Origin of the sequence: Streptomyces fuscichromogenes, assembly GCF_014645815.1 — a bacterium.
Taxonomy (GTDB): domain Bacteria; phylum Actinomycetota; class Actinomycetes; order Streptomycetales; family Streptomycetaceae; genus Streptomyces; species Streptomyces fuscichromogenes.
This window is the reverse complement of sequence record NZ_BMML01000047.1, coordinates 1-43,711: the sequence shown is the minus strand read 5'-3', so window position 1 is coordinate 43,711 and position 43,711 is coordinate 1. Positions and strand designations below refer to the sequence as shown.

The window sequence follows — 43,711 nt, the reverse complement described above, 5'->3', positions numbered from 1 at the left end:
CGTTCGCCGGAGGCCATCGCGGTGGTGTGCGGGCAGGAGTCGCTCTCGTACGCGGAGCTGGATGCCCGTTCGAACCGGCTGGCGCGGGTCCTGATCGGGCGGGGCGTGGGCCCGGAATCGCTGGTCGGGGTCGTGATGCCCCGCTCGGTCGACCTGCTGGTCGCACTGCTGGGCATCCTCAAAGCCGGCGGCGCGTATGTACCCGTCGACCCGGAATATCCCGCGGAACGCATCGAGCAGATCCTCTCGGACGCCGGCGTGGAAGTGGTGCTGGGTGCGGGGGAGACGGTCCGGCGGGGAAGCGGGACGCCGGGAAGCGGTGCGGGGGACAGCGATGTGGCATGGCTGGTGGTGGATGACCCTGCTGTGACGGCGGGGGTTGATGGTGGTGCGGTGATGCCGGGTGAGCTGCGGGGGCGGCTGCTGCCGGGGCATCCGATGTATGTGATCTTCACGTCCGGTTCGACGGGACGGCCCAAGGGCGTCGTGGTCGAGCAGGCGGGTGTGGTCAATCTGGTCGGCTGGCTGCAGGCGCGGTACGGGTTGTCGGCGGCGGACCGGGTGCTGCACAAGTCGCCGGTGGTGTTCGACGTGTCGGTGTGGGAGTTCCTGTGGCCGCTGAGTGTGGGTGCGAGGGTGGTGATGGCTCGTCCGGGCGGGCACCGGGACCCGCGGTATCTGGTGGATCTGATCGTTCGTGAGGGCGTGACGGTGGCCCAGTTCGTGCCGTCCATGCTGCCCGCTTTCCTGGATGCGGTGCCGGACGGCTGGCGCTCGGATCTTCGTCTGCTGCTGGCCGCGGGTGAGGCTCTGCCCGGGAGGGTGGCCGGCCGGGTGGGGGAGATGCTGGGCGGGGTGCGGCTGGACAACCAGTACGGTCCCAGCGAGGCGACGGTGCTGACGACGGCGTTCGGTGACGCCGTACCCGTTGCACACGCGGGTGCCGTCCCGATGGGCACTCCCCTGCACAATGTGCGTGTTTTCGTGCTGGATCCGGCTCTTCAGCCGGTGCCGGTCGGGGTGGCGGGTGAGTTGTATGTGGCGGGTGCGGGTGTGGCGCGGGGGTATGCGGGCCGGCCGGGACTGACCGCGGAACGGTTCATCGCCGATCCGTTCGGTGGCGCGGGTGAGCGGATGTACCGGACCGGGGATGTGGTGCGCTGGACGGCCGGGGGGCTGCTGGAGTTCGTGGGCCGGGCTGATGACCAGGTGAAGATCCGCGGATTCCGCATCGAACCCGGTGAGGTCGAGGCGGTGGTCGCCGGCTGTGACGGGGTGGCGCAGGCGGCGGTCGTGGTCCGCGAGGACACCCCGGGCGACAAACGCCTGGTCGCCTACGTCGTCAGCTCCGAATCCGGCTCCGCTCTGGACAGGGTGGTGCGCGAGCATGCCGCCCTGCGGCTGCCCGCGCACATGGTGCCCTCAGCGGTGGTGGTACTCGACACCCTTCCGCTGACGGTCAACGGCAAACTCGACCGGCGGGCGCTGCCTGTGCCTGAATACTCTGGCAGCGTCAGTCACGAGCCCACCACGGTGGGAGAGGAGGCGCTCTGCCTGGTTTTCGCAGAGGTGCTCGGACTCAAGGCAGTCGGTGTCGACGACAATTTCTTCGAACTCGGAGGCCATTCGCTGCTAGCGATGCGTCTGGCCAACCGACTCCGCACGGTTCTGGGAGTCGAAATGACCATCGGGCAGCTTTTCCAGACACCAACCGTAGCCGGGATCGCCAGGCGCCTTGCCTGGTCTGAGCAGCGCACGGGGCGCGGACTGCTGCTGCCCTTCCGGGTACAGGGCGACAAGCCTCCGATCTTTGGTGTGCACGCGGGGCGGGGTCTGGGCTGGGAATACCTGTATCTGGCTCGATCAGTACCCACCGATCAGCCTGTTTACGGCATTCAAGCCCGAGGCGTGGACGGCGCGTCGCGACTGCCGGAAACGCTGTCCGAGATGGCCACTGAGTATGTCGCCGAGATCCGCCGAGTTCAGCCTACTGGTCCTTATCATTTGCTCGGCTGGTCGTTCGGTGGGCTGGTCGCGCACGAGATGGCCGTTCAGCTGAAAGCCGCAGGCGAGGATATCGGATCGCTTGTGCTGCTCGATTCCGTACCGCGAAAAGACGTGGGCGATGATGTGATGCAGACCGGAGGGGAATACAAGAGCGTCGATAGTGACCGCCGCACCGTCGTCGCTTCGCCCGAGACCCAGACAGTGGTCGCCCGTCGCGATGTCGAAGACGATACCGACATCGGTGTCCTTGCCGCAGAGCAGGCGGACATGATTGCCAAAGTCAGCTACAACAATCTCCGCCTCGTGTCTGCTCACCAGCCCGGTTCCCTCGACGCGGACATGCTCTTTGTGTCGAGCCAGGACGCCTCCGGCGATGAACTCGAACGGTGGCGGCCCCACGTCTCCGGAGTTATTCGCGAACTCAAGGTGGCCGTTGGCCATGCCGAGATGTACAAGGCCGATGTGATGCGGCTCGTCTGGAAGGCTCTGTCGGAGACCTTGCCGGAACAGAAACCACGAGGCGGAGTGCGCTGAGCGAGACGCGGGCGCGAAGGAACTCGACTCGGCCGCGGTTGGCTCAAGACGGTTCGGGTGGCCCGCATACCGTTCGCGCGACGCCGAGCGACCGGGAACCGCCGTCAGCCAGTCATCTGCGGCCGCCGGTCGGGTCGTTCCAGAGGACCGTGGACAGGCCGGACCAGCGGCAGCGAGCCGATCTGAGCGGCAACTTCACGGCGGACATGAGCCCGCCGTCCCTTGCCAAGGACAGGGACAGAACAGGGCACTGCTGATGGTGGCACTGCCCGATCGGCCCGCAGGCACGTCGCCGGCCCTAAAAGGATCGACGGCTTCGCAACCCGGAGAGGACAGGTTATGGAGCGCTGCCGGTCGAAACGCGCTGATTGCGTGAGCCGCCGCACTGATACTGGCCAGCTGCGGCGCGGGCGGGGCCCCGGTGACCGTGTACGACGGCCACCGAGATCCTCTGCCTGTTCTGCAGTCTTCGCCGCCCCCGCGTTCGTGTTCTGGCCGGACCCCACTCACGGAGACCTGTGGCGATGACCACCGATCAGACCTCCTCGCTGCTCTTCGGCCTCGCCGTCATCGTGCTGCTGGCACGCGCGCTGGGTGCGCTGGCCCGCCGTATCCACCAGCCAGCCGTGATAGGCGAAGTCCTCGCCGGTATCGCGCTGGGACCGACCTTCTTGCACGGGGCCGTCTCCGACACGCTCTTCCCCGACAGCATCCGGCCGCTGCTCAGCGCCCTGGCCGCCGTCGGTGTCGCCGTCTTCATGTTCCTGGTAGGAGTGGAGTGGGACGCGGCGATGATCCGCGACAGCGGCTCCCTCGCCGCCATCGTCTCCCTCGGCTCCGTCTTGCTGCCTTTCGGCCTGGGCATCCTGCTGGCGGTCTATCTGATGGACGACTACGGCAGCGGCGACCACACGTCGTTCATGCTTTTCATGGGCATCGCCATGTCCATCACCGCCTTCCCGGTGCTGGCCCGGATCCTCACCGATCGGCGCATGACCCGCTCCCCGCTCGGCGTGATTGCTTTGGCCTGTGCCGCCGTCGACGACGTGCTGGCATGGTCGCTGCTCGCCGCCGTGGTCGCCGTGAGCGGCTCGGCCGGCTCCGACCAATGGCGCATCCTGCTCGCCGTGCCCTACCTGCTGGGCATGTTCTTCGTCGTACACCCCCTGCTGGCCCGCCTGGTCGCCCGCCGGCCTTCCGCGCGGATGACCCCGACCGTATTCGCGGGTGTCGTGGTGGGTCTGCTGCTGTCCGCCTCCGCCACCGAGTGGCTGGGCCTGCACTACATCTTTGGCGCGTTCCTCTTCGGCATGATCCTTCCGCGCAGCGGCACCGAGCAGGTCCGCGCCGACGTGCAAGAACGCCTCGGTCACCTCAGCGGCACCCTGCTGTTGCCGGTGTTCTTCCTGGTCGCCGGCCTCAGTGTGGACCTGTCCGGACTGGACGTCGGCGGCCTGGGCGCGCTGGGCCTGATCTTGCTGGTGGCCATCGGCGGCAAGTTCACCGGGGCCTTCCTCGCCGCCCGCTTCAACGGTATGCCGCTGCGACAGTCTGCCGCGCTGGCGACGCTGATGAACACCCGCGGCCTGACCGAACTCATCGTGCTGAACGTCGGCCTGCAACTGGGTTTCCTGGGTCCCGACCTGTACTCGCTCATGGTCGTCATGGCCGTGGTCACCACCGCGATGGCCGGCCCGCTGTTGAGCTGGATCATCGGCCGTCCCGCCACGGCACTGCAGCCGACCTCGCGCAGTACAGCACCGTTCTCGACCAACGCCGGCAGACCTGTCACGGCTTCCCGAAGAGCGGCCCCCGTGGACAAGACAAACGAGGGGAACCGGGACACGTAACGGTGGTGATCGCGGATGCCGTGGTCGTGGTGGGGGTCCATGCTGAACGCCACGTCAGAGCCGCCGGTGAGGCGAAGCACCACTTCTACCCACTCCGTGAGGAGTCGCGGCACCGACGGAAAGGGAGCGTCGTGAGTGTTTTTGACAGCCTCGAAGTCGACCATGTGGGCATGGCTGTCGCCAGCCTTTCCCTGTCCGGTGAGCAGTGGCTCACCGGATACGGCATGCGTTGCTACGGCTTCTCGGAACAGGACGCCCGCGGCCTCCGGAGCACCGCACTCGGCCGGGCCGACATACACCTTGTGCTCACCGAGGCCGACCCAGTGAACGCCGTGTACCTGGAACGGCATGGCGACGGCGTCACGACGATCGCCCTGCGCACCCACGACGCCACCGAGGCCTACTACGAGGCCGTACGGCGCGGCGCGCTGCCGGTCCGCGAACCCGAGGAGTGGAACGGGATCGTGACGGCGGCCGTCACGGGCTTCGGCGATGTCGTGCACACCTTCGTACAGCGCTCCCCGGGAGTGGACGCACGAGCGCTGCCCAGGTTCACGATCACCGAGCCCAGTGGGCCGGAAGCGGTGCCGATGGCCGGCTCTCTCGACAGCATCGACCACTTCGCAGTCTGCGTCGAAGCCGGCAGGCTGCGGCCCACGGTCGAGTACTACGAGAAGGTGTTCGACTTCCGGACCGTCTTTGCCGAACGGATAGTCGTCGGCGCGCAAGCCATGGACTCCATCGTCGTGCAGAGCCGGTCGGGCGGGGTGACCTTCACGGTCATCGAGCCGGACCTTACTCGGGAGCCCGGACAGATCGACGCCTTCGTCGCGGACCATGGGGGAGCCGGTGTCCAGCACATCGCCTTCACCACCGGGGACATCGTCACGGCGGTGGAACGGATGCACGCCAACGGTGTCGACTTCCTCAGCACGCCGGGCACCTACTACGACCGGCTTGCCGGCCGTCTTGAGCCCGCCCGCCACGGCATCGAGCGGCTGCGGGCCAACGGCATTCTGGTCGACCAGGACATGGACGGCCAGTTGCTCCAGATTTTCACGCGCTCCACGCACCCTCGCCGCACCCTCTTCTTCGAGGTGATCGAGCGGCTCGGCGCCCGGACCTTCGGCAGCGGCAACATCAAGGCGCTTTACGAGGCCGTCGAACACCAGCGCGCCGCAGCGGCCGACATTGCACCCGGCGCCCTGTGACGGCGGACTTCCCGGACGAGTGGTGGCACCGGCCGGTTGCGGCCGCGCCCTGGATCATTACTGCTCAGTCACGAAATCCGGCCGCCCCGGCGTTGCCGGGTGCGGTACCGGAACTCGCTGGTGAGGTCGTCTGACATGCCATTGCTGAACCTCGACAGGTGTTCAATCCACTACGAGGAGTACGGTGCGGGCGAGCCGGTGCTCCTGGTGCCCGGGAGCGGGGCTCGTGGCCGCACCTGGATGTACCAGGTGGCGGCGCTCACCGGTGCCGGATACCGCACCGTCACGATCGACAATCGGGGAGCGGGACTCAGCGCACCGGTGCCAGGGCCGCTCTCGCTCAGTGAGCTGGTCGAGGACCTGCGAGATTTCACCGAAGCGTACTTCACCACACCGTTTCGCCTGGTCGGCGTCTCCCTCGGCGCGCTGGTGGCCCAGGAGTTCCTGACCATGACGAACAGTGTCCGGCAAGCGGTCCTCATCGCCAGCCGCGCTCGCCCCGATGCCTACGGCCGAGCCCTGACGGTCGCGGACCACGCGCTCACGGAGAGCGGCACGACACTCCCGCCGGTGTACGAGGCCGCAGTGCGCGCCGCACAGACCCTGTCACCGCGCACCCTCGCCGACGACGACGCCGTCCGGATGTGGCTCGACCTCTTCGAGATGAGTCAGAACGACGGCTCGGGCCCGTACGCCCACGCCCAGTTGTCAGCCCAGCTCACCGAGGACCGGCGGGCGGCCTATGCCGCGATAGTCACCCCCTGCCTCGTGCTGTCCTTCGCCGACGACATCATCACGCCTCCTTCCCGGGGCGCCGAGCTGGCAGAGGCCATCAAGGGCGCTGGACACGTGGTGATCCCCGATGCGGGGCACGCCGGTCACATCGAGCAGCCGGAGGCGGTCAACGGCGAGATGCTGCGGTTCTTCAACGCCTTTCGTTAGCCGTGTCAGCGTGGTGCCTGCGCGGCACGTGATCGCTGCTCGGCCACGAGGGCGGCCAACCGGTCCAGGCCCGTTTCGATGTCCTCGGGGGTGAGCGAGCTGCATGACAGCCGCAGTTGGGTCTCACCGCCCGTACGACCGTAGAAGTGGCTCATGGGCGTCCACAGCACCTTGTGCTCACGTGCAGAGTGCTCCAGCAGCCCGTCGTCGGCTCGGAAGGGAACCGACAGCACGATGAAGAACCCGCCGGACGGTACGTTCCAGGTGACGTCCCCGCCAGCCGGGAATCGCCTCTCCAGCCCGGCCAGCATCAGACTCATATTCCGCCGGTAGCGGGTGGCCACCGCGGCGTTCGCCCTTATGACGCTGAAGTCGTGGGCCAGCAGATGGCCTGCGACGATCGCCTGGCTCAGGGGTGAGGTGTTCACCGTCACCATGCTCTTGATCTTGCCGAGTTCGTCCGCGAAGTAGCCGTGGCCCCGGCCGCGCACGCGTTGGTCGGCCACCACGTATCCCACCCGGGCGCCGGGCAGCACCGTCTTGGCGAACGATCCGACGTACGCCACCTGTGCGCCGGTGTCGAGGGACCGCAGTGTCGGCAGCCGGCCGTCCTGCCCGGTGAAAGCCCCGTAGGGGTTGTCCTCGATGAGCAGCAGTCGTTCCTCGCGGGCCGCTTCCAGCAGGCGGTACCGTGTGGGCAGATCGAGCGAGATACCCGTGGGGTTCGCAAAGTCCGGTACCACGTACAGGCATCGGGGCCGCAGTCCGTCGGCACGGGCCTGCAGCAGCCGCGCCCGCAGGTCGGCCAGGTCCACGCCGCTCGTTCCGGAGGCCACCGGCAGCACGGGCAGGTCCATGAGCCTGGCGGCACCGGTGAATCCCACGTAGGTGGGGGCGACCGCCAGTGCCACGTCCCGCGGTTCCGCTCGCAGGGCCCGCAGAAGCAGATGGAGTGCCTCCTGCGCGCCGACGGTGACGACGATGGCTTCCGGATCGGCCCTCACCCCCTCGTCCACCCTGAGATGACGGGCGATCAGGTCATGAATGATGCCTTTGGTGCGTCCGTACTGGAAGAGCGTCTGCGCGACACGCCGCTGGTCGTATCCGAGATCGGCGCTCAGATACCGTCGGAAGCGAGACAGGTACCCCTCCAGCTCCGCCGGGTCGAAATGGTCATCGACAGGCCGGCCCGCGGCGAGCGAGACAGAGTCCGGGAAGCGGATGGCCACCTCGTTGAGGAAGTTCATCGACTCCAGGAGCGGGTCGTCCAGCGCTGCGTTCAGTTCCGCGAGTTCCATGTCCGCACTCTTCGGCCCATCACTCTGCCAGACATCCGTGGTCGCCACCGTTACACGCCCGGCGCGCCCCGGGCGTAACGGCGGCGAACGCCGATGCCCCAGGCGCCGCCGCGAAGAAACCTGGCACACGCGGCAGAATCGCGGCACCCGCCGCGACGCGGGACATCGGCCGGCCGGCGGGCCCCCGGAACCTGACACCGGTGGCCGACCCGCCGTCCGGTCCGCAGGCCCGTCGTGCGCTGCGCTGTCGGTCCGTTGTCCGCCGCTTCCCACTGACCGGCACGGAACAGCCGCCGGCGCAGGACGTGCGCGGCGAACCGCCGCCGGTGCCCGTCGGCGCATGTTCCCGCGACCTGAAAGAGATCCATTGAGTGTCGCCGACAGCCCGTCCGCCGTGACCTCCACACCCCTCGTATGCGTGGCCGACCTGGAGCGCGCCGCCGCAGACCGACTCCCCCCGCACATATGGGACTTCCTCGCCGGCGGCGCCGGGGACGAGTCCGTCCAGGCGCTCAACCGGTCCGCTCTGGACCGGCTGCGCCTCACGCCCAGGGTGCTGTCGGGCGGTACCGCCACCACCGCCGGGCGGCTGCTGGGCCACGAGACCGCGATGCCGGTCGCGGTGGCGCCCATGGCCTTCCAGCGTCTCATTCACCCGGATGGTGAGGTCGCGACCGCTCGCGCCGCCGCCGGGGCCGGAGTGCCGTTCGTCCTGCCGATGCTCAGCAGCCGCACGTTGGAGGCCGTCGCCGCGGTCGGAGGTGACCTCTGGCTTCAGCTCTACTGGCTGCGCGACCGCGGACTTCTGCTGGACGTCGTCCGCCGTGCCGAACTGGTCGGCTGCTCGGCGCTCGTCGTCACCGTGGACGCCCCCGTGATGGGTCGGCGGCGCCGAGACATCCGCTCCGCCTTCGCACTGCCGCCCACCGTGACCGCCGCCCTTCTCGACGGCGCCCACGGCCGTGAACTGCACCGGGCCACCGCCAACGGCTCGGCGCTCGTGGCACACACCGCCGCGAACTTCGATCCGTCGGCCGACTGGTCCGACGTCGCCTGGCTGCGCGACTCCACCGCGCTGCCGATCCTCCTCAAGGGTCTGCTCGACCCACGGGACGTGGCGCTGGCGGTCCGGTACGGCGTGGACGGGATCATCGTCTCCAACCACGGTGGGCGGCAACTCGCGGGTGCGATCGCGTCGATCACGGCGCTGCCCCCGATCGTGGCCGAGGCCGACGGCCGGTGCCCCGTCCTGTTCGACAGCGGTGTCCGGGACGGTGCCGACGTGCTGTGCGCCCTTGCCTGCGGTGCCGACGGGGTCCTCTACGGCCGGCCGGTCCTGTGGGGCCTGGCCACGGGCGGCGGAACGGGCGTGCGGACGGTGCTCGATCTGCTCCGAGACGAACTGCGCGAAGCTCTGACCCTCGCCGGATGCCCGTCGCCCGCGGCTGCTCGCGGGCTGGCCTGGGCCTCGGTTTGACCACACCGCACCGTTGCCGCAGGCTGCCTACCGCCTGCCGTAACGGTGGTCATCACCGATGTCGGCGGAACCCGTCCCACCGGATCCTGACCGACGAACTGCCGCACACAGCCGAGGAGCTGAACGTGAACCCGTTCGACGACCCCGATGGCGAATTCCTGGTGCTTGTGAACGACGAGGGCCAGCACTCGCTGTGGCCGAGTTTCATCGATGTTCCCGAGGGCTGGACGATCGCACACGACAAGGACACCCGCGAGGCCTCCCTGGCCTACATCGAAGAGAACTGGACGGATCTGCGGCCCAAGAGCCTCATCGAGGCCATGGGCGATTGACGAGGAGGCGCGCACACGTGTCCACGGCGTGGGAGACCTGTGCCAAAGGGCTCGCCGACCACACCACTGCCTCCCGCAGAAAGGCGCTGGCCGCATGTGCTCCGGCCGCCCCGTGTGCCCACGTCGGCCCGGTGTACGGCCGAGACGAGGACCTCGTCGCGGCGGGATACCTGCTTGATGAGGCACGGCTGCTGACCCTCGTCGGCGAGCCGGGCGTCGGAAAGACACGACTCGCGGTCGAGCTGCTCGGCAAGCGGCTTGAACCCAAGCTGCGCGTGGACGTCGGCACCGCTGCCGAGGCCGGCCTCGCCCGAGCCGTCGCCGATCTGGCCGGCGTCGTCCCCGCCCCGGACACACCGATCCTGCACGCTCTTGTCACGGCGTTCCGGGAGCGGGACGAGACATTGCTGCTGCTCGACAATTGCGAGCACGACCTGGCCGCCTGCGGTGAGCTGCTCGCCACCGTGCTGTCGCAGTGCCCGCGGCTCAAGGCGCTCGCGACCTCCAGGGAACTGCTGCTCCTGCCCGGCGAGACGGTTTACACCGTCACCGGTCTGCCGACCAGAGCCCCCGACGGGTGCACCCCCGGCGCCGCCATGCGGCTCTTCGTCGACCGCGCCCGGGCCGGCCGCGACGATCCGTTCACAGCCGGGCAGCTGGAAGACGTCGCGGGTATCTGCCAGGCGCTGGACGGTAATCCGCTGGCCATCGAACTGGCCGCGGAACTGGGGCGGGTGCGGACACCCGCCGCGGTCCTGGCCGCCCTCAAGGACCGCTTCACCGTCCTGTCCACCGGCCGGTGCGTCACCGACGGACGCCACAGCAGCCTTTACACGGCGATCGACTGGAGCTACCGGCGGCTGTCCGCCGCGGAACAGGCCGCTTTCCGGCAGCTCGCCGTCTTCGCGGGCACGTTCGAGCCGGCCACCGCCCAGGCCGTCATCCACGTGCCGGCCGCGGGGGACACGCCCGCGCCGACACTTCCCCTGCTGCGCTCCCTGGAGGCCAGGTCCCTTCTGGCGGTCCGCCGAGGGCTCGGCGCGGGAGCACGGCTGGCGATGACAGGCTCGGTACGGGCTTTCGCCCTCGACCGCCTCGCCGAGTCGGCGGAACGGCCCGGTGCCGAGGCGCGGCTTGCCGGTGCCATGCTGCGACTGGTCCGGCCGCACACCATGGCCGGACTCCTGCCCGGCTGCGCATCGGAGGGGCTCTTGGAGGAGATCGACAATGTGACGGCCGCCGTCGACCTGCTCGCACAGACCGCCGACGAACGCCAAGTCGACCTTGCGGTCGCCCTCCTGGTGGCGCGAGACGCCGTAGCCGACCGCGTCGGCATCCTCCGTCTGGCCCGAACTCTGTCCCATATCGCACCCGGCACCGCCGGCTACGGCACCGCTCTCTCCACCATGGCGGTGCTCGCGGCGCGGGGTGGCAACTGCGGCCTCGCCCTCCGGCTGGCCGACAGGGCGGTGACGCTCGAACGCTGCGCCCCCCGCGCACTGCCGCACCGTCTGCGTGCGCGCGCCTCGGTCCGCGCTCGGGCCGGCGACCTGGACGGCGCCGTACGTGACGCTGCCGACGGTGCGGAGCTCGCCGCCCGCATGGGCGACAAGGAGACCGAGTTCTGGTGCCGAACCGATCTCCTCGGACACCTCGTGGGCCAGGAACGGCTCGTGCGGGCCGCCGAGACCGCCCGCACGCTGGCCCTTGCCGATCCTGGTGTCCCGCCCTCCCCGATACTGGCGGCGCTGGGTCATGCCTTGGGCGCCCTCGAACTGCGCCTGGGCGATCTCACCGCCGCGACCGGCCACTTCGTTTCCGGCCTGATCGAGTCCTGCACCGACACATCGCTCACCGCCTACAACCTGGAGGGCATGGCGCTCGTCGCCGCGGCGACGAGCGCTCCGGAACGGTCCCTGCGGCTGTCGGGCGCCGCGCACGCACTGCGCGAGCACACCGGCGATCCCGCCCCTCCGTGGTGGCAGCAGTACGTGGGTGAGGCGCGCACCGTCGCCTTCCGGGCGCTGCCCAATAGCCGGGCGCGTGCCGCCGCGCGGGCCGGAGCGGCCCTCACGGCACGTCAGGCCGTCGCCTACGCGCTGGACGAGGAAGACGGTGCGCCCGCCGGCCGGCCGGCCGCCCCCACCGACCGGGAGCGAGAAGTCATCAGCCTGCTCACCGAGGGACTCACCAACCAGCAGATCGCGATCCGGTTGCACATCTCCGTCCGCACCGTCGAGACCCACATCCGGCACGTACGTCATCTGCACGGGCTGCGTTCCCGCGCCCACCTGGCGGCTTGGTCGGTGCGGCAGCCTGGCCTCACGCGCGTCGAAGCCGCGCAGGATCCGCCGAGGCCGCCCGAGCGCGCGGCCGACGATCCCGGCACCCGGCACCAGCGGATGCACCTCCGATACGGTCAGGAGGACAGCCGCGCATGAATACGATGAATTCCACCGTTTTGCCACGCGCGGTGCCCGAACTGCTTCCGGTGCCGGCCGAGGCTCACCCGGTGGTGTGCTCGATCGCCGGAGTGGGGACGGCGGTCCCGGAATCCTCCTATTCCCAGCAGGAGGTGCTCGACCTCTACCAGGTCACCGATCCGCGTATCCGCTCGGTCTTCCTCAACAGTGCCATCGACCGTCGCCACCTCACCCTGGCGGCCCCCGGACCCGACGGCCGTCCCGCCGATGAGTCACAGGGGGCGCTCCTACGCAAGCAGGCCCGGCAGGGCGTCGTACTGGGGGCCGCCGCACTCGACGCCTGCCTCGCGGACTCGGGACACACATACGCGGACATCGGCTATCTGTGCTGCGTCACCAGCACGGGCATGCTCACCCCTGGCCTGACCGCCCTGCTCATCACCGAACTCGGCCTCAGCACCGAGGTCAGCCGGCTCGACGTGGTGGGCATGGGCTGCAACGCCGGACTCAACGCGCTCAACGCGGTCACGGGCTGGAGCCTCGCCCATCCCGGCCGTCTGGCGGTGATGCTGTGCGTGGAGGTCTGTTCCGCCGCGTACGTCTTCGACGGCAGCATGCGCACCTCGGTGGTCAACGGTCTCTTCGGCGACGGCGCGGCCGGGGTCACCCTCGTCTCGATGCCCGCCGCAACCGCCGCGCCGGGTCCGCGGGTGCTCCGCTTCGCCAGCCACATCATCGCGGACTCCCTCGGCGCCATGCGGTACGACTGGGACGAGCAGTCTGGCAAGTACAGCTTCTTCCTCGACCGCGACGTGCCTTACGTGGTGGGCGCTGCGGCAGCGGACGTCATCGGCCGACTGCTGCGGGGGACCGGGCTGCGGCGCTCCGACATCGCGCACTGGCTGATCCACTCCGGCGGCAGGAAAGTCATTGACTCGGTGCGGGTCAACCTCGGCCTGACCCGCCACGACGTCCGGCACACCACTGCTGTGCTGCGGGAGTACGGCAACGTCTCAAGCGGCTCGTTCCTCTTCTCGCTTCAACGCCTCAAGCGCGAAGGCGTCGCGCGGCCCGGCGAGTACGGCCTGCTGATGACCATGGGACCGGGCTCGACCATCGAAACCGCCCTCATCCGTTTCTGAGGGACCTGCCCCGGCACCACACGACCCGATCCCCCTCTGTCCGGTTCTTCCCAGCCGCTGCCACACCGAAGGAGCCAGCCCGGTGCCGGTGCCCCTCTCCCCGTCGACCTCTGTCCAGGCTATGCAAGCCACCCTCGACCTCGCCGGGCCGCTGACGCCCTCCACGGTCGGCGCGCTCGTCGATGTCTGCGAGAGTGCGGAGGACACGGATCCGGGCACTCTCCTGCAACTGCGCCTGCTGTCGGGCACCGGCGCCGTCCCCGGTGACTGGCCCGGCCGGCCGGACGTCCACCTCGTGGGCAAATGGGAGAAGGCGTTGCGCCGGCTGGAGCGGCTCGACCGTTTCACCGTGGCCGTCCTCGACGGGCCCTGCGGCCAGGCCGTCCTCGACGTCATGCTCGTCACCGACTACCGGATCGCAGCCGTCGGCACCACCGTGAGCCCGGCAAGCCGCGCCGACGGTGCCTGGCCGGGCATGGCGCTGTACCGGCTGGCGCTCCAGGTGGGCCATGCCGCCGCACGACGCCTCGTGCTGCTCCCCGGCGAGATGGCGGCCGAGCGGCTGCTCGATGTCGGCCTCCTCGACGAGGTCACCGACGACCCCGACGCCGTCGTCACCGCGCTGTGGCAGCGGGCGGCCCGTCCGGGCGGCAGCGAACCCGCCATCCGCCGCAGTCTGTTGCTGGAAGCGACGACCGTCCCGTTCGAGAACGCCCTAGGGACTCATCTGGCGGCCTGCGACCGCTCGCTGCGGGCTGCGGTTCCCCAGGGGGAAAAGTGAGCCCGGCCGCTACCCGACCGGCCATGGCGCACGACGACTTCGCCGCGGACTGGGACGCGACCCGTATCGAACTCGCCCGCTGCGAAGCCCGCCTGCAGACTGTCCCCGCTCCAGCCGACCGCGACCCGGGCCAAGTGGCCACCGCCGCCGAGGCACACCGTGCTGCCCGGCATGCCCGTGCCGCTTTCCTGCGCAAGCACGCCCGACGCGTCTACGACGACCTGACCGCCGGTCTGACCACCCGGCCCCGCGCATCCGAACTCGCCCTCACGGCGGGTGACCGGTTCCCCGGTCTGGTGCCGTCGCGTCGGCAGCTCGCCGAGGAGGCGGAGCGCCACCAGGCGGGGAAGGAAGGGCGCGAGATCGACCAGGGTCTGTTCTTCCACGCTCTGCTCGCCGATCGTGTTGCCGGCGAGCATCTGATCGAGTCGATGCGCCACCCGACGGCTGCGGCGCTCGCTCTGCTGGACCGGTTGCGTGAGACCGGGCAGGTCCGCCTCACAGCGGCCCAACTGGAGTGCCGCGAGGGTGTCGCACATCTGACGATCACCAACGCACACTGCCTCAATGCCGAGGACAACCAGCACGTCGAAGACCTGGAAACCCTCGTCGACCTGGCTCTGCTCAACCCGGACGTACAGGTGGGCGTCCTGCGCGGCGGCGTCGTCGACAGCCCCCGCTACGCCGGGCGCCGCGTCTTCAGCGCCGGGATCAACCTCAAGGAGCTGCGGCGCGGCCGGATCTCCTTCGTCGACTTCCTCCTCACCCGGGAACTCGGCTACATCGCCAAAATGCTGCGCGGCCTCGGTGGCGAAGACGGGCCCGTCCTCCGTCAGAAACCTTGGATCGGGGTGGTGGACACTTTCGCCATCGGTGGCGGAGCCCAGATCCTGCTCGCCTGCGACCACGTCGTCGCCGAGGACGACGCCTATCTGAGCCTGCCCGCGGCGGAAGAGGGGATCGTGCCGGGCCTGGCCAATCTGCGGCTCACCCGCCACCTCGGCGCCCGGCCCGCCCGCCGGGTCATTCTCGGCGGGCGGCGCATCCACGTCCGCGACCCCGAGGCCGCACTGCTCATCGATGATGTAGTCGATCCGGGCGCGCTGGACGACGCGGTGAAGGCTGCGGCCGGCCGGCTCGCCGGTCCGGCCGTGGTCGCCAACCGGCACATGCTCATCGCTGCCGAGGAGCCGGTCGAGGCATTTCGCACCTACCTCGCCGAGTTCTCCCTCCAGCAGGCGCACCGTCTGTACGGCGGCGATGTCCTCGCCAGGCTGGACGCCGCCTGGCGCGGCTGACCTGTCCCTGCCCGGTGGTGCCGGTCAGGCGGCGTATGTGCAGAAGACCACCCCACGCGGGTCCGCCGGGCCGCCGGTCGTCGTAGCACCGGACGGCAGCACAAGCGCGGCCACCTGCGGACGGCCGGTGCCGCCTGGGGACCGGCCGACGGCTGCTGTCCCGGGCCCGTTCTGCGCGGCCCAGGCCGCCACGTGGCTGCGTGAGCGGAGCCCGAGGGCGGAACGGGCGTTGCGGACGTGTGTCTCCACCGTGCGTACCGACAGGTGCAGGTGCTCGGCTATCTGTCGGTTGGTCAGTCCCTCTTGGATCAAAGTCACCACATGCCACTCGCGTGAACTCAGCGGGCCGCTGTCGGCCGGCACATCGGGGTCGTGGCCCAGCGGCCAGGTCGCCGCAGAACCGTTCCACAGAGCACGCCCGGACGCCAGAGCCGCCTCGGTGCGAGCCGCGGGCAGTGCCCGGAGCGCCACCTGCCGGGCCACTGTGACCTGCTCCCGCCACCAGCGTCGCACGCTCAGCGGAGAGGAACCGAGCGTCTCGGCCACGCCGAACAGACGCAAGGCGCGCTCGAACCGCGAGTTGCGGACCGCGGTGACCGCCAGCCCCTCCATCGTCGCTGCCGTCTGACTGGGATGCATCGAGTCGCCGCGCAGCGACTCGGCGAAGTGCCGCTCGGCAGCGATCGTGTTGTTCTGCTCCAGAGCCAGCGCTCCGGCCAGGTGCAGACTGGCGATCAGCTGGCCCGGTGATCCCTGCGCCCGTACGAGGGACAAGTTCATCCGCACCAGATGCTGGGCGTCGTCGGCGCTGCCGTGCTCCAACAGGCGCCAGGCGATGGAGTTCCGGCAGACCGCCTCCATCAACTCGTCGCCGTCCCGCCGGCTCACCTTCAGACACTGCGCGTAGCTCATCGTCGCTCCTGTCTGGTCCCCGGACAGGTCCCTCACCGTGCCCAGCAGCAGGAGTACCCGGCTGAGCGACACGCTGTTGCGCCGACGAGCAAGCGAGGCCGCCTGCTCGGCCAGGCGCCGCGCCTCCATCAGGTCCTCCCGGTAACCGGCGAGCACCGCCGCGCCCTCCAGCGCGATGTCGCGATGGCGGGCATCGGGGCCCGCTCCGGCCAGCACCTCGGAGACCAGGACACTGTGGTGCTCCTTCGGTTCCCGGGAGACCTCGACCAACGCCAGAGCACCCGCGAGCAGGAGGCGGTCGTCCGCGCTGCCGGCGCCCCGGGCCAGAACGTGCGACAGATTGCCGCGTTCCTCCGCCAGAGCTCTCACCGTCTGCGGGCGGATCACCGCATGAAGGCTGAGCGGCTTCGCCAGTTCCGCCAGCCAGACCGCCGACCGGGAGTACGCTCTGTGCGCTTCGCCCTCGGCCAGCAGCTGCTCGTGCCCATGGAGTCGTACCGACTCGGGAAACCGGAAGCGGCCGGTGCCCGCCCGTCCGGTCTGCGCGGTGATCACCGACTTGGATTCCAGTTGTGCCAGCAGCTCGGGAACCGACTCAGGTGCCAGAATGCTGTCGGCAGCCACAGCGGCGGCCGCCTCCGCGGTGAACCCGTCGGTCAGGGCGGACAGCCGCCGGTACAGCACTTGCTCGTCGCCGGTGAGCAGTCGATAACTCCAGTCCAGACTCGCCCGCAGGCTGCGATGGCGCTCGCTCGCGGTACGCCAGCCGCTGGACAGCAGGGACAGCCGGTCCTCCAGCCGGGCATTGATCTCCTCCAGCGGGAAGACCCGCACGAGGAGGGCGGCCATCTCGATCGCCAGCGGCAGCCCGTCCAACCGGGCGCAGATCTCGGCGATCAGCGAAGCGTTCTCCTTGGTCAGCTGATAGTAGGGCGAGACCGCTCGGGCACGGTCCATGAAGAGCTGGACGGCGCCCGAGCGCAGGTGGTCCACCAGGCCGATCCGCGGGCCGGCGGCCGGAAGGCTGAGCCCGGCCAGCCGGTACACCGCCTCGCCGGGCAGCCGCAGCGGCTCACGGCTGGTGGCAAGCACCCGCAGACCCGGCCGACGGGCCAGCGAACGGCGCACCACGGTTCCGCACGAGTCGAGCAGCTCCTCGCAGTTGTCGAGCACCAGCAGCGCCTCCTTGTCGCCGGCGCGATGCCGGCCGTCTCCGTCGACGCCGGTGCTGCTCGCCACCCGCCGAAGCGCTGTCTCTGGGTCTGACACGCCATCCAGGTCGACCGATGCCACCTCGTAGCGCCCGCTGCGGTGCTCCCGGTCCGCTATGTCCAGGGCCAGCCGGGTCTTGCCCACTCCCACAGGGCCGGTCAGCGTCAGCAGTCTGGTGCCCCGCAAGAGTCTGCGGACTTCAGCGACGTCTCCGGCACGTCCGACGAAGCTGCTCAGCTGTGTGGGGGGGCTGTACCCGGCCGTGTCACGGCAGCTGTCTTTGACGCGCAGCCGGTAGGCGCGCTGGCGGCAGGCGTTCGAACAGTAACGAGACTTCGACGATCTGACCGTTTTCGAGGCAGACTGAAGCGGGCCGCCGCATACAGAGCAACCAGCAGGCGATGGTTCGGCCATGGCCATAGCACCTTTCCGTCAGTTAGCCGGGAGAGGCTCGCAGCACCGCTGTGCGCAAGACTGTGAGAGGGCGGGCGTGTCAACGGGTGTCATGAATAAAGCGACGGGAGTGGCTCATAAGGTTCATGTGACTCGTGTCTCTCCGGAAGGGAGCGCGTCGTGCTATTCCCCGGGCATGCTTTGCAGCTGAGTTTCAGGAGCGTTTGTTGCGCAGTGGTCGGAACGCTCTGGGAATCCCTTGACCGACCATCGGTGCTGCATTCGAGAGTGATGTCGGGTGTTGTAGCGGTTGCACCAGCGGAGGCGGCCGCGGCGGTGGCCGCCGACGTATTTCGTGTTCGGCCCGCCCACCTGGCTGAGGAGTCACCCGTCCAACTCGCTGTAGTCGCTTGACATCAGGAGCAAGCGGACGTGCCCGGAACGCCTCCGGCACACCGGCGTCCTACGGGCCGACAACGGGTCGCCCCGTCGGCCGGAACCGCGACATCAATGTGAGTACACTGACGGCTTGTATGCCCGACACGATCGAGAATTCGCCCTGGCCGACAGCCGAAGACGGCGGTGGGCGCGGCTGTCACCGCCGGATCTACTGGCTGAAGACCAGTGACCCACAAGTCTCGGTGCCGAACCGGTTCCCCGACGGCACGGACGTGCGAGTTCTGCTTCCCGACGATGCGTTGTTCGAGCCTCTCACCGCTGAGTTGACGGAACGCGGCGCCGAGGTACGAGCGGTGCCGTATTGGCTGGAGCAGGAGCTGGTCAGCGATCTGCCGTCCGCGGAAAGGGATGAAGGTCTGCGGGTACAGGCTCAGCCGACCTGGCAGGTTGCCGGGGCCGGGGGATCACCGGGCCGTGCCGAAGACGTACAAGCCGCCGAGGTCGCTCGTGACGCGTTCGATGCGTTGTGGCAGGCACAAAGTCTTCAGCACAAGTCGAACGCTTCGGGTGCACCTGCCGATCAGGTCGTTCCGGATACCTGGTTGCCGTTCTTGCCCCACGCCTCACTCAATCCGGCCCAGGCCGAGGCGGCCCCGGAGGTCCTGAAGGGCGACAGGCACCTGCTTGTCGTAGCCCCCACAGGCGCGGGCAAGACCACGATCGGCATGCTCGCCGCGCTGCGTGCGGTGCTGGGCGATGGCCGTAAGGCCGCCTGGCTGGTTCCCCAGCGTTCCCTGACCGACGAACTCGACCGGGAACTGGCGGGCTGGCGTCGGCACGGCCTCCGTGTGGAACGCCTGTCCGGCGAATACAGCGTCGACGTGCAGCGGGTCAGAGAAGCGGACCTGTGGGTGACGACGACGGAGAAGTTCGAGGTGCTGTGCCGCACCTCGTCCATGCGCGAAGCCTTGAACGAGGTCGGCTGCCTTATCGTTGACGAGATCCACCTGCTGGGCGACACGGAACGCGGACCGGTTCTCGAGGGTGTCCTGGCACGAATCCGGCGCGACGATTCCCGAGTGCGAGTGGTGGGCTTGTCCGCGACCGTGGCCAACGCGGAACAGATGGCGGACTGGCTCGACGCGACCTTGCTGAGGGTGGCATGGCGGCCCAGCCGCCTGATCTGGCAGCTTCCCGTGGTCCCGTTCTTCGCCGACCGCAACCTGACACAGGCCGCACGTACTCGGCTGACCAATCTGATCGTTGACAGAGTGACGGCGGACAGCGGCAGCGTACTCGTCTTCTGCGGCAGTAAGTACAGCGTGCGCAGTACAGCCCTGGCCATAGCTGCCAGCCGCGGTGCACGGACCACGGGCATCTCCTCCGACGACGCCGAGTCATTGCGCTCAATCTGCGACGCGGCAGGAGTGTCGCTGCACTACAAGGACTGGGAGTACAAGCACGAAGCGGAACGATCGTTCCGTGAGCGCCGTACGAACGTCCTCGTGGCTACCTCGACCGTGGCTGCGGGAGTAAATCTGCCGGCCCGCGCGGTGGTCGTCCGAGACACTCAGATCGGTATGCGCGATATCGATGTGGCGACCGTCCAGCAGATGTTCGGGCGGGCTGGTCGACTGGGCGCGGGCGAGACGACCGGTTGGGCGTTCATGATCGTCGATGCCTCGGAACGAGCCCACTGGCAGCAGCGGCTCATCGGCGGGTACACCGTCGACTCACAGATCACCTCCACACTTCCCGATCACGTACTCGCTGAGATCGTCCAGGGGGGCGTACGCACCTCGACCGACGCCGAACATTGGTGGCTGCACACGTTTGCCCACCACCAGGGCAGTCCTGGTGCCGATCCGCTGCACAGGGCTCTGGGCTTCCTCGCGGGCGCGGGCTACTGCCGCCTTGAGAACGGCGAGGACGCTCAGCGGATCACCGCCACCGAGCTTGGAACGGTGACCAGCCGCGTCATGGTGCCGTCCGTCACCGGATTCCAGCTTCGCACCGCCCTGTCCCTCATGGATCTGCCCAAGGACGCGGAGGAAGCCGAGGAGATGTTGATCGGAGAACTATGTGAGGCGGTACCCAAACTGTCCTCAGCGGTACTGAATGACCAGCTCAAGCCAGCTGTGTCCGCCCTACTGCACGCCGGAGGACGGGTCTCGGAGGTGGAAGGCTTTTTCAGCGCCGCATCGGATGCGCACCTCCTCCCGGGCGACCTGGCCCGTGCCGCGCTCCTGGCGGTGGCACGGTCTCCGCAGGCGTTCGTCCGCGTCGGTCAGCGCGTCGCAGGCATCCCTTATTCCTCTCTGCGCCCGCTTCTGGATGACGCACCCCGCTATCTTCACTGGCTCGGCTCCCAGGGTTTTCTCGGCATGGTGCACCCATGGGTCGCCATCGTTGCCGCAGACCTCAACCGGCGTGTCCGCTGGCGTCGCCTCGGTCCGCCACGAGGCAGCGGACGGCTGTTGTGGATGTGCGAGCAGATGGCGACGTCCGTGGAGGCTGAGCGGCAGGTGCCTCTGATGTGGGCGGCGGCTCGCCACCGAGGACTGCACAGCCCGGACTGGTCTACGCGCACGCCCCCTTCAGGCAATCGGCTGGACCGCGCCCCCTATGCGCACCTGTTGCGCGAACGCGTCGGAGAACAAGAACTGAGCGCAGCGGAAGGAGTTTTGCGGGTTCAGCCGTCCCACCCCCGCAAGCTCGTCGTCTGGACAGGACGCACGTTTCACGTCCGACACGTTCGATCAGGAGAGGCCGATCCCGTCGCGGGAGACGCACACGCCGAAGCCCGAAACGACCGATGTCCGACAGCGGGTGGAACGGCCCTCTTCTCCTGGCGCGGCGACTACCGCGCCACGGGCTGGCTGGCCGCGTACTCTGCCGCAGAGGCTGCGGACGGCCCTTGACCGGTGGCGGACGGCCCCCGATCCGCCCAGCCGCTCCCACCGCGTACCTTGCAGACGCCGTCCGCCCAGCTCATGGCTCGGCGGCGCCGGACTGGGCTCGATACAGATGCGCGTACCTGCCGTTCCGGCGCAGCAGAGCCGGGTGATCTCCCTGCTCGACGATCCGGCCCCCATCCATCACCAGGATGAGATCCGCCTTCCTCACGGTCGACAGCCGGTGCGCGATGAGCAGACGCGTGGATCCGGCACGCAAGCTGTTCAGGGCGTGCTGCAGGAGCAGTTCGGTTCGTGAGTCCACCGCGCTCGTCGCCTCGTCGAGGATCAGGAGAGCGGGCTGGACGAGCAACGCCCGCGCGACAGTGATCAGCTGGCGCTCGCCAGCACTGAGCGTACGGCTCTCGCCCGCGTCCAGCAGCGTGTCGTACCCATCGGGCAGACCTTGTACCAAGGCGTCCACATGTGTCGCTGTCGCTGTCGCTACCATCTCCTCCCGGCCGGCACCGGGCACCCCGTACACGATGTTGTCGGCGATCGTGCCATGGACGAGCCATGGGTCCTGGAACACCGTCGCGATGTGTGACCGCAGCTCCGCCCTGGACAGAGTGGTGACGTCCACCCCGTCCAGGGTGATCCGCCCACTGTCCACCTCGTAGAACCTCATGAGGAGGTTGACGAGCGTGGACTTGCCCGCCCCGGTCGGGCCCACGATGGCGACCGTCTGGCCCGGCTGCACCACGAACGACAGATCCTTCACCACGGGCCGGTCCGGCTGGTAGCCGAACGAGACGTTGTCGAACTCCAGGCGGCCGCTGACCTGCCCTAGCCGGACGATCGGCTCGGGTTCGGGCTGCTGCTCCTCGGCGTCGAGTAACGCGAGCACCCGCTCCGCCGAGACGCTCGCCGACTGGATCTGCGCGTCCAGGGCGGCCACCTGGGCGAGTGGCAGGCTGAACTGGCGCGAGTACTGTATGAACGCCTGGACGGACCCCAGGGTGAGGGCGCCGGTCGTCATCAGCAGAGCACCGACGACGGCGAGCAGTACGTAGGCGAGATTGGTGAGCAAGGACACCGCGGGCCGCATCAGTCCGGAGACGAACTGGGCTCGGTCGTGCGCGGTACGCAGTGCCTCGTTGCGAGCGCTGAAATCCGCCTCGACCGACTGCGCAGCCCCGAACAGCCGGATGACATCGACACCACCGTAGATGTCCTCGACGTACTCGGTGAGCTTCCCGGTACATGACCACTGTGCGGCGATATGGGTGCGCGCCCGCCGGCCGACCGTGGCGACCACGAGTACCGTCACCGGCATCAGCACCAGGGCCAGGAGGGTCAGCGGAGGTGAGATCACCAGCATCAGCGCCAGTGCCCCCGCTGCCATCAGCGCCGGGCTGACGAGTTGCCCCAGACTCTGTGTCAGCGCGGTCGCGATGTTGTCCATGTCGTTGGTGAGACGGCTGGTGACGTCGCCCCGATTGCCGCTGTCGTAGTGGCTCAACGGCAGCTTGGCGAGCTTGTCCTGAGCCTCCCGGCGCAGGTCGTAAACGATGTGCTGGACCAGGGCCGCTACGAAGAGGTTCTGGCCGAGAGCCACCAGAGTCCTCAGGGCGTACAGCCCTGCCGCCGCGAGGAGGACCGCGTTCACGCGATCGAAGTCGATCCCCTGGCCGGGCACGGCGCCGCTGCCCGCCACGAGGTGGGCGAGGGCGGTCCTGCCCTGCGCGCGCAGTAGCGCGACAGCCTCGGGCTTGTTCAGCCCGTCCGGCAACTGCCGGCCCAGGACACCGTCGTAGACGAGGTTGACGGCCCGTGCAAGGAGTACCGGTCCGAGCAACGGCAGCACCACTCCCGGAATTCCGAGCAGCAGTGTGCCCACGGCTCTGGCACGCTGACGCCCCATCAGCCGGGCCAGGATCGCGAAGGACTGGCCGCGATCGCGCAGTCTCCCCCACCGGGCTCGGCTTGGGACCACCCCCCGGCCGGTGCCTCGGCGGTGCCCCCCACGCTGGGACGGCCGTCGTCGTACCGTGCACGGGTGCCCGCTCATGTGGCCTCCGCCGACCGGGCCGACTCGTCCGACCGCCCATCGGCGGGGTGTTCCCCGGAAGCCCGGCCCGGCTGCTGGGACCGGACGATCTGCTGGTAGACCGAGTTGTTCGCCAGCAGTTCCCGGTGGGTACCGCAACCGGCCACGCGCCCCTCGTCGAGCACGACAACGCGGTCCGCGGTTCCGATGGTGCTGACACGCTGGGTGGCGACAATCACGGTCGCCTCGGCGGTCTCGTCCGCCAGCGCCCTGAGCAGTGCCGCACAGGTGGCTGAGTCCAAGGCGGAGAAGCAGTCGTCGAAGAGGTAGATCCGAGGCCGGTGCACCAGGACGCGAGCGATGGCGAGCCGCTGGCGCTGTCCGCCGGAGAGATTCGCGCCTCCTCGCGAGACGGGCGCATGCAGGCCAAGCGGGTGACTCGCCACGAATTCACAGGCCTGAGCGATGCCCAGCGCACGCCAGAGCTCGTCGTCGGACGCGTCCGGCGCGGCCTGTCTGAGGTTGCTCGCGATCGTTCCCGTGAACAGGTGAACCCGCTGCGGCACCATGCCCACGGAGGCGCTCAGCCGCGCCGGATCGAGCCGGCGGACATCCACACCGTCCAGCATGACCGATCCTGCTGTGACGTCCATCAACCGCGGTATCAGGCTCAGCACGGTCGTCTTTCCGCATCCCATGGTGCCGATCAGTGCCGTGGTACTGCCCGGCCCCGCGTGCAGTGTGACGTCCCGGAGCGCCCCGCGCTCGGCTCCCGGGTAGGTGAAGCCGGCCTCGCGGATGTGTACGACGCCGCGCTCACGCCGCGGCACAAGCGGAGCTGCCGGCGGGGACAGACTCGGCCGGGTGCCGAGGACTTCGGCTATGCGCTCCGCACTGACCCGGGCTCTCGGCACGGCGACGAAAACGTTCCCCGCAGCCGTGACGGCCAGCAGGATCTGCACCAGATACGCCAGGAACGCGGTGAGCACGCCCACCTGGAGACGGCCCTCGTCGGCACGGTGCCCCCCGAGCCATACGACGGCCAGCGAGGACATATCGATGACGAGCATGCTGAGCGGCATCATCAACGAACTGAGCCGGCCGACACCGAGCGCTGCGTCCAGGACGTCGCGGTTCACCCCGTCGAAGCGTGCGCGCTCGTGGTCGTCCCGGCCGAAAGCCCTGATCACCCGGACGCCCGTGATCTGTTCACGCAGCAGGTGGTTGACGCGGTCGATCAGTGCCTGAACGCGAGCGGACGCCCCCCGCATCCGAACGTTCAGGACGGCAGCGAGGATGCCCAGCAGCGGTGCGACCACCAGGAGCAAGGAGGAGAGCGGTGGATCCTGGCTGACCGCCAGAACCACACCGGTGACTATCGTGACAGGTGCCGTCACCAGGGCGCCGGCGGCTGCCGTCACCAGCACCAGCACGTGCTGGACGTCGTTGGTGGTCCGGGTGATCAGCGTCGAGACGCCGAACGTGCTCATCTCCCGGGCGGCGAAACGCTGTACGTGGCGGAAGATCGCGGCTCGCAGGTCCCGCCCCACGCACGCGGCGGTCCTTGCCACGAGGTAGCCGGCGCCCGTCGTCGCCGCCGCCTGCACCACGGTCACCAGGAGCATGACCGCGCCGATCGACAGCATGTGACCGAAGTCGCCCGCGGCCAGGCCGTCGTCGATGATGCTCGCATTCAGCGTGGGAATGAGCAGCGCGGCAGCCACCTGGACGACCTGCAGCGCGAGGGCAGCGGAGAACGGCCGGGAATAAGGCGCCAGCGTGTCTCTCAGGAGTCGGATCAGCACGGCGTTCCGCCATTGGCGGGAGGAGGCACGGCCGTCACCAGGGCGACGTGCCGTGAAGGTCGTCCCACAGCGGTAGCGGCAGCGGCCGGCCGGACCCTGGTTGACTCCGCTGCCGGCCGGGTACCTGCGCCGCGACCTGTCGCGTCGGACAGCGGTATCCCGAGTGATCCCAGTCGCACGCGCACGGACCGGTCACCCGGCGGCGTGCGAAGATCCAGCGCTTGCATAGCAGAGGCCCTAACCGGCCGGTGCCAGCCGCCTTTTGCCCCTGCGCTGCGGATCCGACGTGCCGGCCTCGTCCGGTGGTTTCCCGACAGCGGTCGAAATGCCCGGCGAGGCTACGGGCCATGACGAGGGCTCCCCATCCGAGAAGTCCGCAGTTACGGGCGGCCTCCGCAGGCGCAGGCGTTTTCCCCGATGTCGTAGGGCGCGCGGTGGCTCGCGGCCAGAGCCGCGCAGCCCGGGGCCGGTACGGGCAACGCGTAACAACGGTTTCCACGGATTCCGCCGGTGCGGTCTGGCCTGCTCAACTTACGGTGCCGTGTAAATGCGCACGGAGGGAGGCACCAGTGGATGATTATTCGGACGGCGAGGAGGCTGGGGGCGGGGTCGATAAGGCAGTCCGGGCGGAACTGGATGTCCAGCGATTCGATCGCGATTATTTCCTTCCCAACAAGCCGGTGCACATCACTGATCTGGCGTTTGAATGGCCCGCTCTGAAGAAATGGTCGCCGGAATATTTCGCCTCGGAATTTCGGTATAAGTTGACCTCCGTCAACTTCAATGAGCAGGGTGTTTTCGATGCGAATGAAACGGCTATCACCGGGCCCGTGACCAGGATGCGGCTGCCGTTCTCCGAAGCTGTGAGCAGGATCACTGCCCGGCGCGGCGGGCGCTACTACATGCAGCAGTCCGAGCTGTCTGGCTTCGGCGGGCTGGCCGCGGATGTACGGCTGCCGTATCTGCTGGACGAGCCGAAAGAACTGGTGGCCACCAATCTCTGGTTCGGCGGCAAGGGATGCAAGTCTCCTCTGCATTATGACCTGGGGGACAATTTCCTCGTTCAGGTATTCGGCGGGAAGCGGATTCTGCTCATTTCTCCCGACAGTTCGACATCCGTCTATCCCGCGATCGGCCAGAACCTTCCGCATTGCAGTCTGGTCAACGTTTTCGATCCGGATTTCCGGATGTACCCAGAATATGAGCGGGCGCACCGGCGGGCGACTCCGGTTGAGCTGGGGCCGGGGGAGGGCCTGTTCATCCCCCACCGGTGGTGGCACGCCGTGGAGTCGACCGAGGTGTCCGCGTCAGTGAACTTCTGGTGGACAGGATCCACCCTCCCCACGTGAGTATGCGACGCGGCTCGCGCACGAGCCGATCTCATCCTTCAAGGAGCCAGTAATGAGCACAGTGGCAGAGGAGACCTTCGACGTCGTCGTGGTCGGTGCCGGCCCCGGTGGATCGACTGCTGCGGCTCTCGTCGCGAAGCAGGGACACCGGGTCCTGCTTCTGGAGAAGGAAGTGTTCCCCCGTTACCAGATCGGTGAGTCGCTGCTGCCTGCCACGGTGCACGGTATCTGCGGATTGCTCGGCGTGACGGAGGAGGTGGAGCGGGCTGGGTTCACCCCCAAAATGGGGGGCACGTTCCGCTGGGGGACTGATCCGGACCCCTGGTCGTTCTTCTTCTCCGCCTCACCGCATCTTGCCGGTCCTACATCGTCCGCCTTTCAGGTTGAGCGCATGAAGTTCGACCACATTCTGCTCAAGAACGCCGCCCGGCTGGGAGTCGAAGTGAGGGAGGGCTGCACGGTTGGCAATGTGATCGAAGAGGGCGGACGTGTCACAGGTGTCCGCTACACGGACTCATTTGGCCAAGAGCACGGCGTGCGGGCCGAGTATGTGGTGGATGCCTCCGGCAACAAGAGCCGTATCCATACCGGCTGCGGCTCCGAGCGCGTGTACTCCGACTTCTTCCGCAACGTCGCCATCTTCGGCTATTTCAACGGTGGCAAGCGACTTCCGTCCTCACCTGGGAACATCTTCTGTGAAGCCTTCGAGCACGGCTGGGTCTGGTACATCCCCCTGTCCGCCTCCCTGACCAGCGTCGGTGTCGTGGTCAACCAGGAGTCGGCGTCCGCCGTCCAAGGAGACCGGGAACAGGCTCTGCTGAGCCTGCTCGACCAGGCGCCGGGGGTCCGGGACCTGCTGGCCGAGGCGGAACGGGTCACCGAAGGGGTGTACGGTCGCATTCGGGTCCGCAAGGACTACTCCTACCTCAACACCCGTTTCTGGGGTGATGGAATGGTTCTCGTGGGAGACGCCGCCTGTTTCGTCGACCCGGTGTTCTCGTCCGGTGTCCACCTCGCCACCTACAGCGCTCTGCTGGCCGCCCGTTCGATCAATACGGTGCTGGCGGGTGACATCGACGAGGAGCGCTGCTTCACCGAGTTCGAGTCACGGTATCGCCGGGAGTACGGCCTGTTCTACGAGTTCCTGATGGCGTTCTACAACCTGCACGTCGACGAGCGCTCGTACTACTGGAAGGCGAAGCAGGTCACCCAGGCCACCGACTCCGAACTGGAGGCGTTCGTGCATCTGGTCGGCGGGGTGGCGTCCCTGGACCGGGCATACGGTGACCGGCAGTCCATGCGCAGGCAGATCACCGGAACGGCTCGCGAGCTGGAGAAACTGGTGGAGACCAACCACGGCCAGTCCGCCGAGGACGAGAACCTGCCGCTGTTCCAGTCGCCGTTCATGGGTAAAGTGATGGAACAGCAGGTACAGGTGCAGGCTGCGGCCCTGATGGGCGGCGACGAGGACGAGGAGCCGTTGTTCCCCAACGGGCTGATCGCCTCCATGGACGGGCTGCGCTGGGCCCACCCGTAGCGGTACGGGCGGTGTCGAACCTGTGCCGCGCCCTGATCCGGTCCGGGTCTCGCCGGCCGTTCCTTTGTCCGTTCGTGTGATCACGCGTCGCGCAAGGGGTGGCGTCCCGCCAGGTGGTGTAGCGGATCAAGGCGCCGGAATCCGCAGGTCATCGCCGCATCGATGCGGCTTGGGGGCCGCACATGGCACTGACGGCAGGTCAGATGCTGCTCGACCCGGGCGCTGTTTCCCATGGGGTGGCCGACGCGCGGTTTACCGGAACGCATCGAGCAAGGTCGCTTACACCACGAAGCTGGACACGACCGCACAAGGTTCTTAAGCAGGTGAGTCGGCCGGTGTGGAGACGAGTGGGCGTTGGCTCCGCGGGAGGGGTGTCAGCTCGGGGCTGCGGAGCGGCGGCCATGGTCAGGGCCGAGGATCAGTGGGAGCGCCGCCGGGCCACGAAGAGCGGAGTGCTGCCATGGGATGTCCGCCATCGGGCAGGCGAGCCGCATTCCGGGGAAACGCTCCAAAGGACGGAAATGACCATCCGCAGTTCAAGTCCGGCAAGCGGCGCGCCGAGACGGCAGTGAATTCCGTGACCGAACGCCATGTGTGCGTTTTCGGTTCGCTCGACGTCGAGTTTCGCGGGCTCCCGAAAACGCTCCTACTACGAGAGCATCCCGCGCCCGGAGGACGTGTCCACCGCTGATGAGGTCGAGGAAGCGGTCATCGCCCGCATCCTGAGCTTCTTGCGGGTCGCGCCCCGCCCCTCCCGCCTGACCGGCCATGGCCGGCAGCCGGAGGTCACCACTCTCGCCGCGGAGATCGCCGCGCAAGGCCGCGAGGTCCCCGGCTGTTCAGGCCCGGCCGCCTCCACGAGGTCAGCCTCTGGCTGGCTCACGGCCTCCTGTTCTGACTTCCGGCCTGTTGTGACGGCCGGTCCAGGCCGCCGCACGGAGATCTCCACCGAACCCGGGGCGGTTCAGTCAAGGTCAGTAACGGTGGGCGCCCCGCGGAACGCACCGGCCACCACGGCCACCAGCTGGCGTTCAATCTGCTCGGCGGGCATGAGGGCCAACTCGGCGCCGATGGGCGCCAGCACGAGCCAGTTCAACAAGCCTGCCGCGCATCGTGTACGGAAGATCAATTCTTGGTCGTCCACCCCGGTAAGGTGCGGTGTCAGCCGTTGAAGGACCTGCGAGCGGATCTGATCGAATTTGTCGGCCAGCCGCTCCCATCCCTGGGGCGGATCGATGCCGACACGCGCCACAGTCCGCATCACGGCCAGGTCTTGTCCCCTCGCAGCCAACGCGTCCATCATCGGCCCGGCAAAGGCTGCCGCGATCTCCTGGAGTGTCGAATCGGGACCGAGGGAACTGAGCGCCTGGATCTGAGAGTCCAGATACCGTTCCAACGCGTGCTCGATGGCCTCGTCACACAGCGCCTTCAGCGACCCGAAGTGATAGCTCACCGCAGCGACGTTCGCTCCGGCAAGGTCTGTGATCTCGCGGAGCGTTAGACCCCCCTGTCCTCGTTGCGCAAGCAACTCCAGGGCGGCCATCTGCAGGGCGTCCCGCGTACGCTGACCGGCCTCTCTGCGCAGATCCATCTTGTTCGACCCTGTCACGACATTAATTCAAGCGGTTGTTTGAGTTCATTGTCAAGCGGCGCCTCCCGGACGGTGTCCGCGTTCGCAGTCGACGGCGTTCTTGAAACCGCACACGCTGGGTTGCCGGAAGGTCTGCCGGTGGGCGTACTCGCCTTCAGTGCGCTGTCGAACGCCTCGCTCAGGCCCATGGACCGCAGCGCCCGGCTTGCGGCAGACCTGCATGGCCTTCCGGGAGTGGTATCCGCTGCGCCTGTCGGCATCCGACAGGCGCAGCGCATCGATGCCGTTGCCCGGTACGGCTTGCCCTGGCCGGCGCTTGCACCGCCCCGCATCCGGGGAGGCTTCCTCGCCTCGCGGTCACCTCGCCGAGTTCCGGCGCAAGGCCGTCAAGCGTGCGCTGGCTTGGTTCTGTATACGCCAATCGTCGACTCCATCGGGGCGTTGCCCAAGACGTCGCGGACCGAGTCGACGGAGGCGACGACACCGACTGCGTTCTGATGCCCGGCCCGGGTGATGGTGGAGCGGTCCATGCCGAGCCGGTAAGCGCCAGCAGCCCGTCGACGAATTGCCAGAGGTGAGTCTGGCCTGATGGCATCCCCGCCATCACCGGCAAAGTCTGCGAGGGCCTGGCCGAATGGCGGGGCCGTCCCTCGATGCCGTCTATCCGATGGTATTCATCGACGCCATCCATCTGAGGCTTTTGCCGTGGTCAAGAAGCGTATGTGTCAACGACACTCGATCTCACCGCGCGCTGCGAGTGCAACTTGCGCAGGCCACGCAGTGCGTAGTGGTGACGTGACTTCACGGTGCCCGAGGGTACGCCCAGGATGCGCGACACCTCGTTGACGGTGCGCCCATAGATGTACAGGAGCACGAGCGCTTCGCGATGCTCCCGGGACAGTCCGTGCAGGAGGGAAACGACCTCCAGGGAAGTCCCGATCGCCTCGGTCTCGTCCGCCAGCGCCGTGTCCGGGCTTTCGGAGGTCAGGACCTCGCGCCGGGCGGGAGCGCTGCGCATCCGGTCGATGGCCAAGTTCCGGGTCACTTTGAGCAACCATCCGCGTACGGATCCCTCTTCGTTGCGAAGGCGATCCATGTAACGCCACGCCTTGACGAACGCTTCCTGGACGACGTCCTCCGCGAGGTGATGGTCCGTCAGCATGTGGCGGGCGTAGGCAAGGAGCGCAGCCCTGTGCTGCTCCACCAGGTCATCCACGCTGGCCAATGCTGAAGAGGGCGCTCTTTTGTCGGTAGCCGTAAGCAGCGTCATGGTGTGAGGGTCCTGCTTCTGTGCTGTACCGGCGGTCCGTCCGTCAGGGCGGGGCTGACTGGCCTCGAAACCATCCGGCTCTCGGTCAAGGAGCGCCGAGCGTCGCAGGGGCCAGTGCCGAAAGAGTGACGACATGGAAGCACTACGGTTCGTCGCTTTTCTGATCACGCAGCGTCAACCGTGGTGGCGTCGTCATCCTGAGGGCGTCGTCGGCTCTGTGCATCTCACGCCGGTTGGGGCGGAGCAGCGTTCCTCACCGTCGACCAGCGCGAGGGGCTGGGGCACTTCGCGACGTCGGCCGCGGCAGCGATGATCTTGAGTGGGACACTGCCGGTCCGGCAGGCAACGGCTGCTGGGCGCGTACAACATCGCACCCCGCTTCTACCGGTGCAGCCACGCAAGGAAGTCTGGCGGCGCCATCCGTTCAACTCTTGCCAGGTAGGCAGCATGGCCTTCTGCTGACAGTACGTCCCACCCGGTACCCGACTGTCCCCGATGAAAGAAGGCTTCGGGACTTTTGAGAACATGCGTGGGCGCGACGCGTGCGGCCTGACTCTTCATCTCTTCGAATGTCGCGGCCTTCACCAACGTCGTCCACACGGCGGGTTCCACCGTGATGTCCAGCCAGGCGGCCAGGCGGGCCATCTCTGCGGAGAGATCGTTTCTCAGGTCGTCGAAGTGGGTCAGCCAGATATACGGCTGCGCTCGCTGGGTCCAGGCTTGATGCAGGTGGTGGATGGTCTCTACGAGATCGTCAGGAACAGAGCCCATGTCCCCGACGTGGCTGGGAGCACACCAATTCTCCAGCCATTCGCGGATCGGTGGCAGCGGCGGCGGTTCGGCGAGCCGTCCGCGGCGCTTACCACCGATGCGATGAGCCTCGTCGATGAATTCAGACAGCCGACGGTAGTCGATGTTCGCAAGTTGGTTGTACAAAGAGGCGGCCCTGTCGACGGGGTGCCGACCGATCACTATGTACTTGGCTCTCGGATCGATCGGCAGGCCGTCCAACGGCGTGTGCGTCTTGATGACGCGCCGATGATCCTGCTCCGCCAGCCGTGCGTACAGCTCCTCCTGCGGAGTCTCCAGATAATCCAGCCATGGTGACATCACCGCCAATGCCTGAGGGGGAACAGGCGTCTGGAAGATCAGGAGCGCACATATCATCTGCACCCAGGTCGTTCCTGTCTTGGGTGGCGTGCTGATGATGATGTCGCCTTCACGCAGAGGGAAGTCGATCCAGCGACCGCTGTCGAACTCGAGGGTGGCGTACCGTCGTGACGGTTGACTGATCATGAGGGTGACAGTTCCCGGAGTCGTGAGGCCCGCCGCCGATGCTGAGGGGCGGACACGCGGAGTCGAGCCGCGATCCGTGGCTGGAGCCATCGGATGGATCTCCGCTACGAGAAGGATGCACAAGCCGATTCTCTTCGGTCCGCTTCTCGTCGACGGCCGCCAACCCGATGGCCAAGCCAGCGTGCCGCACCCACCGTCGGGCGACAACCTTAGAAGCCGCAGTTACGCCGCGCCGTCCAGCCTCGGCAGCGAGGTCCTTCTGGACGACGTCGCGGCCTTCGAACCTGGGAGACGAGTGCGTGGCGCACACTGCGCCGGTGGGAGACCACCCGAAGGAGAACGTACTCGGCTTCGCGCGGGCCCACAGGGCCGGCGGTCACTTCGTGGCGGACACCTCCGGGTGCGGCGGTAGCCCACCGGGATCGTGTCCCGTTCACGACCCTTGACCAGCTGCCCCACATGGCGGGACACCATCCCCGCCGGGCGGGGGAGCGTAGTAGTAGCGGCGGCAGTCACGGACCAGCACATGTTTGGACAGTGTGAACACATCTGCGAAGTCCACACCGTGCGGCGCCCACCTCCTTGCCCCCGGTGCCTGGTGCACCACCCTGCCGAGCACCACCACCCGCCCCTCGTCGGCGACGACGGTGTCTAACTCGTGCCGCCTGAGCAGCGTCGCCTGCGCCGCGTGAGCGCTCAGCACGGCATCGCGGCCTCGATGCGGCGGAGCGCCCGGGTGGTTCAGCGCCATGTCCTGCTCCGTCAGCGAGGCATACCCGTCGATGTCCCCGATGTCCAAATAGTGATAGGTGAGCATCACATGCTTCACACCGGCTGTCGTACCCTTCGAACCCGCATAGGACATAGGGAAGTTGCCTCTGCTCATGACTGGATGACCGACCTTTCGCTCTCGGTGGACGGGTGCGGCTGCGCTGGCGGCCCTCACCGGGCAATCGTCCGGCGGCCCGCTAACCCGCCGCTATCACCCCGGTATCGCGCCTACGTGACCCTGCGGCCCGGGGCAGTGGTTCGTCGTCGGAGATCCAGCGGGCGTGCGCGCCGCCGCTCGACGGCTCGGGCTCTGTCCCTGCGATCCCGGATCGCGCTTTGAAAAGCACGAGGACTCTGCTGCGCAATTCCTGGGTCAGGCCGTGAGCTGGTAGGCGAGGTGTTCCAGGCGGCTGCTGCGGGTGTGGTGCCGGTCATGTCCGGTCCAGTACGCGTCGAGTCGGATCACGTTCAGTGCGGTGGCGGAGAAGGCGTGCTGGAGGCGGACTTTCGGCAGTCCGCGGTAGCGGGCCCGGCGTATGCCGGTGATGTCCAGGGCCTGGTTGATGGTGCCCTCCACTCCCGCGCGCAGGGCGTACTTGGCTTTCCAGGTCTCGGTCTTCTGCTCGGCGCGGGCCCGGACGAGGGCCTCGTGCGGTTCCCTGGGCCGCAGCGTGAGCATGCGCCGGCCCAGCGCGGAAGTGGTGCATTGCTCCTGGAAGGGACAGGGGCGGCAGGTGAGGATGCTGAAGGTGATGACGATCGCGTCCGCGCCGTGCTGTTTCACCGGGTTCCAGTGCGCGCTGCTCTTGCCGGCGGGACAGCGGACCTGGCGCGCCTTCCAGTTGATGGTGAAGGCGTTCTTGTCGAAGCCGGTGTGGGCCTTGGCCTGGGCGGAGTGGTCCAGCAGGACGGGGGTGACCATACGGGTGCCCTGCTTCAGCGCGGCGGTGATGAGATCGGCGGAGGGGTAGCCGGAGTCGAGGTAGTGCTCGCCGGGTGTCACCCCGTGCTCGGCCAGACGCTGTTGGACAGGCGCGGTTGCCTTCACGTCGGGCACGGTGGCGTCGGTGGTGAACACGTCCGTGATCAGGTTCGGTGCCGCCGGGCCCCCGGCTTCGGCTTCGGCTTCGGCTTCGGCTTCGGCTTCGGCTTCGGCTGGAGTGTCGCAGGTCTCGGTGAGGTGGACCTTGTAGCCCATCCAGAACAGGTCTTCGCCCTTGGCCGCCCAGCGGGCATCGGGGTCGTAGGGCGAGGCGAGGCGGAGTTGGCCGGGCGGGACGCCCTCGTCGTCGGCGTCCCGCTTCTTGATCACCTCCCGTCCCCGGGTGTCGGTGTGCAGGTAGTAGGTCTGCACGAGGATCTGCCGCAGCAGAGCCACCGCCTCGATCTCGCGGATCCAGACCGGGGTTCCGGCAGCCCAGGCAGCCCGGCACAGGGCCAGGGCATCCTGGCCGAAGACCTGCGCGAGCCGGCCGCGTTTCGTCTGCGAGGACGGCATGCGCCAGCCGTCCACCCTCGGCCCGTAACGGTGGGCGAACTCGGCCACATCGACCTGTCCGGCCAGCCAGGCCGGTGCCGCCACCGCGAGGGCCTCCAGCGCTGCCCGCACGCTCTCCCCGGCGAGCTCCAGACGGTTCAAGTCCCGCACCGCGCTGATCACATGGGTGGAATCGGTGCGCTGCTTGCCCCCGGCAGCCACCAGGCCCTCGTCCTTGCAGTGTTGAAGGAGCCGGTCGAAGACCACCCGTTCCATGCCGTGCCCGGCCAGCCGGGTGCGGAACCGGCTCAGCACGCTCGCGTCGAAGCCCGTGTCCGTCAGCTCGGCCCCGAGTGCGTACTTCCAGTCGATCGCCCGCACCGCCATCGCCGCGGCCTGCCGATCGGTCAGGTCCTCGGCGAACTGCAACACGGTGACCAGCGACAACACCCCCGGTGACAGTCCCGGGGCACCGCGCACCCCGAACGCGTCAGCGAACGGCTCGTCCTCGAAGACCTCCGCGAGCCGGTCCCGCACCCGCATCGCCAGGCTGCCCTGCGGGAACGCCGCCCGGGCCACCGCCGCGGTCTGCGCCGGAACCTCCGGCAGCCCCTCCGGCCGCATCGACAACCGCATCACCCCCACGGCCGCACGACAGGACAACGACCGCACAGACGATCATCCCGCGCCCACCGTCACCCCGCACGGAATTGCGCAGCAGAGTCCACCGCCACTTCAAAGCGCTGACGTTCAGACCGTGGCCGCGGGGACCGGGAAGTCATCGACACACCCGGCCTAACGCCGCCACCCCGGCCCGGGACACCCCCGGGCCGGTCACACCATACGAATCAGCGACCCGCGAAGTACGGGCCTAGGAAACGAGACCGCCCGGAAGCCGGGTTCACACCACACACCTATGAGCGCGTACATGGCCGGAAGTCGGCTGAGGTGTCTCCTGTCCGGCTGTGCCGGACGACGCCCGCCGCCGCTTCAGCGGAAGCCCTGACCGGAGACGCCCACGATGCTCCGCACATGGCTGTGGGACGCCGGTGCGCCGGCCCTGAATGCTCTTGAGCCACTGGGTGTATGCGCCATCGGCGTCCAGGATCCGTTCCCGGATCCTGTCGCACAGCATCCTGCCGTTCCTCTACGACACGGCGACGCCGGGTGCCGCGATGGGCGTCACCCCCGGCCGACCCCGCCCAGGGACCCAAGGGACCGGGACAGCCGAATCCCGTACGGCCGCGCGCCATATCGCAGCCCGATAGGTGGGGTCATGGCATCCAGGAGGCGCATCTGGTAGGGCTTGGTCAGGTTGGTATCGGTTCTGGCATGCTGCGGTGACAGGTGGGGCAGGCGCCGGTCCAGACCGCTGGTCGCACGCCTACGCCCGGGCCTTCCACCACGCCGTCCGCGGCGCCGCCGGCGACCTGACCGACACCATCGGCTGGCTGCGCGAGGCGACCGTGAACGGCGACTACCCCTCCTACGCGCCCATCGTGGCCGCCATGGGTGACTGGCCTCGGTCCGACGGGCCCGCCATCCACTGGCTCGATGACGAACAGATCGTCCTCGCCCGCCGACGCGCCCTGGTCACAGGCCACCGAGAACTCCTTGGCAACAGCCCGTCATTGACATGAAACGCCCTGGACTGCGAAACCCGGCCGGGACAGCGGATCAGGGCTTCCAAGTGCGCAAAAGGGCGGCGATCTGCTCGGCGGTACAGCGTGGGCTGTTCAGCTCGCGGGCCAGGGCCGAGAGCTGTTCGCGGGTGGGGTCGACCGGGATGTTCGACGCCTCGAGGTACATGACGGCCACGGCGCAGGCGACGGTGAGGTTGGAGCGCTCCAGCCAGCGGCAGCGTCCCAGCGTGTGGACCAGGGCTGCGGCGCGTGCGTAGGGGCCGTCGTAGACGGGGCGGTCGAAGAACTCGCCGCGGTGACGGGCGACGGCTGCGAGCGGAACGCCGTAGTCGTCCACGCTCGGATCGCGATGACCGGCCCGTTCGGCGACTTCCAGGATCCAGGACTCGTCGACGTGCACGATCACGCCGCAGCTCCCGGATGTACGTCGTCGGCTGGCTCGTCGAACTGGCGCTCCAGGTCGTCAAGGAAGCCGCCGTGCTGGTCGATGAAGCGCTGCGCGGCCTCCATGCCGGCGGCCCGTGCACCGCTCGTGTCTTCCACGATCAGCCGCTCGACATACTTGTTGAAGTCGAGTCCGCGGGCTTTCGCGGCGTCCTTGCCGTTGGCGAGCACGTCGGGTGACAGGCGGAGCTGGGTCTGCTTCCGGTCAGAGGCCATACCGCATGGTAGCAGGGTAGTAGCAGGCGGGAGGGTTCGTGACCGATCACGGATGCCCCGGTAGCCATCCCGACCTGGGACCAGGGGGCCGGCCGTGCCCTGGGGAGGCGGGCCGAGAAGCCCGCCGATCGTGAAGGGAACTCGGCGGCGTCGGAGCGTCTGCAGGGGCGAGGTGATCAGGACGACGGGACCGATGTCCGCTCGCTGTGTTCGGTAGTGCGGCGGAGAAGGTCACGGACCGCGGCGGAGCCCAGCGCCGCGGTGGTCACCCCGTCGTCGGCGTAGCGCCGGGTGACGATGCCCGTGCGTTCCACGATCCACTCGGGCGATGCACCGCACCGGGCGCCGATCTCCCGGTTGTCGGCCACGCGTGGAGGAGGTGACGGCCCGTTGCGATGATTCCTGCGGGCATGCCTGTCATCCGCTCCCGGCGGCGAAGCGGTCCAAGAGAGCCTTGGCGTCGGTGTCGTCGAGTTCGATACCGAAGAGGTCACCAGCCGCGGCGACGATCTCGGGTCCGGACAGTGCGCTGCTTTCGTGGGCCCCGTCGGCGCGGAAGCGGGTCAGGGTGGCGTCGACGAGCAGGCATCGCCGGTCGGCGGCAGCCGTCTGCAGGATGAGCTGGGAGTTGAAGGGCGAGCGGGGGTGGGTCTGGTAGTACCAGCTGATGACTTTGAAGTCGTTGGGATATCGCGGACCGAGCGTGAAGGAGAACAGGGGGGCGTCACCGGTGGGATGCACAGAGCGGACGCGGTGTTCACCGGTCGGCGCAGTGTCCAGCCGGAATGTCCAGTCGTCCTGCCGGTAGCTTCCGTCCCTCACCGGTACGGGTTCGATCAGGCCCTGGGCGCCGAAGCCGACGTCGACCAGCCACACCGAGCCGTCGTCGAGTCGCACCGACAGCAGGCTATGCACCGATGGGGCGTTGTGCTGCCCGCGGGTCAGCGGCCTGGCGGTAAGGCCCGTGACCTGGTAGCCGAGCCGCGTCAGGGCGGCGGCCATGAGTACGGCGTGCTCCGAGCACCAGCCACCGCGCCGCCGGGTCACCAGCTTCTCCTGCACCTCGGCCAGTTCCAGGCTCACCTGCCGGCCGAGAAGTGCTTCGAGGTTCTCGAAGGGAATGGCCGTCACGTGGGCCCGGTGCAGAACGCGCAGGGTTTCCAGGGTGGGGTCGAGCGTTCCGGTGCAGCCGATCCTGGCGAGGTAGCCGTCGAGATCGAATTCTTCCGGGGTCCAAGGGGATCTGCTCACCATGTGCTTCCTAATCAGTTCTGGGAGTCGGCCATCCGGCAGACTCCTGGTGGTAGCCGGCGGCAGATGAGCACTCGGTGTTCCCGGACTTCTTGAGTCCTGCTGAAAGACCGTGCCTCTGCCGTTCGGCCCGGAGAGTTGATCGCTGCTGGGATGTCGTGCCCGCCGCCGATGGCCGGCGTGAGCACTGCTTGATTAGGTCGCAGATGGTTCTCCGGCAGGCTGCTGAAGGTGATCGGCATCGAGAGCGGGAGGACCGTTGCGACTGTTCGTGGGCGATGACTGGGCGGAGGATCATCACGATGTCGAGGTGATGGACGCGGCGGGACGTCGGCTGGCCAAGGCCCGGCTGCCCGAGGGAGTGGCCGGCATGACCCGGCTGCACGCGCTCATCGGCGAGGCGGCAGGGGACGAGGCCGACGAGGCCGAGGTCGTGGTGGGGATCGAGACCGACCGGGGCCCGTGGGTACGCGCCCTGGTCACCGCCGGTTACACGGTGCTGGCCGTCAACCCGCTGCAGGCCGCCCGGTTCCGCGACCGGCTCGGGGTCTTTCAGTTCGAGTGCGAGGCTGGGCGGCACGAAAGACGGATGGGAGCCACGCTTCGGGTCGTACCGACCGGACCCGCGGCTCACGCGCCCAAGGCCGCGGGCTCGACGCCCAGGTCGGCCAGGAGCTTGCGCAGCGGTGTCGTGTCTCGCTTCGGTGCGGGGCAACAATCTCGGAGCTCCCGCAGTTGCTCCTCGTCGACGGTGAGGCCGCCGAGGCTTGCAACCGCTGTCCAGGGGGCGTGATCGGGAGCACCGAACGCCTCCAGGCCACGCGTCAGCGCATGGAGAAACAACTCACGCTCGGGGGACGACAATTCACCGAAGAAACGTGTGGCCAGCACTCTGAATACGACGGCGTGCCCGCTCTCGTCCTTACGGTGCAGATCCACCGTGAGGCGGTTCATCGGCTGGATCTCATGGGAGTCCGCGAGGGTGGACAGGAAGCTGTTGATGGTGGTCTCGGCGGCGAGCGCGAAGGCCACACGGACGATGTCGCGGCCAGGACCGCTCACTGCCGCGACGCACTCGCCGAGCGCGCGCACCACGGACCATTGCGTGGACGGGAATGCGAGTCGGGGCAGCCCTCGCCGCCGCCTGGTCACACCTGCCGCGTTGTGGCACATGAGAATGTGGTAATGCTCGTCGATGATGGTCTGGTGCAGCACGGCGACGGCTGATTCGGAGGGAGGCAGCGGGAAGTCAGGTCCGAGCATCAGCCTGCACGCCGGCAGAATGATCTCTTCCTCGATCGCCTGGGTCTTGGCGTTGTAGGAGATCCAGGCGCCAGCCAGAATGCGGTGTTCCGCCTCCGGATCGAGGCCGCGCGCCGCGGGCAGCGCGAGAACGGGCACGAGGTGACGCGCGAAATCGGGCTTCGACTCGTCGAAATGCCCGTCGAGATCGAGTTCGTCGCGTTTGACGGCGACCCGTTTCCCCCAGCGGCGGGTCAGCTGCACCAGCGCGTCCCGCTCCAGGGCCGTGGAGCCGTTCGAGTGCATCCTCATGAGCCGGCCCCCGCAGGAGCCGACACCAGTTCCGGTACCCTGCCCGGACGCAGTGCCCGCAGCACCGCATCCGCTTTCAGCACGATCTCGTCGAATTCCGCCTCTGGGTCCGAGTCGAGCACGATGGCCCCGCCGCAGCCTATGGTCAACTCCTCGTCTGAGCGGACCGCCGTCCTGATGACCATGCTCAGATCGGCCCCGCCGGCCAGACCGAAGTAGCCGAGAGCGCCCGAGTAGACGCCACGCGCCTCCGTTTCGAGACGGTCGATGATCTGCATGGCACGGTGTTTTGGCGCTCCTGTCATGGAGCCTCCCGGGAAACACCGGCGTACGCATTCGATAGGTGTGATGCCGGGCATCAGCCTGCCGCGGACCGTGGAGACCAGTTGATGGACGGTCGCATAGGACTCCACAGCCATGAAATCGGTGACATCGACCGTGCCGACATCGCACACCTGACCCAGGTCATTGCGCACGAGATCCACGATCATGAGATTCTCGGCACGCGTCTTCGCGTCGTCGGCCAGGCGAGCGGCGCGCTCCGCGTCCTGCTCGAAGTCGGCGCCGCGCGCGACGGTTCCTTTGATCGGCTTGGTCTCGGCTATTCCTTCGTGGATTTTCAGGAAGCGCTCGGGGGACGAGCTGAAAACCGTCAGTTCGGGAAAACGCAGCAGCGCGCTGTACGGTGCGGGATTCCGGTGCCGTAGCATTCGGTAAAATTCGCCGTCGCTCCACTCGGCTCGCAGCCGGAGTTTGTTGGTCAGGCAGATCTCGTAGCTCTCTCCCTGTCGCAGCTGTTCCAGACAGTGCGCGATGTCAGCGAGGTAGCGTGCGCGGTCGCGTACGAAGGACGGTTCGACGCCCGTCAAGCGGTCCGCGAGTGGGGTGATCCCCGGCGATCGGCTGACCGGGAGAGTACGGATCTCGGCCGTGGTCGCGTCGACCCACGTCTGAGCTGCGGAACATTCGCCAACCGCCTGGCCGTGTACGGCCACCACATAGGTGCTGCCTTCCTCGTGGTCGACCACGATCAGTCGGTCCGCGAACATCCAGCACGCGTCGGGCGCATCGGACCGGTGACGACGATCACCTCCGGTCTGCTCCTTCATCTCGTAGCCGAAATACCCGACGTATCCGCCGACGAAGTCGAAGGGGAATCCGGGATTCGTGACCGTCCGCTCCGCGAGCTGGCGCTCCAGCAGAGCGAAGATGCTTCCCCGTTCGGTCCGGACGCCGCTCGCGGTACGAATCTCGGTGGTGTCCGTCTCCAGCCGGTACGTCAGCACTTCGCTCAGTGGCCCGCTGACGTCTCCCAGGAACGAGAACCTCGACGGATTGTCTGTCGTTCTGCCGCCGTCCAGCCAGAAGGAGGACGACGAGGACTCGAAGAACGTCCGGTAGAGCGTCTCCGTGTCGATGGCCGCGGGAATCGCCCGACTGGTGACGACGAGGGCCGGTCCGCCCGGGGTCTTCGGCGTATGTGTGGTGGCGAGCGGTGTGCGCACCCGGCCGGTTCCGGTGCCTTGTGTGGTCCGTCGCTGTGTCAGCCTGCGGAAATTCTCCAGCAGCGCATGCCCGTGCTCTGTGGATATGGACTCCGGGTGGAACTGCACACCCCAGCGCGGAAGAAGCCGGTGCCGCAGCGCCATCACGACGCCGTCCTCGGACCAGGCCGTGGCCTCCAGCGTCTCGGGGAACGGTTCCTCGACGCGCAGCGAGTGATAACGCACCGCGCTGAAATCCTGGGGTATTCCGTCGAACAGCTCCGGATCGGCGTGCCTGATCCGGCTGACATGGCCGTGTCTGGGTCGGGGGGCCAGGGAGACGGTCGCACCCGCGAGATGGGCGACGGCCTGATGTCCCAGGCATACCCCGAGGACCGGCAGCGCGGTCCGACCCAGGATCTGCGCGGAATATCCCAGGTCCTGCTCGACCTGCGGCCGACCGGGGCCGGGTGAGAGCACGATGTTGTCGAAGGCGTCCAGGTCCGCCGTCGCGAGTTGCGGATCGTCGTGGCGGATGACGACGGGTTTCCGCCCGTTCACCGCGGCGATGAACTGGTAGAGGTTGAACGTGTAGGAATCACGGTGATCGATGAGTAACGTCTGCATGCCCTGCCTCGCGGATGAATGGAACGTTCCGGCCGAGCCTTCGTCGGATTTCGCCGGGCCGTCAGATCAACTTTCCCGCGAGGAACGAGCCCAGGACAATCCAGCCGAAGTGCCGGTTCCCGACGAAAGCGCGCAGATATCCGTCTGCTGTGTCCTCTCTGATAACGGCTATCTGCCAGGCGAAATTCAGCGCGCCTATCAGAAGAATCGGGTAGCACACCGGCCCCGCGTGAGTCAGATACGCCGTCCAGACCAGGAGCGCCAGCGTCGCGCCGTAGAAAAGCCCCAGCCACCAAGGGGTGGCCGCCTTGAATCTCAGCGCCGCGGACTTGACACCGATCCTGCGGTCGTCCTCCTTGTCCTGATGGGAATAGACCGTGTCGTGTCCCACAGTCCAGAAGAATCCAGCCGCATAAAGCGCCCAGGCGGCCGGCGCGAAGGAACCGGTCACCGCGACCCAGCCCGCCGGCGCCAGAGCGCTGAATGCCAGACCGAGCGGCACCTGCGGCCAATAGGTGACGCGCTTCATGAAGGGGTAGGAGACGATCAGGAGGAATGAGGCCGCTATGACCTCAGCGGCCGTCCGGTCGACCCAGGCCAGGATCAGCAGCGCCGCCAGAGTCTGCGCGGCGGCGAACACCGTCGCCTGCCGCACGGTGACCAGCCCCGCCGGGATCGGCCGGTCGGCCGTGCGGCGCACCTGCGCGTCTATCTCCCGGTCGACGATGTCGTTGATGGTGCATCCAGCTCCCCGGATCAGCACCGCGGCCAGTCCGAACGCGACGACGATCCGCCACCGGATGTCGTCGCCCTCGGCCAGGACGACGGCCCACAGTCCGGGGAAGAGGTAGAGCCAGGTGCCGATGGGCGCGTGCAGCCTCATCAACCGGAGGCAGCCGCGTGCGGAACGCGGTGCATGAGCCACGACAAGGGACATGAGCGTCCCGGACTTCAGCCACACGGGTCCGCCCGTCGCCCCGCTCACGGCCGGACCCGAGAACGCGGCTTCGGCAGGCCACCGTTACAGCGTGTCGTGCTCACACCGTCGTGGGTGACGAGACGCCGGGGCCGCCGAGTTCGCGCCGAAGTCCACCGCCGCTCCTCACTTCGCTCTATGGTCACGTAAAGGGAACGTAGCTCCGTGACAAGAAGGTTCACCTGCGACCTTCGCCGGCACCGATCCGATCGCCCCGGCACGGCGAGTCTTCGTCCGCCGCACAGCGGACACCCTGGGTAGAGCGGTGGACCGGTGTGCGGTCCCGGCCGACCTCAGCGGACGAACGAACGCGACGGTTCTCATGAACAAGCCGGTGAGCCCGATCCCCAAGGACGGTCCGCTGTATCCGGACCACAACGCCCCCCGGTCGCCCCCGGGTGACGGCGGCGATGCTCCCGTTCCTCGCGGGCGGTTTCGGCGGTCTCTCCGGCGCGCACGCGTACCGCGCGGCGCCCCGTGCGGCGCCGGCGCGGGCGCGGCGGCAGGTGGCCGCGCTGATCGGGGCGGGCCCGGAGGAGATCGTGCTCACCGGTTCCGGCTCGGAGGCGAACAACCCGGCGCTGCGATCCGCGACCGCTGTGCAGAATGCACCCTCCGCCTGCCGGTCCCTGGGGATCGTGCAGTCGATGGGGCGGGGCGGGTGCGCACTGGACAATGCCGCCGCGGAGTCGTTCAACAGCACGCTCAGGGTCGAGTTCGCCCACCGGCAGCACTTCGCCATCCGTGCGGTGGCCCGCATCAAGATCTCGACCTGGATCGCGGGCTTCTACAACACCAGCAGGAGACGCAGTGCCGACGACGGGCTCGCCCCGATCCCGTTCGAACGGCAACATGGCGGAAGCACACAGAACGTCAAGGGCCCGGCTCCGGGCCGAAGTGGCATGACAACGTCTCCACGCTTCGAGGGGATTGACAGCAGCGCCAGCGGATTCAAGTATGCCGACTACGCGGTGCTGGTCGAGGCGTCCGAAGCTGTCCACCGTGCTCTTCGCGTATCTGGAAATCTACCGCCCCAGATCTGCGCGAGCCGCCCGACGCCTATGCACACCGGAATGTCGGCCGCGCAGCTTTCACGATGCACGGGCTCAGAGACGCGCCCGGCGTGCTCGGCATCGGCCGGGACTGCTCCACCCGCGTCGGCTGGCTTGAGCCACTCGTCTGCCGCTGCGCGGCTGACTCACTGAGCTTCTTCAGCGTTGCCGCTCCAGGGTGAGGATGGCCTTGGCGATTGACGTCATCCGGTT

At 68.1% G+C, this 43,711-nt stretch carries 31 protein-coding genes and 1 pseudogene; 16 read left to right on the top strand and 16 right to left on the bottom strand.

From position 1 onward, the window contains the following. From IEZ11_RS48130 to IEZ11_RS48115, 4 genes are all read left to right on the top strand, one after another. A partial coding sequence (locus tag IEZ11_RS48130) for an amino acid adenylation domain-containing protein (protein WP_189269444.1) occupies nt 1-2,541 on the top strand: 2,541 nt, incomplete at its 5' end. A 524-nt stretch (nt 2,542-3,065) separates the two neighbouring features. Further along, nucleotides 3,066-4,391, top strand: a complete 1,326-nt coding sequence (locus tag IEZ11_RS48125) for a cation:proton antiporter domain-containing protein (RefSeq protein ID WP_189269443.1) — start codon at nt 3,066-3,068, stop codon at nt 4,389-4,391. A gap of 131 nt (nt 4,392-4,522) precedes the next feature. After that, complete coding sequence (gene hppD / locus IEZ11_RS48120) at nt 4,523-5,602, top strand: 4-hydroxyphenylpyruvate dioxygenase (protein ID WP_189269442.1); 1,080 nt, start codon at nt 4,523-4,525, stop codon at nt 5,600-5,602. A 135-nt stretch (nt 5,603-5,737) separates the two neighbouring features. After that, the gene (locus IEZ11_RS48115; RefSeq protein WP_189269441.1) at nt 5,738-6,544 is read left to right on the top strand and encodes an alpha/beta fold hydrolase; all 807 of its coding nucleotides are present in this window, start codon (nt 5,738-5,740) and stop codon (nt 6,542-6,544) included. A gap of 5 nt (nt 6,545-6,549) precedes the next feature. Here IEZ11_RS48115 and IEZ11_RS48110 read toward each other — a convergent pair whose 3' ends face one another. Further along, complete coding sequence (locus tag IEZ11_RS48110; protein ID WP_189269440.1) at nt 6,550-7,842, bottom strand: aminotransferase-like domain-containing protein; 1,293 nt, start codon at nt 7,840-7,842, stop codon at nt 6,550-6,552. A gap of 394 nt (nt 7,843-8,236) precedes the next feature. Between IEZ11_RS48110 and IEZ11_RS48105 the strand changes: the two genes are divergently transcribed. The 6 genes from IEZ11_RS48105 (at nt 8,237) to dpgC (ending at nt 15,295) form a co-directional block, all read left to right on the top strand. Continuing rightward, nucleotides 8,237-9,319, top strand: coding sequence for an alpha-hydroxy acid oxidase (locus tag IEZ11_RS48105; protein ID WP_229713901.1), 1,083 nt, complete (start codon nt 8,237-8,239; stop codon nt 9,317-9,319). 119 nt (nt 9,320-9,438) lie between these two features. After that, nucleotides 9,439-9,651, top strand: a complete 213-nt coding sequence (locus tag IEZ11_RS48100) for an MbtH family protein (protein ID WP_189269450.1) — start codon at nt 9,439-9,441, stop codon at nt 9,649-9,651. Between the two features lie 17 nt (nt 9,652-9,668). Continuing rightward, nucleotides 9,669-12,092 (top strand): ATP-binding protein, encoded by a 2,424-nt coding sequence (locus IEZ11_RS48095; protein WP_189269438.1) that lies wholly within the window; start codon nt 9,669-9,671, stop codon nt 12,090-12,092. Nucleotides 12,093-12,097: 5 nt separating this feature from the next. Continuing rightward, on the top strand, nt 12,098-13,216 hold the full coding sequence (dpgA, locus tag IEZ11_RS48090) for a 3,5-dihydroxyphenylacetyl-CoA synthase DpgA (protein WP_189269449.1): 1,119 nt from the start codon (nt 12,098-12,100) through the stop codon (nt 13,214-13,216). 121 nt (nt 13,217-13,337) lie between these two features. Further along, nucleotides 13,338-13,997, top strand: a complete 660-nt coding sequence (dpgB, locus tag IEZ11_RS48085; protein WP_189269437.1) for an enoyl-CoA-hydratase DpgB — start codon at nt 13,338-13,340, stop codon at nt 13,995-13,997. A gap of 23 nt (nt 13,998-14,020) precedes the next feature. After that, nucleotides 14,021-15,295: a (3,5-dihydroxyphenyl)acetyl-CoA 1,2-dioxygenase DpgC gene (gene dpgC / locus IEZ11_RS48080; protein ID WP_189269436.1), complete on the top strand. Its 1,275-nt coding sequence runs from the start codon at nt 14,021-14,023 to the stop codon at nt 15,293-15,295. Nucleotides 15,296-15,319: 24 nt separating this feature from the next. Here the strand turns inward: dpgC and IEZ11_RS48075 are convergent, their stop codons facing one another. Beyond that, a complete protein-coding gene (locus IEZ11_RS48075) occupies nt 15,320-17,605 on the bottom strand; it encodes an ATP-binding protein (protein ID WP_189269435.1) in 2,286 nt (761 codons plus the stop codon). A 740-nt stretch (nt 17,606-18,345) separates the two neighbouring features. Between IEZ11_RS48075 and IEZ11_RS48070 the strand changes: the two genes are divergently transcribed. Beyond that, nucleotides 18,346-21,132 carry a DEAD/DEAH box helicase gene (locus tag IEZ11_RS48070; protein WP_189269434.1) on the top strand — a complete coding sequence of 929 codons (2,787 nt, stop codon included), beginning with the start codon at nt 18,346-18,348 and terminating at the stop codon, nt 21,130-21,132. 70 nt (nt 21,133-21,202) lie between these two features. Here IEZ11_RS48070 and IEZ11_RS48065 read toward each other — a convergent pair whose 3' ends face one another. Both IEZ11_RS48065 and IEZ11_RS48060 read right to left on the bottom strand, forming a co-directional pair. Further along, nucleotides 21,203-23,029, bottom strand: a complete 1,827-nt coding sequence (locus IEZ11_RS48065; protein ID WP_229713897.1) for an ABC transporter ATP-binding protein — start codon at nt 23,027-23,029, stop codon at nt 21,203-21,205. Nucleotides 23,030-23,172: 143 nt separating this feature from the next. Beyond that, nucleotides 23,173-24,960 carry an ABC transporter ATP-binding protein gene (locus tag IEZ11_RS48060; protein WP_189269432.1) on the bottom strand — a complete coding sequence of 596 codons (1,788 nt, stop codon included), beginning with the start codon at nt 24,958-24,960 and terminating at the stop codon, nt 23,173-23,175. A 569-nt stretch (nt 24,961-25,529) separates the two neighbouring features. Between IEZ11_RS48060 and IEZ11_RS48055 the strand changes: the two genes are divergently transcribed. Together IEZ11_RS48055 and IEZ11_RS48050 are read left to right on the top strand one after the other, a co-directional pair. Next, entirely contained in the window at nt 25,530-26,309 is a 780-nt protein-coding gene (locus IEZ11_RS48055; protein WP_189269431.1) for a cupin-like domain-containing protein, read from the top strand. 52 nt (nt 26,310-26,361) lie between these two features. Further along, complete coding sequence (locus tag IEZ11_RS48050) at nt 26,362-27,846, top strand: tryptophan 7-halogenase (RefSeq protein ID WP_189269430.1); 1,485 nt, start codon at nt 26,362-26,364, stop codon at nt 27,844-27,846. A 964-nt stretch (nt 27,847-28,810) separates the two neighbouring features. Here the strand turns inward: IEZ11_RS48050 and IEZ11_RS48045 are convergent. The 5 genes from IEZ11_RS48045 to IEZ11_RS48025 all read right to left on the bottom strand — a co-directional run bounded on the left by IEZ11_RS48045 (nt 28,811) and on the right by IEZ11_RS48025 (nt 34,887). Beyond that, entirely contained in the window at nt 28,811-29,455 is a 645-nt protein-coding gene (locus tag IEZ11_RS48045; RefSeq protein WP_229713896.1) for a TetR/AcrR family transcriptional regulator, read from the bottom strand. A gap of 691 nt (nt 29,456-30,146) precedes the next feature. Continuing rightward, a complete protein-coding gene (locus IEZ11_RS48040; RefSeq protein ID WP_189269429.1) occupies nt 30,147-30,707 on the bottom strand; it encodes a sigma-70 family RNA polymerase sigma factor in 561 nt (186 codons plus the stop codon). A 381-nt stretch (nt 30,708-31,088) separates the two neighbouring features. Beyond that, the gene (locus tag IEZ11_RS48035) at nt 31,089-32,003 is read right to left on the bottom strand and encodes a sulfotransferase domain-containing protein (protein WP_189269428.1); all 915 of its coding nucleotides are present in this window, start codon (nt 32,001-32,003) and stop codon (nt 31,089-31,091) included. Between the two features lie 433 nt (nt 32,004-32,436). Then, nucleotides 32,437-32,832, bottom strand: a complete 396-nt coding sequence (locus tag IEZ11_RS48030) for a nuclear transport factor 2 family protein (RefSeq protein ID WP_189269427.1) — start codon at nt 32,830-32,832, stop codon at nt 32,437-32,439. A 315-nt stretch (nt 32,833-33,147) separates the two neighbouring features. Continuing rightward, on the bottom strand, nt 33,148-34,887 hold the full coding sequence (locus IEZ11_RS48025) for an IS1182 family transposase (RefSeq protein ID WP_189269447.1): 1,740 nt from the start codon (nt 34,885-34,887) through the stop codon (nt 33,148-33,150). 704 nt (nt 34,888-35,591) lie between these two features. Here IEZ11_RS48025 and IEZ11_RS48020 point away from each other — a divergent pair. Further along, nucleotides 35,592-35,891, top strand: a complete 300-nt coding sequence (locus tag IEZ11_RS48020) for a hypothetical protein (protein ID WP_189269426.1) — start codon at nt 35,592-35,594, stop codon at nt 35,889-35,891. A 37-nt stretch (nt 35,892-35,928) separates the two neighbouring features. Here the strand turns inward: IEZ11_RS48020 and IEZ11_RS48015 are convergent, their stop codons facing one another. The 4 genes from IEZ11_RS48015 to IEZ11_RS48000 form a co-directional block, all read right to left on the bottom strand. Further along, nucleotides 35,929-36,300 carry a fic family toxin-antitoxin system, toxin component gene (locus IEZ11_RS48015; protein WP_189269425.1) on the bottom strand — a complete coding sequence of 124 codons (372 nt, stop codon included), beginning with the start codon at nt 36,298-36,300 and terminating at the stop codon, nt 35,929-35,931. Then, nucleotides 36,297-36,554: a type II toxin-antitoxin system CcdA family antitoxin gene (locus tag IEZ11_RS48010; protein WP_189269424.1), complete on the bottom strand. Its 258-nt coding sequence runs from the start codon at nt 36,552-36,554 to the stop codon at nt 36,297-36,299. Before IEZ11_RS48010 ends, IEZ11_RS48015 begins: the two co-directional genes overlap by 4 nt. A 176-nt stretch (nt 36,555-36,730) precedes the next feature. Then, nucleotides 36,731-36,922: a hypothetical protein gene (locus IEZ11_RS48005; protein ID WP_189269423.1), complete on the bottom strand. Its 192-nt coding sequence runs from the start codon at nt 36,920-36,922 to the stop codon at nt 36,731-36,733. A 49-nt stretch (nt 36,923-36,971) separates the two neighbouring features. Further along, nucleotides 36,972-37,805: an arylamine N-acetyltransferase family protein gene (locus IEZ11_RS48000; RefSeq protein ID WP_189269422.1), complete on the bottom strand. Its 834-nt coding sequence runs from the start codon at nt 37,803-37,805 to the stop codon at nt 36,972-36,974. A gap of 271 nt (nt 37,806-38,076) precedes the next feature. Between IEZ11_RS48000 and IEZ11_RS47995 the strand changes: the two are divergent. After that, a pseudogene (locus IEZ11_RS47995) lies at nt 38,077-38,334 on the top strand (IS110 family transposase); the annotation flags it as partial. 101 nt (nt 38,335-38,435) lie between these two features. Here the strand turns inward: IEZ11_RS47995 and IEZ11_RS47990 are convergent. From IEZ11_RS47990 to IEZ11_RS47980, 3 genes are all read right to left on the bottom strand, one after another. Further along, nucleotides 38,436-39,359 (bottom strand): diiron oxygenase, encoded by a 924-nt coding sequence (locus IEZ11_RS47990; protein ID WP_229713895.1) that lies wholly within the window; start codon nt 39,357-39,359, stop codon nt 38,436-38,438. After that, the gene (gene pabB, locus IEZ11_RS47985) at nt 39,356-41,470 is read right to left on the bottom strand and encodes an aminodeoxychorismate synthase component I (RefSeq protein WP_189269421.1); all 2,115 of its coding nucleotides are present in this window, start codon (nt 41,468-41,470) and stop codon (nt 39,356-39,358) included. The genes IEZ11_RS47990 and pabB overlap by 4 nt, the downstream gene beginning before the upstream one ends. A 61-nt stretch (nt 41,471-41,531) precedes the next feature. Further along, a complete protein-coding gene (locus IEZ11_RS47980) occupies nt 41,532-42,353 on the bottom strand; it encodes a 4-hydroxybenzoate octaprenyltransferase (RefSeq protein WP_229713893.1) in 822 nt (273 codons plus the stop codon). 503 nt (nt 42,354-42,856) lie between these two features. Between IEZ11_RS47980 and IEZ11_RS47975 the strand changes: the two genes are divergently transcribed. Beyond that, entirely contained in the window at nt 42,857-43,651 is a 795-nt protein-coding gene (locus IEZ11_RS47975) for an integrase core domain-containing protein (protein WP_189269420.1), read from the top strand. The last annotated feature ends 60 nt before the right edge of the window (nt 43,652-43,711 follow it).

Bases quoted from the DNA above. Each gene is read 5' to 3' on its own strand.
- IEZ11_RS47980 (WP_229713893.1), bottom strand. From the start codon at position 42,353: ATGAGGCTGCACGCGCCCATCGGCACCTGGCTCTACCTCTTCCCCGGA.
- pabB (WP_189269421.1), bottom strand. From the start codon at position 41,470: ATGCAGACGTTACTCATCGATCACCGTGATTCCTACACGTTCAACCTC.
- IEZ11_RS48040 (WP_189269429.1), bottom strand. From the start codon at position 30,707: ATGACGCTGCTTACGGCTACCGACAAAAGAGCGCCCTCTTCAGCATTG.
- IEZ11_RS48125 (WP_189269443.1), top strand. From the start codon at position 3,066: ATGACCACCGATCAGACCTCCTCGCTGCTCTTCGGCCTCGCCGTCATC.
- IEZ11_RS48065 (WP_229713897.1), bottom strand. From the start codon at position 23,029: ATGGGGCGTCAGCGTGCCAGAGCCGTGGGCACACTGCTGCTCGGAATT.
- IEZ11_RS48035 (WP_189269428.1), bottom strand. From the start codon at position 32,003: ATGATCAGTCAACCGTCACGACGGTACGCCACCCTCGAGTTCGACAGC.
- dpgC (WP_189269436.1), top strand. From the start codon at position 14,021: ATGGCGCACGACGACTTCGCCGCGGACTGGGACGCGACCCGTATCGAA.
- IEZ11_RS48115 (WP_189269441.1), top strand. From the start codon at position 5,738: ATGCCATTGCTGAACCTCGACAGGTGTTCAATCCACTACGAGGAGTAC.
- dpgB (WP_189269437.1), top strand. From the start codon at position 13,338: ATGCAAGCCACCCTCGACCTCGCCGGGCCGCTGACGCCCTCCACGGTC.
- dpgA (WP_189269449.1), top strand. From the start codon at position 12,098: ATGAATTCCACCGTTTTGCCACGCGCGGTGCCCGAACTGCTTCCGGTG.
- IEZ11_RS48025 (WP_189269447.1), bottom strand. From the start codon at position 34,887: ATGCGGTTGTCGATGCGGCCGGAGGGGCTGCCGGAGGTTCCGGCGCAG.
- IEZ11_RS48070 (WP_189269434.1), top strand. From the start codon at position 18,346: ATGCCCGACACGATCGAGAATTCGCCCTGGCCGACAGCCGAAGACGGC.
- IEZ11_RS47990 (WP_229713895.1), bottom strand. From the start codon at position 39,359: ATGAGGATGCACTCGAACGGCTCCACGGCCCTGGAGCGGGACGCGCTG.
- IEZ11_RS48050 (WP_189269430.1), top strand. From the start codon at position 26,362: ATGAGCACAGTGGCAGAGGAGACCTTCGACGTCGTCGTGGTCGGTGCC.
- IEZ11_RS48010 (WP_189269424.1), bottom strand. From the start codon at position 36,554: ATGGCCTCTGACCGGAAGCAGACCCAGCTCCGCCTGTCACCCGACGTG.
- IEZ11_RS48110 (WP_189269440.1), bottom strand. From the start codon at position 7,842: ATGGAACTCGCGGAACTGAACGCAGCGCTGGACGACCCGCTCCTGGAG.
- IEZ11_RS47975 (WP_189269420.1), top strand. From the start codon at position 42,857: ATGCTCCCGTTCCTCGCGGGCGGTTTCGGCGGTCTCTCCGGCGCGCAC.